54 protein-coding genes (1 of these 54 running past the window's edge) are annotated in these 56,720 nt (G+C 58.7%); 28 read left to right on the forward strand and 26 right to left on the reverse strand.

Going from position 1 to position 56,720, the window contains the following annotated elements; all coding sequences use genetic code 11:
• Window positions 1-200: 200 nt before the first annotated feature.
• Window positions 201-788, forward strand: a complete 588-nt coding sequence (locus tag ASB65_RS21075; RefSeq protein WP_003505397.1) for an ActR/PrrA/RegA family redox response regulator transcription factor — start codon at window positions 201-203, stop codon at window positions 786-788.
• A 6-nt stretch (window positions 789-794) separates the two neighbouring features.
• Here the strand turns inward: ASB65_RS21075 and ASB65_RS21080 are convergent, their stop codons facing one another.
• Entirely contained in the window at window positions 795-1,280 is a 486-nt protein-coding gene (locus ASB65_RS21080; protein ID WP_004444350.1) for an MmcB family DNA repair protein, read from the reverse strand.
• Between the two features lie 183 nt (window positions 1,281-1,463).
• On the opposite strand from ASB65_RS21080, the gene ASB65_RS21085 reads away from it, so the two are divergent.
• Entirely contained in the window at window positions 1,464-2,177 is a 714-nt protein-coding gene (locus ASB65_RS21085; RefSeq protein WP_003505393.1) for a L,D-transpeptidase, read from the forward strand.
• A 78-nt stretch (window positions 2,178-2,255) separates the two neighbouring features.
• On the opposite strand, the gene ASB65_RS21090 is transcribed toward ASB65_RS21085, so the two are convergent.
• From ASB65_RS21090 to hslV, 4 genes are all read right to left on the reverse strand, one after another.
• Window positions 2,256-4,424 carry a malate synthase G gene (locus ASB65_RS21090; RefSeq protein ID WP_060725275.1) on the reverse strand — a complete coding sequence of 723 codons (2,169 nt, stop codon included), beginning with the start codon at window positions 4,422-4,424 and terminating at the stop codon, window positions 2,256-2,258.
• A gap of 119 nt (window positions 4,425-4,543) precedes the next feature.
• A complete protein-coding gene (locus ASB65_RS21095; protein ID WP_003505391.1) occupies window positions 4,544-5,509 on the reverse strand; it encodes a DUF1402 family protein in 966 nt (321 codons plus the stop codon).
• 199 nt (window positions 5,510-5,708) lie between these two features.
• Window positions 5,709-7,016, reverse strand: coding sequence for an ATP-dependent protease ATPase subunit HslU (gene hslU, locus ASB65_RS21100; RefSeq protein WP_003505390.1), 1,308 nt, complete (start codon window positions 7,014-7,016; stop codon window positions 5,709-5,711).
• A 75-nt stretch (window positions 7,017-7,091) separates the two neighbouring features.
• Window positions 7,092-7,616 carry an ATP-dependent protease subunit HslV gene (gene hslV / locus ASB65_RS21105; protein ID WP_003505389.1) on the reverse strand — a complete coding sequence of 175 codons (525 nt, stop codon included), beginning with the start codon at window positions 7,614-7,616 and terminating at the stop codon, window positions 7,092-7,094.
• Window positions 7,617-7,816: 200 nt separating this feature from the next.
• On the opposite strand from hslV, the gene hisB reads away from it, so the two are divergent.
• Genes hisB through coaA form a run of 7 tightly spaced genes read left to right on the forward strand, consistent with a single transcriptional unit; the run spans window position 7,817 to window position 12,435 of the window.
• A complete protein-coding gene (gene hisB, locus ASB65_RS21110) occupies window positions 7,817-8,413 on the forward strand; it encodes an imidazoleglycerol-phosphate dehydratase HisB (RefSeq protein ID WP_003505388.1) in 597 nt (198 codons plus the stop codon).
• A gap of 22 nt (window positions 8,414-8,435) precedes the next feature.
• The gene (locus ASB65_RS21115) at window positions 8,436-8,930 is read left to right on the forward strand and encodes a DUF2628 domain-containing protein (protein ID WP_060725276.1); all 495 of its coding nucleotides are present in this window, start codon (window positions 8,436-8,438) and stop codon (window positions 8,928-8,930) included.
• Between the two features lies 1 nt (window position 8,931).
• Entirely contained in the window at window positions 8,932-9,633 is a 702-nt protein-coding gene (gene hisH, locus ASB65_RS21120) for an imidazole glycerol phosphate synthase subunit HisH (protein ID WP_060725277.1), read from the forward strand.
• Between the two features lie 11 nt (window positions 9,634-9,644).
• Window positions 9,645-10,325, forward strand: coding sequence for a 1-(5-phosphoribosyl)-5-[(5-phosphoribosylamino)methylideneamino] imidazole-4-carboxamide isomerase (locus tag ASB65_RS21125; protein WP_416346321.1), 681 nt, complete (start codon window positions 9,645-9,647; stop codon window positions 10,323-10,325).
• Window positions 10,322-11,098 carry an imidazole glycerol phosphate synthase subunit HisF gene (gene hisF, locus ASB65_RS21130; RefSeq protein ID WP_003505384.1) on the forward strand — a complete coding sequence of 259 codons (777 nt, stop codon included), beginning with the start codon at window positions 10,322-10,324 and terminating at the stop codon, window positions 11,096-11,098. Before ASB65_RS21125 ends, hisF begins: the two co-directional genes overlap by 4 nt.
• Window positions 11,099-11,113: 15 nt before the next feature.
• Entirely contained in the window at window positions 11,114-11,437 is a 324-nt protein-coding gene (locus ASB65_RS21135) for a phosphoribosyl-ATP diphosphatase (RefSeq protein WP_060725279.1), read from the forward strand.
• Window positions 11,434-12,435, forward strand: a complete 1,002-nt coding sequence (gene coaA / locus ASB65_RS21140; protein WP_202908396.1) for a type I pantothenate kinase — start codon at window positions 11,434-11,436, stop codon at window positions 12,433-12,435. The genes ASB65_RS21135 and coaA overlap by 4 nt, the downstream gene beginning before the upstream one ends.
• Window positions 12,436-12,484: 49 nt before the next feature.
• On the opposite strand, the gene lysM is transcribed toward coaA, so the two are convergent.
• The 3 genes from lysM to ASB65_RS21155 all read right to left on the reverse strand — a co-directional run bounded on the left by lysM (window position 12,485) and on the right by ASB65_RS21155 (window position 15,167).
• Complete coding sequence (lysM, locus tag ASB65_RS21145; protein ID WP_020010677.1) at window positions 12,485-12,934, reverse strand: peptidoglycan-binding protein LysM; 450 nt, start codon at window positions 12,932-12,934, stop codon at window positions 12,485-12,487.
• A gap of 75 nt (window positions 12,935-13,009) precedes the next feature.
• Window positions 13,010-13,444: an alternative ribosome rescue aminoacyl-tRNA hydrolase ArfB gene (gene arfB / locus ASB65_RS21150; protein WP_003505379.1), complete on the reverse strand. Its 435-nt coding sequence runs from the start codon at window positions 13,442-13,444 to the stop codon at window positions 13,010-13,012.
• A 112-nt stretch (window positions 13,445-13,556) separates the two neighbouring features.
• A complete protein-coding gene (locus ASB65_RS21155; protein WP_060725459.1) occupies window positions 13,557-15,167 on the reverse strand; it encodes a phosphoenolpyruvate carboxykinase in 1,611 nt (536 codons plus the stop codon).
• A gap of 339 nt (window positions 15,168-15,506) precedes the next feature.
• Here ASB65_RS21155 and chvI point away from each other — a divergent pair, with 339 nt between their 5' ends.
• The 12 genes from chvI to trxA all read left to right on the forward strand — a co-directional run bounded on the left by chvI (window position 15,507) and on the right by trxA (window position 33,053).
• Window positions 15,507-16,232, forward strand: a complete 726-nt coding sequence (gene chvI, locus ASB65_RS21160) for a two-component system response regulator ChvI (protein ID WP_003505377.1) — start codon at window positions 15,507-15,509, stop codon at window positions 16,230-16,232.
• Between the two features lie 56 nt (window positions 16,233-16,288).
• Window positions 16,289-18,079, forward strand: coding sequence for a two-component system sensor histidine kinase ChvG (gene chvG / locus ASB65_RS21165; protein ID WP_060725280.1), 1,791 nt, complete (start codon window positions 16,289-16,291; stop codon window positions 18,077-18,079).
• On the forward strand, window positions 18,069-18,533 hold the full coding sequence (locus ASB65_RS21170; protein WP_060725281.1) for an HPr kinase/phosphorylase: 465 nt from the start codon (window positions 18,069-18,071) through the stop codon (window positions 18,531-18,533). The genes chvG and ASB65_RS21170 overlap by 11 nt, the downstream gene beginning before the upstream one ends.
• Before the next feature lie 125 nt (window positions 18,534-18,658).
• The gene (locus tag ASB65_RS21175; RefSeq protein ID WP_003505374.1) at window positions 18,659-19,060 is read left to right on the forward strand and encodes a PTS sugar transporter subunit IIA; all 402 of its coding nucleotides are present in this window, start codon (window positions 18,659-18,661) and stop codon (window positions 19,058-19,060) included.
• 11 nt (window positions 19,061-19,071) lie between these two features.
• Entirely contained in the window at window positions 19,072-19,347 is a 276-nt protein-coding gene (locus ASB65_RS21180; protein WP_003505372.1) for an HPr family phosphocarrier protein, read from the forward strand.
• 128 nt (window positions 19,348-19,475) lie between these two features.
• Window positions 19,476-20,876 (forward strand): adenosylhomocysteinase, encoded by a 1,401-nt coding sequence (ahcY, locus tag ASB65_RS21185; RefSeq protein ID WP_020010684.1) that lies wholly within the window; start codon window positions 19,476-19,478, stop codon window positions 20,874-20,876.
• 208 nt (window positions 20,877-21,084) lie between these two features.
• Complete coding sequence (locus tag ASB65_RS21190; protein WP_060725282.1) at window positions 21,085-23,667, forward strand: sensor histidine kinase; 2,583 nt, start codon at window positions 21,085-21,087, stop codon at window positions 23,665-23,667.
• A complete protein-coding gene (tsaE, locus tag ASB65_RS21195) occupies window positions 23,664-25,172 on the forward strand; it encodes a tRNA (adenosine(37)-N6)-threonylcarbamoyltransferase complex ATPase subunit type 1 TsaE (RefSeq protein ID WP_060725283.1) in 1,509 nt (502 codons plus the stop codon). Before ASB65_RS21190 ends, tsaE begins: the two co-directional genes overlap by 4 nt.
• 16 nt (window positions 25,173-25,188) lie before the next feature.
• Window positions 25,189-25,926 (forward strand): nucleotidyltransferase family protein, encoded by a 738-nt coding sequence (locus tag ASB65_RS21200; RefSeq protein WP_060725460.1) that lies wholly within the window; start codon window positions 25,189-25,191, stop codon window positions 25,924-25,926.
• On the forward strand, window positions 25,923-29,108 hold the full coding sequence (gene addB / locus ASB65_RS21205) for a double-strand break repair protein AddB (RefSeq protein WP_060725284.1): 3,186 nt from the start codon (window positions 25,923-25,925) through the stop codon (window positions 29,106-29,108). The genes ASB65_RS21200 and addB overlap by 4 nt, the downstream gene beginning before the upstream one ends.
• A complete protein-coding gene (addA, locus tag ASB65_RS21210) occupies window positions 29,098-32,655 on the forward strand; it encodes a double-strand break repair helicase AddA (protein ID WP_060725285.1) in 3,558 nt (1,185 codons plus the stop codon). Before addB ends, addA begins: the two co-directional genes overlap by 11 nt.
• Before the next feature lie 77 nt (window positions 32,656-32,732).
• Window positions 32,733-33,053: a thioredoxin gene (gene trxA, locus ASB65_RS21215; RefSeq protein WP_003505361.1), complete on the forward strand. Its 321-nt coding sequence runs from the start codon at window positions 32,733-32,735 to the stop codon at window positions 33,051-33,053.
• Window positions 33,054-33,100: 47 nt separating this feature from the next.
• Here trxA and ASB65_RS21220 read toward each other — a convergent pair whose 3' ends face one another.
• From ASB65_RS21220 to ASB65_RS21255, 8 genes are all read right to left on the reverse strand, one after another.
• On the reverse strand, window positions 33,101-34,480 hold the full coding sequence (locus tag ASB65_RS21220) for a bifunctional folylpolyglutamate synthase/dihydrofolate synthase (protein ID WP_376903975.1): 1,380 nt from the start codon (window positions 34,478-34,480) through the stop codon (window positions 33,101-33,103).
• 86 nt (window positions 34,481-34,566) lie between these two features.
• The gene (accD, locus tag ASB65_RS21225) at window positions 34,567-35,463 is read right to left on the reverse strand and encodes an acetyl-CoA carboxylase, carboxyltransferase subunit beta (RefSeq protein WP_026363719.1); all 897 of its coding nucleotides are present in this window, start codon (window positions 35,461-35,463) and stop codon (window positions 34,567-34,569) included.
• Between the two features lie 27 nt (window positions 35,464-35,490).
• Window positions 35,491-36,330: a tryptophan synthase subunit alpha gene (trpA, locus tag ASB65_RS21230; RefSeq protein ID WP_003505355.1), complete on the reverse strand. Its 840-nt coding sequence runs from the start codon at window positions 36,328-36,330 to the stop codon at window positions 35,491-35,493.
• A 4-nt stretch (window positions 36,331-36,334) separates the two neighbouring features.
• Window positions 36,335-37,555: a tryptophan synthase subunit beta gene (gene trpB, locus ASB65_RS21235; protein ID WP_060725286.1), complete on the reverse strand. Its 1,221-nt coding sequence runs from the start codon at window positions 37,553-37,555 to the stop codon at window positions 36,335-36,337.
• 1 nt (window position 37,556) lies between these two features.
• Entirely contained in the window at window positions 37,557-38,219 is a 663-nt protein-coding gene (locus ASB65_RS21240) for a phosphoribosylanthranilate isomerase (protein ID WP_060725287.1), read from the reverse strand.
• A 102-nt stretch (window positions 38,220-38,321) separates the two neighbouring features.
• Window positions 38,322-39,089, reverse strand: a complete 768-nt coding sequence (locus ASB65_RS21245; RefSeq protein WP_060725288.1) for a M48 family metallopeptidase — start codon at window positions 39,087-39,089, stop codon at window positions 38,322-38,324.
• Window positions 39,090-39,157: 68 nt separating this feature from the next.
• Window positions 39,158-40,390 (reverse strand): polyhydroxyalkanoate depolymerase, encoded by a 1,233-nt coding sequence (locus tag ASB65_RS21250; RefSeq protein WP_233282980.1) that lies wholly within the window; start codon window positions 40,388-40,390, stop codon window positions 39,158-39,160.
• 124 nt (window positions 40,391-40,514) lie between these two features.
• Window positions 40,515-41,357 (reverse strand): fumarylacetoacetate hydrolase family protein, encoded by an 843-nt coding sequence (locus ASB65_RS21255; RefSeq protein WP_060725290.1) that lies wholly within the window; start codon window positions 41,355-41,357, stop codon window positions 40,515-40,517.
• 128 nt (window positions 41,358-41,485) lie between these two features.
• Here ASB65_RS21255 and ASB65_RS21260 point away from each other — a divergent pair, with 128 nt between their 5' ends.
• Window positions 41,486-42,088: a nitroreductase family protein gene (locus ASB65_RS21260; RefSeq protein WP_060725291.1), complete on the forward strand. Its 603-nt coding sequence runs from the start codon at window positions 41,486-41,488 to the stop codon at window positions 42,086-42,088.
• Between the two features lie 105 nt (window positions 42,089-42,193).
• Here the strand turns inward: ASB65_RS21260 and gyrB are convergent, their stop codons facing one another.
• The 5 genes from gyrB to ASB65_RS21285 all read right to left on the reverse strand — a co-directional run bounded on the left by gyrB (window position 42,194) and on the right by ASB65_RS21285 (window position 47,521).
• Window positions 42,194-44,629: a DNA topoisomerase (ATP-hydrolyzing) subunit B gene (gene gyrB / locus ASB65_RS21265; RefSeq protein ID WP_003505346.1), complete on the reverse strand. Its 2,436-nt coding sequence runs from the start codon at window positions 44,627-44,629 to the stop codon at window positions 42,194-42,196.
• 156 nt (window positions 44,630-44,785) lie between these two features.
• Entirely contained in the window at window positions 44,786-45,151 is a 366-nt protein-coding gene (locus ASB65_RS21270) for a helix-turn-helix domain-containing protein (protein ID WP_060725292.1), read from the reverse strand.
• On the reverse strand, window positions 45,148-45,717 hold the full coding sequence (locus ASB65_RS21275; protein WP_003505344.1) for a Smr/MutS family protein: 570 nt from the start codon (window positions 45,715-45,717) through the stop codon (window positions 45,148-45,150). Before ASB65_RS21275 ends, ASB65_RS21270 begins: the two co-directional genes overlap by 4 nt.
• Window positions 45,717-46,826, reverse strand: coding sequence for a murein transglycosylase A (locus ASB65_RS21280; protein WP_060725293.1), 1,110 nt, complete (start codon window positions 46,824-46,826; stop codon window positions 45,717-45,719). Before ASB65_RS21280 ends, ASB65_RS21275 begins: the two co-directional genes overlap by 1 nt.
• Window positions 46,823-47,521 (reverse strand): Tim44/TimA family putative adaptor protein, encoded by a 699-nt coding sequence (locus ASB65_RS21285; protein ID WP_003505341.1) that lies wholly within the window; start codon window positions 47,519-47,521, stop codon window positions 46,823-46,825. Before ASB65_RS21285 ends, ASB65_RS21280 begins: the two co-directional genes overlap by 4 nt.
• A 140-nt stretch (window positions 47,522-47,661) precedes the next feature.
• Here ASB65_RS21285 and ASB65_RS21290 point away from each other — a divergent pair, with 140 nt between their 5' ends.
• Window positions 47,662-48,210, forward strand: a complete 549-nt coding sequence (locus ASB65_RS21290; protein ID WP_003505340.1) for an FxsA family protein — start codon at window positions 47,662-47,664, stop codon at window positions 48,208-48,210.
• Window positions 48,211-48,312: 102 nt separating this feature from the next.
• A complete protein-coding gene (secB, locus tag ASB65_RS21295; protein ID WP_003505339.1) occupies window positions 48,313-48,795 on the forward strand; it encodes a protein-export chaperone SecB in 483 nt (160 codons plus the stop codon).
• Window positions 48,796-48,893: 98 nt separating this feature from the next.
• On the opposite strand, the gene dnaQ is transcribed toward secB, so the two are convergent.
• The 5 genes from dnaQ to ASB65_RS21320 are packed head-to-tail and all read right to left on the reverse strand — an operon-like array spanning window position 48,894 to window position 52,498.
• A complete protein-coding gene (gene dnaQ, locus ASB65_RS21300; protein WP_060725294.1) occupies window positions 48,894-49,592 on the reverse strand; it encodes a DNA polymerase III subunit epsilon in 699 nt (232 codons plus the stop codon).
• The gene (coaE, locus tag ASB65_RS21305) at window positions 49,585-50,193 is read right to left on the reverse strand and encodes a dephospho-CoA kinase (protein ID WP_060725295.1); all 609 of its coding nucleotides are present in this window, start codon (window positions 50,191-50,193) and stop codon (window positions 49,585-49,587) included. Before coaE ends, dnaQ begins: the two co-directional genes overlap by 8 nt.
• Window positions 50,193-51,053, reverse strand: coding sequence for a shikimate dehydrogenase (locus ASB65_RS21310; protein WP_060725296.1), 861 nt, complete (start codon window positions 51,051-51,053; stop codon window positions 50,193-50,195). Before ASB65_RS21310 ends, coaE begins: the two co-directional genes overlap by 1 nt.
• The gene (locus ASB65_RS21315) at window positions 51,046-51,645 is read right to left on the reverse strand and encodes a Maf-like protein (protein ID WP_060725297.1); all 600 of its coding nucleotides are present in this window, start codon (window positions 51,643-51,645) and stop codon (window positions 51,046-51,048) included. The genes ASB65_RS21310 and ASB65_RS21315 overlap by 8 nt, the downstream gene beginning before the upstream one ends.
• 31 nt (window positions 51,646-51,676) lie before the next feature.
• Window positions 51,677-52,498 (reverse strand): pyruvate, water dikinase regulatory protein, encoded by an 822-nt coding sequence (locus tag ASB65_RS21320; protein ID WP_003505331.1) that lies wholly within the window; start codon window positions 52,496-52,498, stop codon window positions 51,677-51,679.
• A 409-nt stretch (window positions 52,499-52,907) separates the two neighbouring features.
• Between ASB65_RS21320 and hemE the strand changes: the two genes are divergently transcribed.
• From hemE to mnmE, 4 genes are all read left to right on the forward strand, one after another.
• Window positions 52,908-53,942 carry a uroporphyrinogen decarboxylase gene (gene hemE, locus ASB65_RS21325; protein ID WP_031233715.1) on the forward strand — a complete coding sequence of 345 codons (1,035 nt, stop codon included), beginning with the start codon at window positions 52,908-52,910 and terminating at the stop codon, window positions 53,940-53,942.
• Window positions 53,939-54,484: a protoporphyrinogen oxidase HemJ gene (hemJ, locus tag ASB65_RS21330; protein ID WP_020809711.1), complete on the forward strand. Its 546-nt coding sequence runs from the start codon at window positions 53,939-53,941 to the stop codon at window positions 54,482-54,484. Before hemE ends, hemJ begins: the two co-directional genes overlap by 4 nt.
• Window positions 54,485-54,669: 185 nt before the next feature.
• Window positions 54,670-55,935, forward strand: coding sequence for a transcription termination factor Rho (gene rho, locus ASB65_RS21335; protein ID WP_004444236.1), 1,266 nt, complete (start codon window positions 54,670-54,672; stop codon window positions 55,933-55,935).
• 87 nt (window positions 55,936-56,022) lie between these two features.
• Window positions 56,023-56,720, forward strand: the 5' portion of a protein-coding gene (gene mnmE, locus ASB65_RS21340) for a tRNA uridine-5-carboxymethylaminomethyl(34) synthesis GTPase MnmE (RefSeq protein WP_060725298.1). It continues 634 nt past the right edge of the window; only the first 698 of its 1,332 coding nucleotides appear in the window; the start codon lies at window positions 56,023-56,025; the stop codon falls past the right edge of the window.

Raw genomic sequence — 56,720 nt, forward strand, 5'->3', positions numbered from 1 at the left:
CGCCAAGACTCTGCTGGAGCGCTCCGGCGCCAGTGTCACCTTTGAAAATCGCGGCACTAGCGAAAAGGGAGCAAGGGTCACAATCGTCTGGCCTCGAGCGCTTATGGACGATAAAAGAAACCGTTGACTTTACCATCCACGTTGAAGCGGCGATAAGAAGAAGAAAACAAAGCCGACGAAGTTGCCGGAAGGCCGCAAACATGAAGACAGAAGACCAGAACAACTCCACCGGCGCGCCAACGGACGACGGCGATCCGATCGGGCCCGACAGATCGCTGCTGATCGTCGATGATGACGGCCCGTTTTTGCGCCGGCTTGCCCGGGCAATGGAAACACGCGGCTTTGCCGTCGATACGGCCGAGACGGTGAGTGACGGTATAGCCCGTTCCAGGGCTGCGCCGCCGAAGTATGCGGTGGTCGATCTGAGGCTTGCGGATGGCAATGGTCTGGAAGTCATCGAGGCGATCAGGCAGAACCGGGACGATACGCAGATCGTCGTTCTGACCGGCTATGGCAATATTGCAACCGCTGTTACCGCCGTAAAACTGGGAGCGCTGGACTATCTGGCCAAACCCGCCGATGCGGACGATGTCTTCAATGCGCTGACGCAGCGCAAGGGTGAAAAGACCGAAGTTCCCGAAAACCCCATGTCGGCAGACCGGGTTCGGTGGGAGCATATTCAGCGTGTCTATGAAATGTGCGAGCGCAACGTTTCGGAAACGGCACGCCGGCTCAATATGCATCGGCGCACCTTGCAGCGCATTCTCGCGAAACGCGCCCCAAAGTAACGATACTTATTCGCCAAAGCTGCGCCCGGTTGTCCATTCTGCCAGCATCAACCGGGTCGCGGCGGTTCTCGAGAAATCCAGCATCACCGATTTGCGGGTCGCCGGCGGCAATTTATGTTCCGGCGCATCGCGCAGCATATGGGCACCATATCCATCCGAGAGGATCAGCCCGCATTCCTCCGGGAATATGTCGGTCGGAACCTCCGGGTGGGTGGCGAAGAACAGCCGATCGCAATGCAGGCGATATTCCGGCCATTTGCGATCGACACGGAAATCCTCGATGGAGGATTTGATTTCGATGATCCAGATTTCACCCTTGACCGACAGACTGATGAGATCGGCCCGTCGCCCGCTTGCAAGCGGCAACTCCGGCAACACCGAATGGCGCATTTCGTGCAGAAGCACCTGAACGCCGCGGCGCACCAGCATCGCCTTGTCCGACTGGCGTCCGTCGATTAACGGATTATTGTTGGTAACGGAAAGAATAGTCATGGATAAAGGCTGCTGAAGCGTTTGGCCTATTGTTGCAAAAAGGCAATCAACCGGCAATTTTAAAGGCGCAACCGCCTCGCGGCGGCGCAACGGCTTGCCAAGAGCGGCTTAATGGAAAATAACCGATTTATCCAATTAAGCCTACTCCTTCGCACAATTTGGCGAATTTTCCGCGAGAACGACATGCGCATCCGCACTCCATTGACCTTACTCGGTCTGACGGCAGCACTGGCTCTGGCCGGCTGCGCCGAAACTACCTCCCAATCCTCCGCTCCGACCTCCGGCAAGATCGCAGCGTCTGTTCCGGTTGCTGACCCCGTTCCGGCGAAGGTCGAAACGGTCCAGATCTTCAACGATGTTTACGGTGCCGTGACCGATGCGGGCTATGCGCTGCCGGCCATTCCGATCAACCGTGTCAACGAGAAGTATCGCCGTCAGATTGTCGAATTCCAGACATCCGAACGCGCCGGCACCATCATCGTCAACACGCGCGAGCGTTACCTCTATTACATCCTCTCCGGCAACCGTGCGGTTCGTTACGGCATCGGCGTCGGCAAGGCGGGTTTCGCCTGGGCCGGTGAAGCCTATGTCGCCTGGAAGCAGGAATGGCCGATGTGGCATCCGCCGAAGGAAATGGCGGACCGTAAGCCGGAAGTGGCCAAATATGTCGAGGCCGGCATGGGACCGGGCCTTTCCAACCCGCTCGGCGCGCGCGCCATGTATCTCTTCAACGAAAAGGGACAGGACACGCTGTTCCGCATCCATGGTTCGCCCGAATGGGCCTCGATCGGCACCGCCGCCTCTTCCGGCTGCATCCGCATGATCAACCAGGACGTCATCGACCTTTACAGCCGCGTCCGCCCCGGCCGCAGCACGAAAGTCGTCGTGATCCAGTAAAGATCAGATACCGGACAAGAAAAAGCCGCCGTGGATTTCCCCCGGCGGCTTTTTTGTTTCTCAGGACTGCTGACGGTGTCAGGCCGCCTGTTTGGCCTTCAGTTCCAGACGACGACGGTGCAGAACCGGTTCGGTGTAACCATTCGGCTGTTCGCGGCCCTTCAGCACCAGTTCGACAGCCGCCTGAAATGCCACCGATCCGTCGAAATCGGATGCCATCGGCAGATAGGCCGGATCGTCGGCATTCTGCGTATCGACCACGGCGGCCATGCGCTTCATGGTCTCGACGATCTGTTCCTCTGTCACCACGCCATGGCGCAGCCAGTTCGCCATATGCTGCGCGGAGATGCGAAGCGTGGCGCGGTCCTCCATCAGCCCGATATTGTTGATATCAGGCACCTTGGAGCAGCCGACGCCCTGATCGACCCAGCGCACGACATAGCCGAGAATACCCTGCGCATTGTTGTCGAGTTCACGCTGGATTTCTTCCGGCGTCCAGTTGGGACGCGGCGCGACCGGCACGGACAGGATATCGGAAAGCTTCGCGCGGCCGCGGCTTTTAAGTCCTTCCTGCACCGAAGCGACATCGACCTTGTGATAATGCGTGGCATGTAGCGTCGCTGCGGTCGGCGACGGTACCCAGGCCGTGTTGGCGCCGGCCTTCGGATGCGCGATCTTCTGCTCCAGCATCGCCGCCATCAGATCCGGCATGGCCCACATGCCCTTGCCGATCTGCGCATGGCCGGAAAGGCCGCATTCCAGCCCGATATCAACGTTCCAGTTCTCGTAAGCGGCGATCCACGCCGCCTGCTTCATGTCGCCCTTGCGGATCATCGGACCCGCTTCCATCGAGGTGTGGATTTCGTCGCCGGTGCGGTCGAGGAAGCCCGTATTGATGAAAACGACGCGATCCTTCGCGGCGCGAATGCTTTCCTTGAGGTTGATCGTGGTACGACGCTCTTCATCCATGATGCCCATTTTCATGGTGTTCGGCGCCATGCCGACAAGCTTTTCGACCCGGCTGAAGATTTCGTTGGCGAAGGCCACTTCCTCCGGCCCGTGCATCTTCGGCTTGACCACATACATCGAGCCGGCGCGGGAATTCTGACGACGCCCGGACGGACCGACATCATAAAGAGCGATCAGCGCCGTGACGACGGCATCCATGATGCCCTCCGGCACCTCGCGGCCGTCCCTGTCGAGGATCGCCGGATTGGTCATGAGATGACCGACATTGCGCACCAGCATCAGGGAACGGCCCGGCAGCGTCAGCGCCGCACCATTGGGAGCCGTGTAGTAGCGATCCGGATTGAGGCTGCGGGTGAAGCTCTTGCCGCCCTTGGAAACCTCTTCCGTCAAGTCGCCACGCATCAGGCCAAGCCAGTTGCCATAAACCAGCACCTTGTCCTCGGCATCGACGGCGGCAACCGAATCCTCGCAATCCATAATGGTCGTCAGCGCCGATTCAAGAATGACATCGGAGATGCCCGCCTTGTCGCTCTTGCCAATTTCGGTCGTGGGATCGATGACAATCTCGGTGTGCAGACCATTCTTGCCAAGAAGGATCGTTGCAGGCCTTGCCGTTTCGCCGCTGAAACCCTTGAACTGGGCTGCATCCTTGAGGCCAGTCTTGGCGTCGCCGATGGCAATCTGCAACAGGCCATCCTCGATCTTGAAACCGGTCACATCGGACCAGCTTCCCGTCTCCAGCGGTGCGGATTCATCGAGGAAGTTTCGAGCCCAGGCGATGACCTTCTCGCCGCGCCCGGGGTTATAGCCCCTGCCCTTTTCCGCACCGTCAGCATCGGAAATGGCATCCGTGCCGTAAAGTGCGTCGTAAAGCGAACCCCAGCGGGCATTCGCGGCATTCAGTGCATAACGTGCATTCATAACAGGGACGACGAGCTGCGGGCCGGCAACGGCAGCAATTTCAGGGTCGACGTTGCTGGTTTCCACCTTGAAGCCAGGACCTTCCGGCAGCAGATAGCCGATTTCCTTCAGAAATCCCTCATAGGCAGCAAAATCTACCGGAGCGCCATTCTGCCGATACCAGCCATCCAGTTTTTCCTGCAGGGCGTCGCGCTTTGCCAGCAATTCACGGTTCTTCGGAGAAAGCTCGTGAACAATGGTCGAAAAACCTTCGAAGAACGCCTCACTGTCCAGACCTGTGCCCGGCAGGACGTCGTCAGTCAGAAAGGCATAAAGCCTGTCATCGATGGAAAGACCGAATTTATTCGTGCGGCTCACATGCGCCTCCTCTATTCTGGAGATACAGATTGGACGCGGAGACGGGCGCTCGTCAATTGCGGCAGGCAGCCAAATATTATTTCCGTTTTGGAAACAATGGAGCCGATAGTCGTCTTTTTCTACAAAAGCGCCTGCAGATCCTTGAGGCGGTCGTTCACCAGCCAGCCGTAGTAGTTTTCTTCCGGTAACAGCGGCTGTTCCCCGCCCGAGGCGCGTTGGCGGTTCTTCTGGGCAAGGGCGGCAGCACGCTGCTGCGACCCGCCGACATTATAAAGCGTGGAGGTCACACCCGGATTTTTCGAAATATCCATGTCGGCAATCGACCGGTAATCATCGATAGACTTGCGGATGGAGGCGGCCATGAAGGCGAGTGACCGGTCCGGGTCCATGATCGCCGTATAGACCGCTGTGGCATCGTTTTCATCCAGCCTCTCGTAACCGGAGGTTCTCGACACCATGTCGGACAACATCAGCGCCGTCAGCGGGTTGATCTGGCCGAGGCCAAACGTCTGGCCGGCATAAAAGGGCTGGAAGAATACGGCGCTGAAACGGTTGTTCGGATAGGCCACGCCATCGACGGTCTTACCACGGAAACTGTCGTCCCAGACATCTTCACGGCAATTCCAGAGGCTGTAGGAATCCTTTTTCGACTGGCATTTGGCAAATTGCGAATGCGTCAGAAACTGCGCGATGGTTTCGTCCTTGTAGCCGAAACGGAAGCTGCCGCCGGCATAGGAGGCGGCCTTGACGTAATAGGACTGCAGCCGGTCATAAGCGTCGACATTATAGGTATGTTCGCCGACGATCGCGCCGATCATATGGATCGGATCGATGCCGTAGCGCCCGGCCGTCGACTTGATCTTGGCGATCAGGGCCTTGTCGGAGGACAAAAGCTCGATGACCTTCTGGTATTTGCGCTCGAAAGACGTGTTGGACGCCTTGGTTCTTTTTGCGGAAGCGCCGGGAACACCCGGCTGTTCGGCATTGCGATTGCCCGGCGGAACGACCGTCGCGGCTTCGACGTAAGAAGACGCGGTGACGGTGACCGCCAAAGCAGCGGCAAATGCCAGAAGAGTTTTGCGCACGAGCGAATGCCTTTTCTCAAGCCTGCGGTTTCCGCCAGCGAAATACGCTGGGAAAACCGGATCATTCCACTAAAGCGGTTCCAACCGGAATGCAGCCCTTCCCATAAACAAAATGCGGGCTGAATGCGAGACAAGGCGGATAAAATAAAAGAGTGCGGCAAATATGGCCGCACTCTTCTTTCTCGGATCCCCGAAGTCTTCAGAGAATATAGCGCGACAAATCCGTGTCGGCGGCGAGATCGCCCACATGTTTTTTGACATATTCCTGGTCGATCTTGATGGCGGAGCCTCCGCGATCCGGCGCGTTGAAGGAAATCTCGTCCAGAACGCGCTCCATCACCGTCTGCAGGCGACGCGCACCGATGTTCTCGACCGACGAATTGAGATGAACGGCCACATCGGCCAGAGCATCGATTGCGTCATCGGTGAAATCGAGATCCAGTTCTTCCGTCGCCATCAGCGCCTTGTACTGGCGGATAAGGCTTGCTTCCGTTTCCGTAAGGATACGGCGGAAATCCTCCTTCGTCAGCGGCTTCAGCTCGACGCGGATCGGCAGGCGACCCTGAAGTTCCGGCAGAAGATCCGAAGGCTTCGCCACATGGAACGCGCCCGATGCGATGAACAGCACGTGGTCGGTTTTGACAGGGCCATATTTCGTCGAGACTGTGGTGCCTTCGACCAGCGGCAGCAGGTCGCGCTGCACGCCTTCACGCGAGACGCCCGCGCCCATGCCGCCATCGCGGGCGGCGATCTTGTCGATCTCGTCGAGGAAAACGATGCCGTCATTTTCGACCGATTTCACCGCTTCGCGCTGGATCATTTCATTGTCGAGCAGCTTGTCGGATTCGTCGCGGATGAGATCGGCATAGGATTTTGATACCGTCGTGCGCACCTTCTTGGTGCGTCCGCCCATGGCCTTGCCGAACATTTCCGACAGGTTGAGAACGCCGATATTGGCGCCCGGCATGCCAGGAATTTCGAAACCGGGCATGCCCGAGCCGCTATCCGCCACCTCGATGTCGATTTCCTTGTCGTCCAGCTCGCCGTCACGCAGCTTCTTGCGGAAGCTTTCACGCGTGCCAGGCGATGCGGTTGCACCAACCAGCGCGTCAAGCACCCGTTCTTCGGCGCTCTGATGCGCCTTGGCCTGCACTTCGGCGCGCTTCTTTTCACGCACGAGGCCAATGCCGATTTCAACCAGATCGCGGATGATCTGTTCGACATCGCGTCCGACATAGCCGACTTCGGTGAACTTCGTGGCTTCGACCTTGATGAAGGGGGCACCAGCAAGCTTGGCGAGGCGGCGCGAAATCTCGGTCTTGCCGACACCGGTCGGTCCGATCATCAGAATATTCTTGGGCATGACTTCATCGCGCAGGCTCTCATCGAGCTGCTGGCGGCGCCAGCGATTGCGCAGCGCGATTGCGACCGCACGCTTGGCTTCATGCTGGCCGATGATGAAGCGGTCGAGTTCCGAGACGATTTCCCGGGGAGAAAAAGTTGTCATTCTATCCTCTCGGCTTTCCTGCTCCGGCCGGCCATCCAGGCCCGGCCCACAGGACCCATTGGTGAGAAATTGAGCTTACTCAGCGTCGAGGGTTTCGACGACGAGGTTGTGGTTGGTATAAACGCAGATATCGGCTGCAATATCGAGCGACTGGCGCGCCACCTCTTCGGCGGACTTGTCTGTGTCCATCATGGCGCGGGCCGCCGCAAAGGCGTAATTGCCGCCGGAACCGATGGCGATCGCGCCGTGTTCCGGTTCCAGCACATCGCCATTACCGGTGATGGCAAGCGTGGTGGTTTTATCGGCCACCAGCATCATTGCTTCGAGGTTGCGCAGATATTTATCCGTCCGCCAGTCCTTCGCAAGCTCGACGGCTGCGCGCATGAGCTGCCCCGGATATTGCTCGAGTTTCTTCTCAAGACGGTCGAGTAGTGTGAAGGCATCCGCCGTCGCGCCGGCAAAACCGGCAATCACTTCACCTTTGCCGATGCGGCGAACCTTGCGGGCATTGCCCTTCATAACCGTCTGGCCAAGGCTCACCTGGCCATCGCCAGCCATGACGACCTTGCCGCCCTTTCTGACTGTAATAATTGTTGTCATCAAACACCTGTCTGCCCTGCCGGGCCTGGGGTTAACGGGCCGGATACGGCCCTTCTCGGGTTCTATGTAAGTTTGCTTTTCGCGATTGCAATCTTCGCGGCGACGCACCGTTTTCCGCATGTCATGCAAGACGATGGAACAACTGGATATTTGTGTCCCGTGCTGATAAGGAACGGCAACATTTTCACGGAGCGGCCAAAATGGCAGAACGTAAAGGCGAGATTATCCGCAACACCAACGAAACCGCGGTTTCGGTGCGCGTGGATATCGACGGCACCGGCAAGTCGACAATTTCCACCGGCGTGGGATTTTTCGACCATATGCTGGACCAGCTCAGCCGCCATTCGCTGATCGACATGGAGATCGAGGTCAAGGGCGACCTGCACATCGATGACCACCACACCGTGGAAGATACCGGTATTGCCATCGGCCAGGCGATTGCCAAGGCGCTGGGCGACCGGCGCGGCATTACCCGTTATGCCTCGCTCGATCTTGCCATGGACGAGACGATGACCAAAGCCGCCGTCGATATTTCCGGCCGGCCCTTCCTCGTCTGGAACGTCAATTTTTCCGCACCGAAGATCGGCACCTTCGATACCGAGCTGGTGCGTGAGTTCTTTCAGGCGCTCGCCCAGAATGCCGGCATCACGCTGCATATCCTGAACCATTACGGCGCCAACAACCATCATATCGCCGAAACATGCTTTAAGGCCGTTGCCCGCGTTCTTCGCACGGCAACCGAGATCGACCCCCGGCAGGCAGGCCGCGTTCCCTCGACAAAGGGCATGCTGGCCTGACGCCAAAGCTGTCAGGAAGCCCATGACAAGCTATCTCGTTCTGGAAGCCCCCAACGGGCCGGACAGGGACCACAAGACGACCCGCTTCATTGCCGACCGTTTCGTCTGGCTGGCCCTGATTGCGCCCTGGCTTTGGCTCGCCATCAATCGCCTGTGGCTGGCAACGGCGGTGGTTATCATCGCGCTCCTTCTGGCCGGACGGGTATCGATATTAGCCGGATTCGAACCGGTTGGACTTCTCTGCGGTTTCGCCATCGGGCTCATCACGGCGCTGGAGGGACGCGATTTTCTCGTCCGGCACCTGATCCGCAAAGGCTGGAAGCTGACGTCAGTCGTTTCCGCCCCTGATCTTTCGAGCGCCGAAGACATATATTTCTCCGGTCTCTCCGAAACCGCCGAAACGGCCGAACAGCTGTCCCAGCCGGTCTGGTCTCCTTCGCCGCAAAATAGAGGCGACAAAAACTTCGTCAACGATCCCGCAGGATCGTTTCTTTTCGACTTGAATGGAAGGCGCTGACATGCGTGTCGCGATCATCGACTACGGTTCGGGCAATCTGCGTTCGGCCACCAAAGCTTTCGAGCGTGCCGCCCGCGAAGCCGGCATCAATGCAACCATCGACCTGACCGACAAGCCGGATCACGTCGCCTCGGCAGACCGCATCGTCCTGCCGGGCGTCGGTGCCTATGCGGATTGCCGCGCGGGTCTCGAAGCCGTTCCCGGCATGCATGAGGCGCTCATCGAAGCCGTCGAGAAAAAAGCGCACCCCTTCCTCGGCATCTGCGTCGGCATGCAGCTGATGTCCTCGCGCGGGCTCGAAAAGACTGTCAGTACCGGGCTCGGCTGGATTGAGGGTGACGTCGTGGAAATGACGCCGTCCGACCCCAGCCTCAAAATCCCGCAGATCGGCTGGAACACGCTGGAAATCCGCCACGCTCACCCGCTTTTCGACGGCATCAAGACCGGAGCGGATGGGTTGCACGCCTATTTCGTGCATTCCTATCATCTGTCGGCAAAGCACTCGACGGATGTCATCGCCACCACCAACTACGGTGGCGCGATGACGGCTTTCGTCGGTCGCGACAATATGGCGGGCGCGCCGATCCATCCGGAAAAAAGCCAGACGCCCGGCCCTGCCCCGATTTCCAATTTCCTGCGCTGGAAGCCCGACATGATTCTTTTTCCCGCATCGATCTCAAAGACGGCCAGTGCGGTCGCCTGAAACTCGGCGATATGGACCAGGCCACCGTCTACAACGAGGACCCCGGCGCACAGGCGAAGGCCTTCGAGGACCAAGGCTTCGAATGGCTGCATGTGGTTGATCTCAACGGTGCCTTTGCCGGCCAGACCGTCAATGGCGAGGCGGTCGACGCCATTCTGAAAGCGACGAAAAACCCGGTGCAGCTCGGCGGTGGTATCCGCACGCTCGATCATATCGAAGCGTGGCTGAGCCGTGGGCTTGCGCGCGTCATTCTCGGCACCGTGGCGGTGCGCGATCCGGTTCTCGTTCTGAAAGCCTGCAAACGTTTTCCCGGTCAGGTCGCCGTCGGCATCGACGCCAAGGGCGGTAAAGTTGCCGTGGAAGGCTGGGCGGAAGCCTCCGAACTCGGCGTCATCGAATTGGCCAAACGTTTCGAAGGTGCCGGCGTCGCGGCCATCATCTACACCGATATCGATCGTGACGGCATTCTGGCCGGCATCAACTGGGCCTCGACGCTGGAACTGGCGGACGCCGTCTCCATCCCGGTCATCGCCTCCGGCGGCCTTGCCTCCATCGAAGACATCAAACGCATGTTGCAGCCGGATGCCGCAAAGCTCGAGGGTGCGATTTCGGGCCGCGCGCTTTATGATGGGCGCATCGATCCTGCCGAGGCGCTTGCCCTCATCAAGGCCGCTAAGGAGGTAAACGCATGACCCTCAAAGCCCGTGTTATTCCCTGCCTTGATGTCAAAGACGGCCGCGTCGTCAAGGGCGTGAACTTCGTCGACCTGATCGATGCCGGTGACCCCGTCGAAGCGGCGAAAGCCTATGACGCGGCGGGAGCGGATGAGCTCTGCTTTCTCGACATCACCGCCTCCTCGGACAATCGCGATACGATCTTCGATGTCGTCTCGCGCACCGCCGATCATTGCTTCATGCCGCTGACCGTCGGCGGCGGGGTCCGCGCCGTTGCTGACATCCGCAAGCTGCTCCTTTGCGGCGCCGACAAGGTTTCCATCAATTCTGCGGCGGTGAAGGATCCTGACTTCGTGGCGCAGGCGGCCGACAAGTTCGGCAACCAGTGCATCGTCGTTTCCATCGACGCCAAGCGCGTTTCGAAGGATGGGGAAGCCGGCCGCTGGGAAATCTTCACCCATGGCGGACGCCAGCCGACCGGGATCGACGCCGTGGAATTCGCCATCAAAATGGTCGAACGCGGCGCGGGTGAATTGCTCGTCACCTCGATGGACCGCGACGGCACCAAAAGCGGATATGATATCGGCCTGACGCGCAGCATTGCCGATCAGGTTCGCGTGCCCGTCATCGCCTCGGGCGGCGTCGGAACGCTTGATGATCTGGTGGCTGGCGTTCGCGATGGCCATGCAACTGCGGTACTTGCCGCCTCCATCTTCCATTTCGGCACCTATTCGATCGGTGAAGCCAAGAGCTACATGGCCGAGCATGGCATCGCCATGCGTCTCGACTGATTGCAGGAACTTCTCATGAGCGCATTTTCCCTTTCCGATCTGGAACGCATCGTCGCGACCCGTGCCGCTGCCTCTCCTGACGAATCCTGGACGGCCAAGCTGGTTGCTGCCGGCCAGGAACGCGCGGCGAAAAAACTCGGCGAAGAGGCGGCGGGAGCCGGCCTCGCAGCCATTGCGAAAGAGCGCGACGGGCTGAAGAAAGAAGCCGCCGATCTGCTTTACCATCTGCTGGTGGTGCTGAAGATCGCCGACATTCCGTTGGACGAGGTTTTTGCCGAGCTGGAGCGCCGGACCGGTCAAACCGGCCTTGCGGAAAAGGCGGCGAGGCCGACATCATGAATGTCGAGGCAGGCAGCGGGGAGAGAGGCATGCCGAGCACACTCGATCATTTCCGGCCGGATGAGTATTCGCCCTCCCACTTCTACAGTTCGGAAGAATGGGCGAAGTTTCGCGCTGACACGCCACTGACGCTTTCCGCCGATGAGGTCAAACGCTTGCGCTCGCTGGACGACCCGATTGATCTGGACGAAGTGCGGCGCATTTACCTGTCGCTGTCGCGCCTTTTATCCTCGCATGTCGAGGCGTCACAGCTGCTTTTCGAGCAGCGCAACCGCTTTCTCAATATGGCTGACGTCAACAAGACGCCCTTTGTCATCGGCATTGCCGGCTCTGTGGCGGTTGGCAAATCGACGACGGCGCGTATCCTGAAGGAGCTTCTGGCGCGCTGGCCCTCCAGCCCGAAGGTCGATCTCATCACGACAGACGGATTTCTTTATCCGAATGAGGTTCTGCGGCGCGAAAACCTGATGGAGCGCAAGGGGTTTCCCGAAAGCTACGATATCGGCGCGCTCCTGCGTTTCCTGTCGGCGATCAAGGCGGGCCAGCCCAATGTGAAAGCACCGCGCTATTCGCACCTGACCTATGACGTTCTGCCGAATGAGTTCACTGTCATCGACCAGCCGGATATTCTGATCTTCGAAGGCATCAATGTGCTGCAATCGCGCGACCTGCCGGCGGGCGGGCGGATTGTGCCGATCGTTTCCGATTTTTTCGATTTCTCGATCTATATCGACGCGGACGAGGATCTCATTCACAACTGGTATGTGAACCGGTTCATGAATCTGCGAAAAACCGCCTTCCGCGATCCCAATTCGTTCTTCAACCGTTATGCTTCCATCAGTGAAGAAGCGGCGCTGAGCATTGCCGAAGGCCTCTGGCAGAACATCAACCTGAAGAACCTGCGCCAGAACATCGTGCCGACCCGCCCGCGCGCCGACCTTATCCTACGCAAGGGCAAGAACCACCTGATCGACACGGTGGCGCTTCGCAAATTGTGAAAGATGCCGCACAAGACGGCATCTCCATTGCAGCAGTTAAGAGCCGCTATTACGCAAGGTCAGGAATTCGTAGGACCTGGCCGGGATAAATCTTGTCGGGATGGGTCAGCATCGGCTTGTTCGCTTCGAAGATGATGTTGTTCTTCGCGCCATTGGCCTTGCCATATTGCGCTTCAGCGATCTTCCAGAGATTGTCGCCCTTCTTAACCGTATAGAACACCGGCTCCTTCGCGGGCGCTTCGGCCACTTTCAACTCACCCGCCTCGACCTTGGAAATGCCGAGCGTATTGCCGACCGCGATAACCGCCTTTTCGAAGACCGACTGATCGGCCACTTCGCCCTTCAGAACGACCTTGTCGTCTACCACCTCGACCTGAACCTTGTCCGTGCCGAGATCGTGGGAAGCGAGTTCCTTCTTGACCGCTTCGACATCGGGCGCATCATCGCCGCCGATACCGAGCTTCTTTCCCGCTTCCTTGATGAAATTGAACAGACCCATAGCACCCTCCTTGGTTGTAGGGAGGCTTACCAGACGATATTTGAAGCTCTATGACAAGCGCGAAACATTTGGCCCCTATTCGCCCGAGGGCTTGCCGCGCATTTTCTTGATATCGGAGCGGCCGGACTTCGCCTTCAGGCGGCGCTCGACCGAGCCCTTGGTCGGCTTGGTGGCCTTACGCACCGGCGGCGGCGGGGCGGCGGCTTCGAGGATCAGCTCCTTCAGCCGTTCGCGCGCATCTTCGCGATTGCGCTCCTGGCTGCGAAACCGGCTCGCCTCGATCATCAGCACGCCTTCTTTCGACACACGCCTGCCACCGAGGCGCAGGGCATTGGTCTTCACCCGGTCCGAAAGAGACGGTGAATTGGCAATGTCGAAAAACAGCTGAACCGCCGTCGAGACCTTGTTGACGTTCTGGCCGCCCGGCCCGCCGGCCAGCACGAATTGCTCCGTCAGCTCCCAGCCGGCGATGGTGATACGGTTGCTGATGTAAAGCGGGTCGCTGGCCATGATCTTTCTCCGCGCCGGTGATGCCACAGATCGCAAAAAATGAAAACAGCGGAGAAAACGAAAGAACCCGGCACAAGGCCGGGTCCCCTCCTCCTCACGAATGAGGCTCTATTTATTCAGCCGCAAGCAGCAGGCCCGGTGCAGCATCGCGAACCTTGCTATCGACGTGATCTTCGAACTTGGTGAAGTTCGTGACGAACATCGACACCAGTTTCTTCGCCTGCGCGTCATAGGCTGCGCCATCGGCCCAGGTCGAACGCGGATCGAGGATCGCACTGTCGACGCCATCAAGCGACAGCGGCACCGCGAAACCGAAATTCGCGTCGGTGCGGAATTCCGCATTCTTCAGGTCGCCGGTCAGCGCTGCCGTCAGAAGCGCGCGGGTCGCCTTGATGGGCATGCGCTTGCCGATGCCGTAGGCACCGCCGGTCCAGCCGGTATTGACCAGCCAGCAATCCACGCCATGCTTGCCGATCAACTCGCGCAGCAGGTTGCCATATTCCGCCGGGTGGCGTGGCATGAAGGGTGCGCCGAAGCAGGTTGAGAACGTCGCTTCCGGCTCCGTCACGCCCTTTTCCGTGCCTGCAACCTTTGCGGTGTAACCAGAGAGGAAGTGGTACATGGCCTGTTCCGGCGTCAGACGGGCGATCGGCGGCAACACGCCGAAGGCATCCGCCGTCAGCATGATGATCGTCTTCGGATGGCCGGCAATGCCCGTTTCCGATGCATTCGGAATGAAGTGCAGCGGATAGGCGCTGCGGGTGTTTTCCGTCAGCGAGTTGTCGTTGAAGTCGGGAACGCGGTTTTGGTCCAGCACCACGTTTTCGAGAACCGTGCCGAAACGGCGGGTCGCGGCGTAGATTTCCGGTTCGGCTTCGGCCGAAAGCTTGATCGCCTTGGCGTAGCAGCCGCCTTCGAAGTTGAAGATGCCGTGCTCGCCCCAGCCATGCTCGTCATCGCCGATCAGCGTGCGCGACGGATCGGCCGACAGCGTGGTCTTGCCGGTGCCGGACAGGCCGAAGAACACGGCGGAATCACCTTCTGGACCAACATTGGCCGAGCAATGCATCGGCATGACGCCCTTGGCCGGCAGGAGATAATTGAGGACCGTGAAGACCGACTTCTTGTTTTCACCGGCATAGGAGGTGCCGCCGATGAGGACAAGACCATTGGTGAGATCGCAGGCGATGACGGTTTCCGAACGAACGCCGTGACGGTCCGGATCGGCCTTGAAGCTCGGCAGGTTGATGATGGTGAGCTTCTGTTTGAAACCCGCCAGTTTTTCCTGCTTCGGTCGGATAAGAAGGTTGCGAATGAACAGCGAATGCCAGGCAAGCTCGGTGACGACGCGTGTCGGCAGTGCATTTTCTTCATCGGCGCCGCCGATCAGATCCTGCACGTAAAGCGTCTTTCCGGCGGCATGGGCCAGCATGTCCTGACGCAGCAACTCGAAATTTTCCGGCGACAGCGGCTTGTTGTTGTCCCACCAGATGGTGTTCTCGGTGGAGGCATCGCGGACGACGAATTTGTCCTTCGGCGAACGACCCGTATGCTGGCCGGTGACGGCGCGAAGCGCACCATCGATGGTCAGTTCGGCCTCGCCGTTGCGGATCGCTTCTTCGTATAATTCGCTCTCATTGAGGTTATAAAAGACGCGGGAGGCGTCACCCAGTCCGAGTTCCGCAACTCCATTGGCAGGATTATGAACCCCAAGCTCGTTCATGACGCGTTCCTTGTTAATGACGATAAGGCCGTTGAAATTTCCACGGAAAATACGTGGCGGCTTTTGGAAACGCAAGAGCCAGACTTTAAAAAACTTAGTGATTTCAATATATTAATCGATTTAAAAGATTTTATTTCTTTTTAAATCGGTTGAAGACGCATTAAAATCCAACTGCGGCCTTTCCACAAAATCCCCTCGCTCCAGCCCGGCGATTTGGCTGCGAGTTTTCCTTTGCCACAATTTGTTCCACCTTTATACTCAAGAGAGTGGCTCGCGGCGCGCAACCTTGGCTGGGTGAATGTCGGGAGTTACGAGAAAATGACGATGGAGACCAACTACATGCAGACGATCGCGCTTGTCGACGACGACCGGAATATTCTGACTTCGGTATCGATCGCGCTCGAAGCCGAAGGCTACCGGGTCGAAACGTATACGGACGGCGCTTCCGCGCTTGACGGGTTGATCGCCCGTCCGCCGCAGCTCGCCATTTTCGATATAAAGATGCCACGCATGGACGGCATGGAGCTTTTGCGGCGTCTTCGCCAGAAGTCGGATCTGCCGGTTATCTTCCTCACCTCCAAGGATGAAGAGATCGACGAATTGTTCGGCCTGAAGATGGGCGCCGACGACTTCATCACCAAGCCCTTCTCGCAACGCCTTCTGGTGGAACGCGTGAAAGCCATCCTGCGCCGCGCCAGCAGCCGCGAGGCTTCCGCCGCAACCGGCAGCGTGCTGAAGCCGACCGCCGATCAGCAGGCGCGCACGCTCGAGCGCGGGCAGCTCGCCATGGACCAGGAACGCCACACCTGCACCTGGAAGGGTGAGCCGGTGACGCTGACGGTCACCGAATTCCTCATCCTGCATTCGCTGGCGCAGCGGCCCGGCGTGGTGAAAAGCCGCGACGCGCTGATGGATGCGGCCTATGACGAACAGGTCTATGTGGATGACCGCACCATCGACAGCCACATCAAGCGTCTTCGCAAGAAGTTCAAACTCGTCGATGGCGACTTCGATATGATTGAAACGCTTTATGGCGTAGGATATCGCTTCCGCGAAGCGGCCTGAACCGGCGCGCAAATCGGAAGAGACCACCCGAAGAGTGGTGGTGAGGACTTGAATACGTGTTGAAGAAAACGCCGGAAACCGTCTCGGACAGCGACGATGCCGAAGAACGCGGCAGCGAACGCCGCCATCGTATCCATCCACTGACGATCATCCGGCGCATTTTCGGCAATGCGGTGTTTTCCAGCCTCACGCGCCGCATTCTTTTCTTCAACGTCGCGGCGACGGTGGTTCTGGTCGGCGGCATTCTCTATCTCAACCAGTTCCGCGAAGGGCTGATCGACGCACGGGTGGAAAGCCTGTTGACGCAGGGCGAAATCATTGCCGGTGCGGTCTCGGCTTCCGCCTCCGTCGATACCAATTCGATCACCATCAATCCGGAAAAGCTGCTCGAATTGCAGGCGGGGCAGAGCATTACCCCCGCCCCCAATGACGAGGATTTGAGTTTCCCGATCAATCCGGAGCGGGTGGCGCCGGTGCTGCGGCGGCTGATCTCGCCGACGCGTACCCGCGCACGGCTGTTCGATGCCGACGCCAACCTGCTGCTCGATTCCCGCCATCTTTATTCGCGCGGTCAGGTTCTGCGTTTCGATCTGCCGCCGGTGACGCCGGAGACGCAGACCTGGGGCGACTGGTTCACCAGCATGTTCAACCGCATGCTGCAGCCCAGCAGCCTGCCGCAATATAAGGAAGCGCCGGGTGGCGACGGCTCGATCTATCCGGAAGTGATGAATGCGCTGACGGGTGTTCGCGGCGCTGTCGTGCGCGTCACCGAAAAGGGCGAACTGATCGTTTCTGTGGCTGTGCCGGTACAGCGCTTCCGGGCCGTGCTCGGCGTTCTGCTTCTGTCGACGCAGGCGGGCGATATCGACAAGATCGTGCATGCGGAGCGCCTTGCGATCATGCGCGTCTTCGGCATCGCCACGCTGGTCAATATCGTGCTGTCACTGCTCCTGTCCTCCACCATCGCCACGCCGCTGCGGCGCCTTTCCGCCGCCGCGATCCGAGTGCGCCGCGGGGCAAGGACGCGTGAGGAAATACCGGATTTCTCGGCGCGCCAGGATGAGATCGGCAACCTTTCGATTGCGCTGCGTGAAATGACGACGGCGCTCTACGACCGTATCGATGCCATCGAAAGTTTCGCCGCCGATGTCAGCCATGAACTCAAAAACCCGCTGACCTCGCTGCGCAGCGCCGTGGAAACTCTGCCGCGCGCCAAGACCGAAGAGTCCAAGCAGCGCCTGACCGAGATCATCTTCCACGATGTCCGCCGTCTAGACCGCCTGATCAGCGACATTTCGGATGCGTCGCGGCTCGATGCCGAGTTGGCGCGCGCCGACGCCTCGCCGCTCGATCTCGATGTTCTGATGAAAGGGCTGGTGGACATATCCCGTCAGATAAGCACCAAAAAGAAAAGCGTGACGATCGACTATTCTGTCGACCGGAAAGCGGGCGCAAAGACCTCGTTCGTGGTGAACGGCCACGATCTCCGCATTGGCCAGATCGTCACCAACCTCATCGAGAATGCACGCTCTTTCGTTGCCGAGGACAGTGGCCGCATCACCGTGCGCCTTTCCCGTCACAAGGATCGCTGCATCGTGCAAGTGGAGGACAACGGCCCCGGCATTCAGGCGGAAGATATCGACCGGATCTTCGAGCGCTTTTACACCGACCGGCCGGCGAGCGAAGGGTTCGGCCAGAATTCGGGCCTTGGCCTTTCCATCAGCCGGCAGATCGCCGAAGCCCATGGCGGCAGTCTCCGGGCGGAAAATGTCGTTGACAAATATGGCGTGATTTCCGGCGCGCGCTTCACCCTGTCGCTGCCGGCGGCCGAAACCCATGAACGCTGAACGCTTCAACCTTCACGCCACTGCCATCGTCGTTCAAAACACCGGCATCCTCTTTGCCGGACCATCGGGCAGCGGCAAAAGCGAGCTTGCCTTCAGCTTCCTAACGGAGGCTGAACGCTGCGGATTGCCGGCCGCACTGATCGCAGACGATCAGATTTTCGTGTATCGCGACGGCGAAACCATCATCGCCGAGCGGCCGGAAACAATCGCCGGCCTGCTGGAATTGCGCGGCAGCGGCATTGTTTCGTTGAAAACCATTGCGCGCGCGCCACTACTTTTCGCCGTCACGACAGTTCTTTCACCTGAAAATCCAAGACTTCCAGAAGATGACGAGGTGTTGTTGCTACCCTGCGGCGGGCATCTTCCGCTCTTACGCATTCCGCTTTCCAGTCTTACGCCCTATGGAAAATTTGCTGCACTTGCTCAGAATCTTTTTAAAACGAATGTGAAGTGACCGTGATTCAGGCGATTTTAGGCTTGCGATTCGCATTTTCCTCATCAAGATGAAATCCCACCGATGGACAGGATTGCCGCGTTGCGATAGTCGGCAATGAGAGTGCGTGTGCAAGGGAGCATTTCATGATCGGACTAGTGCTTGTCACCCATGGCAAGCTGGCTGAGGAGTTTCGCCATGCGTTGGAGCATGTCGTCGGTCCCCAGAAATTGATCGAGACGGTCTGTATCGGTCCCGAAGACGACATGGATCAGCGCCGGCAGGACATCATCGACGCCGTTGCGCGTGCCAATGATGGCAATGGCGTCATCATCCTGACGGACATGTTCGGCGGCACGCCCTCCAATCTCGCGATTTCCGTCATGAACAACGGCAATGTCGAAGTCATCGCCGGGGTTAATCTTCCCATGCTGATCAAGCTTGCCGGCGTTCGCAGCGAAGATAACATGGACAAGGCCCTTCAGGATGCATCCGATGCCGGCCGCAAATATATCAACGTCGCCAGCCGCGTTTTGAGCGGTAAATAAGAAGTCAGCCCATGTCGCCATTTACCCGGGAACTACCGATCATCAATAAACGCGGTCTTCACGCCCGGGCATCCGCCAAATTCGTGCAGATGGTCGAAGGTTTCGACGCGACGATCACGGTTTCCAAAGACGGCATGACCGTTGGCGGCACCTCGATCATGGGTCTTATGATGCTGGCGGCAAGCCCCGGATGCAGCGTCTATGTCGAGGCAAGCGGCAATCAGGCGAAAGAAGCGATCGAAGCGCTCGAGGCGCTGGTCGCCGACCGCTTCGGCGAAGAAGCCTGAGCCGGCACCATATAAAGACATAAAGACTTCTTTATATCATCATTGCCAGATCGTTCGTGGCCTGCTAAACCGCTGCTACGTTTAAAAGCCGGGCCGCAAGGCGCGGCGTTTCTGATCTGGAGAACTTCATGAGCCTTGAGAAGGACTACATCGTCGCCGATATCAACCTTGCCGCGTTCGGCCGCAAGGAGCTGGACATTGCCGAAACCGAAATGCCGGGCCTGATGTCCTGCCGCAAGGAATTCGGCGAAAGCAAGCCCCTGAAGGGCGCACGTATCACCGGTTCTCTTCACATGACGATCCAGACCGGCGTTCTCATCGAGACGCTGAAGGAACTGGGCGCGGATGTTCGCTGGGCCTCCTGCAACATTTTCTCGACGCAGGATCATGCGGCGGCGGCAATTGCGGCGGCCGGCATTCCGGTCTTCGCGGTCAAGGGTGAAAGCCTGACGGAATATTGGGAATATACCGACAGGATCTTCCAGTGGGCCGATGGCGGCCTCTCCAACATGATCCTTGACGATGGCGGCGACGCCACCATGTATATCCTGCTCGGCGCACGCGCTGAAGCCGGCGAGGACGTTCTGTCCAATCCCGGTTCGGAAGAAGAGGAAATCCTCTTCGCGCAGATCAACAAGCGCCTCAAGGCTTCCCCCGGCTGGTTCACCAAACAGCGCGACGCGCTGAAGGGCGTGACGGAAGAAACGACGACCGGCGTTCACCGTCTTTACGATCTCAGCAAGAAGGGCCTGCTGCCCTTCCCGGCCATCAACGTCAACGACAGCGTCACCAAGTCGAAGTTCGACAACAAGTATGGCTGCAAGGAATCGCTCGTCGACGGCATTCGCCGCGCAACCGACGTGATGATGGCCGGCAAGGTTGCCGTGGTCTGCGGTTACGGCGATGTGGGCAAGGGTTCTGCCGCTTCGCTGCAGGGCGCCGGCGCCCGCGTGAAGGTCACCGAAATCGACCCGATCTGCGCGCTTCAGGCTGCCATGGACGGTTTCGAAGTCGTTCGCCTGGAAGACGTCATCTCGTCTGCAGATATCTTCATCACCACGACAGGCAACAAGGACGTGATCCGCATCGAGCATATGCGCGAGATGAAGGACATGGCCATCGTCGGCAATATCGGCCATTTCGATAATGAAATTCAGGTCGCATCGCTGCGTAACCTCAAGTGGACGAACATCAAGCCGCAGGTCGACATGATCGAGTTCCCGAAGGGTAACCGCATCATCCTGCTCTCGGAAGGCCGCCTGCTGAACCTCGGCAACGCCACCGGTCACCCGTCCTTCGTGATGTCGGCGTCCTTCACCAACCAGGTGCTGGGCCAGATCGAGCTCTTCACCAAGCAGGGCGAATACAAGAACGAGGTTTACGTGCTGCCGAAGCACCTCGACGAGAAGGTCGCACGCCTTCATCTCGAGAAGCTTGGCGTGCGCCTAACCGAACTTTCCGACCTTCAGGCTGATTATATCGGCATCTCGAAGGAAGGTCCGTTCAAGGCTGAACACTACAGATATTAATATCATAGTTAATATCCACTGAAATTACACAACATCTAGATGCCGCGCACTTGACAAAGTGCGCGGCATCTTTTTTGCGCGCTCCCTTTCCGCAGATTTATGAAGGCGGTATTGTCATCAGACTTGATTCGGACACGCCAAAGGGCGGCGGGGACGAAATGGGATGTCTTGTCGAAGATGCGGCACATAGGACGGAGACAGACCGGGGATGACGGTTCACAATTCGGATCTGCGCGAGCAGACAGTTCAACGCGTTGAAAACACGCATGCTGGCGTGGCATTGAGCGCGGCTCTTGCGCGTTGCCGGCTGGTATTCAGTGCGGTTCGGACAGGCTTTGCGAGGCTTCCCGTTCTGATGTCGGGCACGGTTCTGGCCGGCTCGGCAAGCATGGCGCTGGCGCAGGACGGGCTTGTGGCAAAGACCGGCGCGCGGCTATTTTCATCCGGAGAAACAATCACCTATTCGCTTTTCGTCGGCATGCTTTCGGCCACGCTGTTTTCCGTTGTCTGGCTGGTGCGGCAGCGGGGCAATATCGAGGCGGAGAGCAGCGAATACCGTCAGGCGCTTGCCCAGTCCCACCACAAGATCGCGAAATACGAGGCGCTGATTTCCGACAAGAGCCGCCGCATCGTCATCTGGGACGGCGCAGACAAGCGGCCGGAATTTCTCGGACAATTGCCGGCTGAAACGGGTGTGCCGCAGGCGGATCACGATTTTCTGGCCTTTGGCCGTTGGCTGAAACCGGCATCCGCAAGCCAGCTTGAAAAATCCATCGAAAAACTCCGCAGCCATGCGCAGAGTTTCGATCTGACCATCGAAACGCAGCGCGGCGAAGTCATTGAAGTTCAAGGCCGGGTTTCCGGCGGCAATGCCTTTGCCCGTTTCATCGCGCTCAACAATCTGCGCGCGGAACTGGCTGAATTGCAGGTGGAGCGCGAGCGCCTGATCGCTTCGGTCTCCACATTTCAGGAGCTTCTGGATTCCATCGAACAACCCGTCTGGCGGCGCAATGGCGAAGGCGAACTCACCTGGGTCAACCACGCTTATGCGCATGCTGTGGATGCACGCGACGCCGACCAGGCCGTTCATGAGAAACGCGAGCTGCTGAACACGGTTACCCGGCAGAAGATACGCGCGGCCGCGACACCGGAATCACCCTATCACGACCGTATTTCGACGGTTGTTTCCGGAAACCGCACCTTCTTTGACGTCGTGGATATCAAGACAGCCGGCGGTTCGGCTGGCATCGCTATCGACGCAACGGAAGCCGAAACCATCAGCGAGGAACTCAAGCGGGTTCTGAAAAGTCACGCTGAAACGCTCGATCATCTGGCAACGCCCGTCGCCATTTTCGACGGCCGGCAGCGGCTGCAATTCTACAATCAGGCTTTCGCGGCTCTCTGGGGTTTCGACCTCGTTTTCCTCGAATCCAGCCCTGATAATTCCGAGCTTCTGGACAGGCTGCGCACCGCCGGCAAATTGCCGGAGCAGCTGAATTGGAAGAACTGGAAAGAGGCGGCGCTTTCCGTCTACCGTTCGCTGGATACCAAGACCGATCTCTGGCACCTGCCGAACGGCCAGACCCTGCGGGTTATTGCAACCGCCCATCCGCAGGGCGGCGCGACCTGGGTTTTCGAGAACCTGACCGAGCAGGTCGACCTGCAGATGCGCTACAACACGCTGGTGAAGGTGCAGGGCGAAACCATCGACCATCTGGCCGAAGGTGTCGCCGTGTTCGGTGCGGATGGGCGCATTCGCCTCTCCAACCCGGCATTCCGGGCGCTCTGGGGCGTGACCGCGGAACAGGCTGAGACTGGCACCCATATCCGCGCCCTCGAAACCGCCTGCACACAATCTTATGACAGGCCGGACGGCTGGCGCGCCTTCAGCCAGTTCATTACCAGCTTCGATGATGAGCGGCCCTCGCGACAGGGAACGCTGGAACTGCTTTCCGGCCTTGTGCTCGACTATGCCATCATTCCGCTGCCCGATTCACAGACCATGCTGACCTTCGTCAACATGACCGACAGCGTGCGGGCCGAGCGGGCGCTCAAGGAAAAGAACGACGCGCTTTTGAAGGCCGACGAGCTGAAGAACGATTTCGTGCAGCATGTTTCCTACGAGCTGCGCTCGCCGCTGACGAATATCATCGGTTTCACCGACCTCCTGAAGACACCCGGCATCGGCCAGTTGACGGACCGGCAGGCGGAATATCTCGACCATATTTCCACCTCCTCCTCGGTTCTCCTGACCATCGTCAACGATATTCTCGATCTCGCGACCGTGGATGCCGGCATCATGCAGCTCAATTATTCGGATAATGATCTGAATGAGTTGCTTGAAGACGTTTCGGTGCAGATCGCCGACCGGCTGCAGGAAAGCGGCATTTCGCTCGAGATCGTTGCACCGGCCCATCTCGGGAGTCTCGTGGCCGATCACCAGCGGCTGAAGCAGATTCTCATCAAGCTGCTGACCAACGCGATCAATTTCGCCCCGGAAGGGTCTTCAGTTCAGCTCTCCTGCCAGCGCAGCGAAGGTGACTTCGTGTTCTCGGTGGCGGACAAGGGTCCGGGTATTCCTGAAGACATGCTGAAGAGCGTGTTCGACCGCTTCGCGACGCGCGGCAATGGCGGGCGGCGAACCGGTGCAGGGCTTGGCCTTTCCATCGTGGAAAGCTTCGTCAGCCTGCACCATGGCACTGTCAGCATCGACAGCCGACCCGGCAACGGCACCATCGTCACGTGCCGCATTCCTTCCGGCACACGGCCGCATTCCATCGCCGCAGAATGAGCGAAGACATCTTGCCGATCACCATTCCCCTTGAGGGAGAAAAGGACACCATCAGGCTCGGTGAAGACCTCGCACTGGCCTTGAAACCCGGCGATTGTCTCGCACTCATCGGCGATCTCGGCACCGGCAAATCCACGCTCGCCCGAGCCTTCATCCGCGCAGTGGCGGATGAGCCTGATCTCGAAGTGCCGAGCCCCACCTTCACGATCATCCAGACTTATGACGCCCGCATTCCCGTCGCCCATCTTGATCTTTACCGGCTTTCGGATGTTTCCGAGCTGGACGAGCTCGGCATTGATGAGATGCTGGAGGACGGCATCTGCCTGATCGAGTGGCCGGATATCGCCACTGATATTCTGCCGCCGGAACAGACCGTAACCCTTACGTTGACACATTCCGGCGAAGGGCGGCTCGCCTCCATCGAGGCTCCGGCAAAACTGAAAGCACGGCTTGAGCGGGTTTTCGCCATCCGCGCATTTCTCGCGAAAAATGGCAGGGGCGATGCGGCCCGGCGCTTTCTAAGCGGCGATGCTTCCACACGCGCCTATGAGACCGTTTCAACTGGTGGGCCGGATCTTATCCTGATGGACTGGCGCCGCCCCATGCGAGGGGCGATCGTCGCTGAAGGCAAGACCTATGCGGAAATCGCCCATCTTGCCCAGGATGCGCGTTCCTTCGTGGCTATTGGCAATTATCTGAGAAATAGCGGCTTTTGCGCGCCGGAGATTCTGGCGGCGGATACCGATCAGGGCATTCTCCTGCTGGAAAACCTCGGGCGGGAGGGCGTGCTGGCGCCTGACGGGACGCCGATAGAGGACCGCTATCTGCAAAGCGTCGCCTGTCTCGCGGCCCTTCACGAGGCCTCGCGGCCCGACCTGCTGCCAGTGGGTGACGGCAGCGCCTATGAGGTTCCCCCCTTCGACCGGCAGGCGATGAAGATCGAGGTTTCGCTGCTGGCGGAATGGTATCTGCCGCATAAACGCGGCAAGCCCCTCACCGATAGCGAAAAGAGCGACTATTACGCTCTATGGGACAGGCTGATCGACCAGCTCGCCGACTGTGAGACGGGACTTGTGCTGCGCGATTTCCATTCACCCAACCTTATATGGCAGCCGCAAAACAGCGGCATACGGCAAGTCGGCCTGATCGATTTTCAGGATGCGATGATCGGCCCGACCGCCTATGATGTCGCTTCCATCGTGCAGGATGCCCGCGTTACCATCTCCCCCGAACTGCAAGCGCGCCTGCTTTCGCACTATCTCGAGAACAGAAGAAGCACGCCTTTCGATGAGGCCGCTTTCCTCAAGGCTTTCGCCATCATGTCGGCGCAACGCAACTGCAAGCTCGCCGGTATCTGGGTGAGGCTGTTGGAACGGGATCGAAAACCCGGTTATATGAAACATATGCCGAGGACGTTCCGCTATCTCAGTGCAGCGCTTTCGCATCCGGAACTCGCACCGCTCAGAGACTGGTGCCTGCGCATAGGCATCGAATTTAACGACTGAAAGACGGTTGACCACGATGACGATCAAAAACGCGATGGTGCTGGCCGCCGGGCTTGGCACGCGGATGCGCCCGATCACGGATACGATCCCGAAGCCGCTCGTGAAAATCGCCGGCAAGCCGATGATCGACTACGCGCTCGATTCCCTTGTCGAAGCCGGTGCCGAGACAATCGTCGTCAATGTGCATCACCACGCCGAACAGATGATTGCTCATCTCGAAAACCGCACCGACGCCGAAATCCTGATTTCCGACGAGCAGTCGCAGCTGATGAATTCCGGTGGCGGACTTGCCAAGGGCCTGAAGCTTCTGGAACCCGGCCCGGTCTTCGTCATGAATGCCGATCTTTTCTGGATCGGCGAACAGTTGAATGCGGTCAGCAACCTGCGCAAGCTTGCGCAATTCTTCGATCCCGCCCGCATGGATATGGCGCTGCTCTGCGTCGACATGGATCGCACCACCGGACACAACGGGAAGAGGGATTTCAACCTGGCGGATGACGGAAAACTGGCGCGGTATCGCGATGGCGACCCAACCCCGGTAGTTTATGCGGGCGCCATCGCCATGGATTCGCGACTGCTGGACGATGCGCCGGTGGATGCCTTCAACCTCAATATCTATTTCGATCGCGCCATCGGAAAAGACCGGCTTTTCGGGCTTTCTCTGGATGGCCACTGGATTACGGTCGGCACGCCCGACGCAATAGAAGACGCCGAAAGCATTATCCGGCAATTCAGGGAAAAACGCTCTGCATGACCCTTACTCACCACGCAAAGCGCGTCCTGACGATCGCCGCGGGAACACCGTTCCTCAGGACGCTCGCGGAAACGCTGTGTGATGGGACGCTGACATCAGGCTATAAATACGACCCGGCCGATCCGCTATCGCTTGCCAAGGTGACGATCTATGTGCCGACGCGGCGCTCCGCCCGCGTGCTGCGCTCCGAATTCGTCGATCTTCTAGGCGGCCGATCCGCCATTCTGCCGCTGATCCGGCCTCTGGGTGAGACAGATGACGATAGCGGCTTCTTCGAGATCGAAAACCCTGAGATCATGGATCTGGCGCCACCGATTTCCGGCACCGGCCGGCTCATCGAACTGGCGCGTCTCATTCTCGCCTGGCGCAACAGCCTGCCGGACGCCATCCGGGCCATCCATTCCGATTCGCCGCTTGTCCCCCCCGCCAGCCCCGCCGATGCTATATGGCTGGCGCGTGCGCTTGGCGAGGTGATCGATGCGATGGATACCGAAGAAAAGGACTGGGAAGCGCTTCAGCATCTCGATACTGGCGATCACGCTCAATGGTGGCAGCTGACTGCGGACTTCCTGCGGATCGCCAGCGTCTTCTGGCCGGCGCGGCTTGCCGAACTCAACCGTTCCTCCGCCGGCCGGCATCGCAACGCCATCCTGCGGGCGGAAGCTAACCGGCTTGCCAATTTGCCGGATACGGGACCCATCATCGTCGCAGGGTCGACGGGCTCCATTCCTGCGGCAGCCGATCTCATCGCTGCCGTTGCCGCCCTGCCGCAAGGCACCGTTGTGCTTCCTGGCCTCGATCTCGCCATGCCGGAGGAACAATGGCAGGCGATTGCCGAGGACCCCACCGATCCTTCGAGCCGCACCCATTCGCAATACGGGCTTTATATGCTGTTGCAGAAGCTCGGCATCCTGCGCGATGACGTGGATCAGATTGGCGCCATTGACGGCGATCTGGAAAAGCGCGCAGCGGTGTTTTCGGCCGCACTCGCACCGGCCAAATCCACCAGCGACTGGAATCGCTGGCGCGAAGACAGGCAACCCGGCTTTTTCGACGATGCTTTCGCAACCGCCACGCTTATTGAAGCCGCCAATGAGCGCGAGGAGGCAACGGCCATCGCAGTGGCTTTGCGGCTGGCCCTTGAAGCACCGGGTGCTGGCCGTCCATCGCAGGCAGCATTGATTACACCGGACCGCGGACTGGCGCGACGCGTGGCGACGGAATTACAGCGCTTCGGCATCGACGCCGACGACTCGGCCGGTACGCCGCTTTCCGCCACCCCGCAAGCCGGGCTGACGCAACTGGCGCTGGAGGCCATCCTCAGGCCCGGAGACCCCGTGCCAATTATTTCCCTCCTGAAACATCCGCTCAGCCGTTTCGGGCTTTCCGATGAAGCTTTCGCGAAAGCCTCGAAAGCGCTGGAGCTGATGGCGCGGCGCGGCGGCCGTGTGGAAACCGAAATCGGCAATCTGAAAGCGGTTCTGGATGCGCAGCTTGCGGCGCAGCGCGATGACCGGCCCCCGCCCGCCTGGCGGCTGGCCCTGCCGCAGGCAAGCGCGGAGGCCGGGCGCGATCTGGCGCGGCGGATCGCCGTTGCGACCGAGCCGCTCGGCTCCGCCTTTATCCGCAGAGATCGATCCGGCCGCGCCTTCACCGATAAATTGCCACTGTCCGTCTGGGCGGAGCGGACGGGCCGCGTGATTGAAGCCATCTGTGCGGATGAAAACAACGATCTTGCCGCACTCTGGTCCGGTGAAGCGGGAGACAAGCTTTCCGAGCTGTTCGGCGAATTGATGGAAAACGGCGAAATCCTCGACGCGGACGGACCGCAATGGATCGATATTTTTGCGGCACTGGTGGCCGGTGAATCGATCAAGCCACGATCGATGCGCCACCCGCGCATTTTCATCTTCGGCGCCCTTGAGGCACGGCTGCAAAGTGTCGACACCGTCGTGATCGGCGGCCTCAATGAAGGGCTCTGGCCCGGCCAGACAGCGAATAATCCGTTTCTGTCCCGCACCATGAAGACCGCGATTGGGCTGGAGCCGCCGGAACGGCGTATCGGCCAGCTGGCGCATGATTTCGAGATGGCAAATGGCACCCGGCAGATTTTTTACACCCGCGCGCTGAGGCAGGGCTCGACACCCGCCGTCGCCTCACGCTGGCTGCAGCGTCTTCTGGCGCTGGGCGGCGAGAAATTTGCCGAAAGCCTGAAGAAGCGCGGCGAGACCTATCGCCATTGGGCAGGATTGATGGATGAAAGTATCGATCAGGAAGCGGCAAAGCGCCCTGCCCCGAAGCCGCCGGCCGAGTTGCAGCCAACGCGCTATTCCTTCAGCGAAGTGAGCCGCCTGCGCCGCGACCCCTATTCGATCTATGCGCGGCGCATCCTGAAGCTGGACCCGCTTGACCCCTTCAACCGCGATCCGAACGCCGCCGATCGCGGCACGCTCTATCACGCGATCATCGAGCGTTATTCCCGCGAGGCGCATATTCCCGGTACACCGGCCTCGCTCGCGGCCATGCAACGCATTCTCGATGAGTGTTTCGACGCGGAAAACCTGCCTCCCCATGTGGATGTCATCTGGCGGCCGCGTTTTGCGGCGGTGGCCCGCGCCTTCATCGACTGGGAGAAGGAAAGGCATCCGTCCATCCGCCACAGCTTTTTCGAGGCACGCGCCGGGCAGGAAATCGCCGAGGCGGGCATAAGGCTGACCGGGATCGCCGACCGCATCGACATCAAGACGAACGGCCAGGCGGATATTATCGATTACAAGACGGGGCTTGCGCCTTCCGTCAATCAGGCGCGCGCGCTGCTTGATCCACAGCTTGCGCTGGAAGCCGCAGCGCTGATGCGCGGCGCCTTCCGCGAAGCCGGTTCGCCCACGCCTGACAATCTCATCTATGTTCGCCTGCGGCCGGGCGAGCGCTTCTTTGCCGATCAGGTCAATAACGAACATTCCAGCCGAAGCAGCAAAAGACCGCCGAAATCGGCGATTGAGCTCGCCACGGAATCGATCGAACAGCTCACCAAATTCGTTCATTCTCTGCGCGAAGGCGAGAATGGTTTTGCCTCACGGCTGGTGCCTGAGGAGCAGCAATCCTATGGCGGGGAATATGACCACCTCGCCCGCGTTTCGGAATGGTCGACGGCAGAACCGGGAGACGGCGATGACGATTGATCCCTTCGACGCCGGCCCCGCCGCCGACACGCCTGAAAGCTGGATCGACTGGACCAGCGCCCGGCAGCGGCTTGCCTCCGATCCCGCCAGTTCCGCATGGGTGTCGGCCAATGCCGGCTCAGGCAAGACCCATGTCCTGACCCAGCGCGTCATTCGCCTGCTTCTGGCCGGCTGCCGGCCCTCGGCGATTTTGTGCCTCACTTATACCAAGGCCGCGGCGTCGGAAATGTCGAGCCGTGTTTTCGACCGTCTGGCGGAATGGGCTACTTTGCCGGATTCCGATCTTAAGGACCGTATCGCCACCATCGAAGGCAAGGCGCCGGATCGCATCAAGCTTGCCGAAGCGCGCAGGCTGTTTGCCAAGGCGCTGGAAACACCGGGCGGGCTGAAAATCCAGACCATCCACGCCTTCTGCGAGGCGTTGCTGCACCAGTTTCCGCTGGAAGCCAATGTCGCCGGCCATTTCTCCGTTCTCGATGACCGCGCCGCGACCACGCTGCTGGCCGAGGCGCGTCGTACGCTTCTGACGGCGGTTTCGACAGAAAGCGATGCGGAACTGGCGCAGTCACTTGCCTATGTGCTTGATCTCGCCGACGAAAGCGGGCTGGAATCACTGCTCTCCGCCATCATCGCCAACCGCAGCGCCCTTCGCGCCTTTCTTCTGGACGCCAAACAGTCAGGCGGCATCGATGCCCGGTTGCGGCAGGCGATGCAGATCGGCCATGGGGAAACCGAAGAAACCGCGGCAGCCGCCTTCTGGCCTCTGCCCGGCCTCTCCGGCCTCGCGCTCGATACCTATCTGGCCCTTGCCGACGAGGTGGGCGGAACACGCGTCATCGATGTCGCTTATGCGCTCAGGGAAGTAAAACGCCAACCGGACCCCGTCCAGCGGATGGAATTCATCGAAGCGGCGCTGCTGACAGCCAAGGGGGAAAAGAAATCGGATGCCTATGTCATCAACAAGGGCATGCAGAAATCCGCCCCCGAGCTTCTCGATGCGCTGACGCTGGCGCGTGACCATGTTGTTTCCTGCCGCAATCGTTATCGTCTGGTGCGGATGCTGGCGGCGACAAAATGCGCCCTTGTTCTGGCCGAAAGGCTGATCGGCGATTTCGAAGACCTGAAGAAACAGCGAAGCCAGCTCGATTTCGAAGATCTGATCGAGCGCGCCGCCAACCTCCTCAACCGCGATACGGCGGGGGCCTGGGTGCATTACAAACTGGATCAGGGCATCGACCATATTCTGGTCGACGAGGCGCAAGATACGAGCCCGGTGCAATGGTCGATCATCCAGTCGCTGGCGGCGGATTTCTTCACGGGCGAGAGCGCCCGCTTGGGACGGCGCACGCTGTTTGCCGTGGGCGATGAAAAACAGTCGATCTATTCATTCCAGGGTGCGCGGCCGGAACGGTTTTCGCAGGAGCGCGAAGAGACCAAAAGGCGCGTCGATTCTGTGGAGCAGGCCTTTCACCGCATCCGCCTGCCGCTATCCTTCCGGTCCACGCAGGATGTGCTGGCCGCTGTCGACCAGGTGTTTTCAGACCCGAATAACGCCAGCGGTCTCAGCGCCGATAACGAACCGGTGGAACACCGATCCAACCGGGCCGGTCATCCGGGCACTGTGGAAGTGTGGGACATGGTGGCGCCGGAAACCACTGAAGACGAAGAGGATTGGACTGCCCCCTTCGATGCGCTGCGGGAAAGTGCGCCGGCCACCATCGTTGCCCGCCGTATCGCCGCGCGCATCGCCGATATGATCGGAAACGAAACCATTATCGAGAAAGGTGTCGAGCGTACCGTCGAGCCCGGCGATATTCTGGTGCTCGTCAGAAAACGCCATGCCTTCGTTAATGCGCTGACCCGGGAGTTGAAAGGGCGCAAGAACATTCCCGTTGCTGGTGCCGACCGTCTTCGCCTGACCGACCACATTGCCGTGCAGGACCTTCTGGCGCTCGGCCATTTCGTTGTCCTGCCCGAAGATGACCTTTCACTCGCCGCACTTTTGAAAAGCCCGCTCTTCAACCTGACAGAAGATGACGTTTTCGACATTGCCGCCACGCGATCGGAAACGGAAAGCGTCTGGAAACGGCTGCAAATCCTTTCGCAGGAAGAGAATAGTCACCTTTCCACCGTTGCCGCCAAGCTGGAAGGCTTCATCGCGCTTTCGAAAACGGCCACGGTGCATGATTTCTTTGCAGCGGTCCTGACCCTGCATGACGGGCGCAAAAAATTTCTCGGCCGGCTTGGCAACGAGGCGAGCGACGTTCTGGATGAGTTCCTGTCCTTTGCGCTGGATCACGAAAGAACCGGCCTGCCCGGCCTGCAGGCCTTTTTGTCCGTTCTGGAAACCGATTCTCCTGAAGTGAAGCGCGAGCAGGACAAGGATCGCGGCGAAGTGCGCATCATGACCGTGCACGCCTCCAAGGGCCTGGAAGCGCCGGTTGTTTTTGTCGTTGATGGCGGTTCGAAAGCCTTCAACCACAGCCATGTGCCGAAACTGCGCTTCGTCGAAGCGGGTGAGGACGCTTTCCCGGTGTGGCTACCCGGCAGCGGTTTTTCCAACCATCTCATCCGCTCGGATGAAGAACGACTGAAGACGGCCGCCGAAGACGAATATCGACGGCTGCTTTATGTGGCGATGACGCGCGCTGCTGATCATCTCGTCGTCTGCGGTTATCGCGGCCAGAAGGAAAATCCCGAATGCTGGCATGCCATCGTCAAGGCGGCGCTTGCCAACAATGAAGACCATTGCAAGCCGCAGCTTTTCATGGCGGATGGCGAGGAATGGCAGGGGCTTGTCTGGCGTAAATCCGAGGCTCGCACGACATCTGTCCCGCAAAAGCTACCAGAAACGCAGCAGCAGGAAGAATACGCCCTTCCGGCGGGACTTCTCGCTCCCTTGCCGGCACTGCCCTCCCTGCCGAGACCGCTCAGCCCGTCCGGTGCCGGCACCATCATTGATGACGGCGCGGACGATCTCGCCGTGCGTTCGCCGCTTTTCGGCGAGAAAACCGATGTCTCGTCGCTGGCGCTGCAGCGCGGTAGGCTAGTGCATCGCATGCTGCAAGCCCTGCCGGATTTTACCGAGGAGGAGCGGGAAGCGGCTGCGCGCCGTTATGCGGAGCGTGCGGCTCGTTTTTGGCCTGCTGCCGAGCGCGAACATTTGATACGAGCGGTTCTGCGCGTCATGTCCGAACCGGCGGTACAACCGGCCTTCTCCGCCAACAGCCGCGCGGAAGTGTCGATCATGGGCACGATGACGATCGGCAGGCAGCAATATGCCGTCTCCGGCCGCGTCGACCGGCTGGCCGTGGATGGTGATCGCGTCATTCTGGTCGATTACAAGACCAACCGCGTGCCGCCGCGCGAAGCGCGTGAAATACCTTTCTCCCACACGGCGCAGCTTGCCATCTATCGCGAAATTCTAGCATCGCTCTATCCCGGCAAGAAATTTGTCTGTGCGCTGATCTATACGGAAAATGCCACTTTTGTGGCAGTCGAAGACGATGCGATGAGAGAGGCCCTTGCCGCAATAAAGACAAAGTGAGATACCGGGGCATTGAAATTCCGACGCGCCCGCATCACATCGATAGCGGAAAAGATTAGCTGAAAGGAGAGCCAGATATGGCTACCGTAAAAGTCGATGCCGCCAACTTCCAGTCCGAAGTCCTCGAATCCGCCGAACCCGTCGTGGTGGATTTCTGGGCCGAATGGTGCGGCCCGTGCAAGATGATCGCGCCAAGCCTTGAGGAAATTTCGTCCGAGCTGGCCGGCAAGGTCAAGGTCGCAAAGCTCAACATCGACGAAAACCCGGAACTGGCGGCCCAGTTCGGCGTGCGCTCGATCCCGACCCTTGCCATGTTCAAGGGCGGCGAAGTGGCTGATATCAAGGTTGGCGCTGCTCCCAAGACAGCGCTTTCCGCCTGGATTTCCGGCGCCGCATAAGCAATATCGATGGAATGAAAAAAGCCCGGCAGTGATGCCGGGCTTTTTTATTGGGGAACCGTGCCGTTCAGGGCAAGCGCATTGCCCGCAAGGTAAAGCGAGCCGCCGATCAGGATGCGCGGCGCTGGTCCTTCGGGATCAAAGCGGCGCGTCAGCTCTTCCAAGGCATGCGTGAGAGACGAGGTGGGTGCCGCAACAAGACCGGCATCGAAGGCGGCATGGGCAAGTACCACGGGGTCGATCGCCGCATCCGTGCCGCCGATCGGCACCGTGAAGACATATTCGGCGATATCGGCGAAGGCCTTGAAATAACCCACCGGATCCTTGGTGTTGATCATGCCCGCAATGATGAAGAGCGGGCGTGCTATCTTTTCCTCAAAGCCAGCCATCGCCTCGGCGATAACCTCGCCCGCGCCGGGGTTATGACCGCCATCGACCCAGATTTCCGCATCCTTAGGGGCCATTTCAGCGATTTTGCCGGACAGGATACGCTGCAGACGGCCGGGCCATTCCACCGTGGTCATGGCCTTTTCGATCATCCGTTCCGTCACCTCGAAACCGGCGGCCTTGACGGCGCGGATCGCGGCAGCGGCATTGGCAAGCTGGTGACGGCCGGGAAGTCGTGGCAACGGCGCATCGGCCAGGCCGAACTCGTCCTGATAAACCATGCGGCCGAATTCTTCATGGGCGGAAAAATCCTGCCCGTAGACGGATACCGGGCAACCGAGCCGCTCCGCCGTGGCAATCAGCGTTTCGAGCGCCGCATCATATTCCTGATGACCGATGACGACGGGCGAACCCTTTTTCATGATGCCGGCCTTTTCGGCGGCTATCAGCTCCACGCGGTCACCGAGATAGGCCTGATGATCGAGCGAGATCGGCATGATGACGGAGACGGCTGGGTGGTTGATTACATTGGTTGCATCGAATCGACCGCCTAGGCCAACCTCTACGACGGCGGCATCGGCGGGTTGTTCCGCAAAAAGCACGAACATCGCCGCAGTCAGAATTTCGAAAACCGTTATCATCTGACCGGCATTGGCAGTTTCAATGCGGCGCAGCGCGTCCGCAAAGATCTCGTCTTCAACATAACGACCTTTATCGCCGGCCACGCCGATACGGTACCGCTCATGCCAGTTCACAAGATGCGGCGATGTATGCACGTGGACGGAAAGCCCTGCCGCCTCCAGCAGGGCACGGCAGAAGGCCGTGACCGAACCCTTGCCATTTGTGCCGGCCACATGGATCACCGGCGGCATTCTGTTCTGGGGACTGCCGAGTTTTTCGAGAAGACGGGAAATTCTGTCGAGTGAAAGATCGAACCCCTTGGGGTGGAGCTGCATCAGCTCCTCAATGATCTTTTCGGCCTCACCGATCGCGGGCTTCGTCATGTCTTCCGTTCGCCTTTCAGGCGTTTTGCTTGCCATTTGTCCGCCGCACCAAAAATGAAATCATGCAACGTATAGCATCATCCCGAAGGCAGTTTATGCCTCCGGGCGACATATTTTTTTCCTCAGGCCGAAGCCGCCAGCGGTACGACGGCGTTTGCGTTGTCAGCAGGCGCTTTGGTCATGATCTTGAGCAGATTGGCCAGCGTGTCCGGGATTTCGCGGCGGTCGACGACCATATCTACCATGCCGTGTTCCAGCAGGTATTCCGAGGTCTGGAAGCCTTCCGGCAGCTTTTCACGAATGGTCTGCTCGATCACACGCTTGCCCGCAAAGCAGATTTCAGCGCCCGGCTCGGCGATATGCACGTCACCCAGCATGGCATAGGAGGCCGTAACACCACCCGTCGTTGGGTTCGTCAGAACCACGATATAGGGCATGCCTGCCTCTTTCAGCATGTTTACCGCAACCGTGGTGCGCGGCAGCTGCATCAGCGAAAGAATGCCTTCCTGCATGCGCGCCCCGCCGGAGGCCGGGAACATGACGAGCGGGCAACGCTCGGAAATCGCACGCTCAAAGGCCTTGACGATGGCTTCGCCGGCGGCGATGCCGAGCGAACCGCCCATGAACTGGAATTCATGCACGACGGCAACGATCTTCAGGCCTTTCAAGTGGCCGACACCGGCAAGGATCGTGTCTTCCTGCTCGGTTTTCGTGCGGCTGTCACGCAGACGGTCGGTGTATTTCTTGGAATCGCGGAACTTCAGAGGGTCCTGCGCTACCTTCGGCTGCGGAAGCGCCTCGTAGACGCCACCATCAAAAAGATCGGCAAGGCGCGCCTTGGCCGGCATCTTCATATGGTAACCAGAAGCCGGGATGACCCACTTGTTGTCTTCCAGGTCCTTGTGGAAGACCATTTCGCCCGTTTCCGGGCACTTGATCCACAGGTTCTCCGGAACCTCCGGGCGGCGGCCAAGCATGGAATTGATCCGCGGCCGAACGTAATTAGTGATCCAGTTCAACTGTCTACTCCTGACTGGGCCGCGCGCTTATTCCGCAGCGGCAAGGCGCGACGCACGCACGCCCGTTGAAAGTCCTTTTACCAGCGTCGTAACGGCCGGCACGGTATCGGCGGTCGCCTGCCCGTCCTTGGTCAGGCTGCCAGCAATCTGGTTGACGATGGCCGAACCGACCACAACGCCATCTGCCACCGCGCCGATCGCTTTTGCATGATCGGCCGTCTTGACACCAAAACCGACACAGACCGGCAGTTCCGTATGCGCCTTGATACGACCGACAGCGCCCGAGATCAACGAGGGATCGGGAAGCGCCGAACCGGTGATACCGTTCATCGAAACGTAATAAACGAAACCTGAGGTATTTTTAAGGACGGTCGGCAGGCGCTTGCCATCCGTAGTCGGGGTCGCGAGACGGATGAAGTTGATGCCGCGCGCGAGCGCCGGTATGCAGAGTTCATCGTCCATTTCCGGCGGAAGATCGACTACGATCAGGCCATCGATGCCAGCCGCCAGCGCGTCGTCCAAAAACTTTTCGACGCCATAGATATAGATCGGATTATAATAGCCCATCAGCACGATGGGTGTTGCATCGTCTTGCCTGCGGAACTCGCGGGCGAGATCGAGCGTGGTCTTCAGCGTCTGTCCGCCCTTCAGCGCGCGCTGGCCGGCCAGCTGAATGGCCGGACCATCCGCCATCGGGTCGGAAAAGGGCATGCCGAGTTCGATGACGTCAGCACCGGCTTCCGGCAGCGCTTTCATGATGCCGAGCGAGGTCTGGAAATCCGGGTCGCCGCCCATGAAATAGGTAATCAGGGCCGGGCGATTTTCAGCGCGCAGATCGGCAAAGCGCTTGTCCATACGTGCAGTCATGATCTTATACATCCATTCCAAGGAACTTGCTGACGGTGTGGACATCCTTGTCACCACGGCCGGAAAGGTTCATCAGGATGATTTCATCCTTACCCATCTTCGGCGCGCGCTTGATGACCTCGGCCAAGGCGTGGCTCGGCTCGAGAGCCGGAATGATGCCTTCGAGGCGGGTGAGCATCTGGAAGGCATCCAGCGCCTCATGGTCCATGATCGGCACATATTCCACGCGGCCGATGTCGTTCAGCCAGGAATGTTCAGGGCCGATGCCAGGATAATCGAGACCTGCGGAAATCGAATGGCCTTCCTTGATCTGGCCGTCGTCATCCTGAAGCAGATAGGTACGGTTGCCGTGCAGCACGCCCGGCGAACCGGCGGTGATGGAAGCGCAATGCTCGTCACCCGAAAGACCCTTGCCGCCGGCTTCGACACCGACGATACGGACATTCTTGTCATCGAGGAAAGGATGGAAGATGCCGATGGCGTTCGAACCGCCGCCGACAGCCGCAATGACCAGATCCGGCAGGCGGCCTTCCGCCTCCAGCATCTGCGCCTTGGCTTCCTCGCCGATGACCGCCTGGAAATCGCGAACCATTTCCGGATAGGGATGCGGGCCGGCCGCGGTGCCGATCAGATAATAGGTATCCTCGACATTGGTAACCCAGTCACGCAGGGCCTCGTTCATGGCGTCCTTGAGCGTGCCATGACCTGCTGTCACCGGTTTCACCTCGGCGCCCAGAAGCTTCATGCGGAAGACGTTCGGGGCCTGACGGGCTACGTCGGTCGCGCCCATATAAACGACACAGGGAAGACCGAAACGTGCTGCCACCGTTGCGGAGGCAACGCCGTGCTGGCCCGCGCCGGTTTCCGCGATGATGCGGGTCTTGCCCATGCGCTTGGCAAGCAGGATCTGGCCGAGGCAATTGTTGATCTTGTGCGAGCCGGTGTGGTTCAGCTCCTCGCGCTTGAAATAGATCTTCGCGCCACCAAGTTCCGCCGTCAGGCGTTCCGCGAAATAAAGCGGGCTCGGGCGACCGGTATAGTGCGCGCCGAGATGCTTGAGTTCCGCCTGAAACGCGGGATCGGTCTTGGCCTTGTCCCATTCCGCCTGCAAATCCAGAATGAGCGGCATCAGCGTTTCGGCAACGAAGCGACCTCCGTAAATACCGAAACGGCCGTCCTCATCGGGACCAGCACGAAAAGAATTGGGTGTTGGCGCGTCGTTCACTTCAAGCTCCCTTTGGGCCTTTCGACCAATCATTCACCACATCAAAAAATGCATCGATCATGGACAGATCCTTGATGCCCGGCGCGCTTTCGACACCGGACGACAAATCTAGTCCGCTTGCCTTGGTTTCCGCCAGAGCCTCGGTGACATTGTCCTTGTTCAACCCTCCGGAAAGCATGTAATCGATACTTCCGTCAAGTGAGCGCAGAATAGTCCAGTCGAACGAGACGCCATTGCCGCCCGGCAGGTCGGAGCCCGCCGGCGCCTTGGCATCCAGCAGAAAACGATCGGCTATTCCAATATAAGGGTCGATTTTGGCAAGATCAGCGGCATCGCGAATGGAAATCGCTTTCATGACAGGCAGGCCATAAAGCGCCTTGATGTTCAGCAGCCGTTCCGGGCTTTCACTGCCGTGCATCTGCAGGATATCCGGTCTTACGAGATCAACGATTTCATCGAGATAATCATTATTGGCATCAACGGTGACCGCGACCACCTTGGCGGCGCCACGGGCGGCTTCCGCCAGCCTGCCGGCAATATCGGGCTCGATGTTGCGCGGGCTTTTTTCAAAGAAAATAAAACCGACATGGGACGCACCGCGCCTGACGGCACGCTCCAGCGCTTCCGGTGTCTTCAATCCGCAAATCTTGATATCCGGTTTCATACCCGCGACCTGACATGAAATGCGACAAGAGTCGAGCCAAATCGCACCCATTCCCGATGGAATGTTTCACGTGAATCCAGATGGCGATCCGTGCCGCAGGTTTCAATCGAAATCGATGGCGTGAAGTTTGGAACCGTGGCGTTTCAGCCAGTCCTTGGCCTCATTGGTGTGCGGACACAGTTTTTCACACAAGGCCCAGAATTTCGGACCGTGGTTCATTTCGCTTAGATGCGCGACCTCATGGGCGGCAAGATAATCGATGACCTTTTCCGGGGCCATGACGATACGCCAGGAAAAGCTCAAGTTTCCATCATGGGAACAGGAGCCCCAGCGGCTGCGTGTATCCTTCATGCTGATGGACCGCACCGGCCGGCCGGCAGCGCTGGCATGAACGGCGACGAGCCGTTCCAGATCGGCCTTCGCTTCCTTTTTCAGGAATGTCGCGATCCGTCGTCTCAGATGTTCCGGCGCGCCGCTGACTTTCAGAACGTCGACGCCATCGGCGTCTTTCGCGATATGTGTCAGCCCTCGCAGGCTGCCGGTATGGTCAATGCGGTGGGATATGCCTCTGATATCGATGGTAGCGCCCGGACGCAAACCGTCATCGAGGCTGAATTTCAGAAGCTTGCCTTCCAGCCAGCCCTGATGCCTCTCGAGAAAATCATCCACCTGGCGGTGATGCAGGCCCATCGGGATCGTCAGCTTCAACGCCCGGCCGCCCGGTTCGATGCGCAAGGTGATACGCGTGGCCCGCGGATTTTCCCTGACCGTGATCGGCACCTGCCGGCCCGCCACCGCGACGGTGCGCTGGCTCGGCGCAACCTTCTTTGGCGCCGGTGACTTCTGGGATTTTCTGAGGAGCGAAAACATGAACCCTTCATAGCCGATTCGTCCGTCCCTTGGCCACGCAAATGCGCGGCACCACCCGCCATCTTACCCTAGGCAGTCTGATGCTTGCGGATGAAATCCAGCATGCGCGGCACGATTTCCTTGCGGAAACGCGAACCGTTGAAGACGCCATAGTGGCCGACATCCGGCTGCATGTAGTGGGCGCGTTTGTTTTCGGGGAGGTTACTGCAGAGATCATGGGCGGCCTTTGTCTGGCCGACGCCCGAAATATCGTCATTCTCCCCTTCCACAGTGAACAATGCAACATTGCGAATGGCGGCGGGATCGACCGCCCTGCCCCGATGCTGCATCTTTCCTTTCGGGAGCGCATGGTCGATGAAGACCGTTTCCACCGTCTGCAGATAGAACTCCGCCGTCAGATCCATGACAGCAAGATATTCATCGTAAAATTCGCGGTGCTTTTCGGCAGAATCGCCGTCATTCTTGACGAGGTTGAGGTAAAAATCCTTATGCGCTGTCATGTGCTTGTCGAGGTTCATCGACATGAAACCGGAGAGTTGCAGAAAGCCGGGATAGACATTGCGGCCGAAGGCGGGCTGCGGCCACGGCACCTGCATGACGACATTATCGCGGAACCATTCGATTGGCTTCGCCGTGGCGAGACCATTGACGGCTGTGGGATTGATGCGCGTATCGATCGGACCGCCCATCAGCGTCATGGATGCCGGTGCAAATTTATCGCCATCGGCCTCCATAAGCGAAACGGCGGCCAGAACAGGCACGGACGGTTGACAGACGGCGACCACATGCGCCCCCGGACCTATCTCGCGCAGCATCTCGATGACATAACTGATGTAATCGTCGAGATCGAAGGTCCCATCACTCACCGGCACCATGCGGGCATCGACCCAATCGGTAATGTAAATATCTGCCGAAGGCAGCAAGGCCTCCACGGTGCCGCGCAGCAATGTGGCATAATGGCCGGACATCGGCGCAACCAGCAGCACCTTCGGCTCGGGCCGGCGGGCAGGATCGATTTCTTTTTTGAAATGAACGAGATTGCAGAACGGACGCGACCAGACGGTCTCCTCGGCAACGTCGACGGTCTCGCCATCGACAATAGTCGTGGCAAGGCCGAATTCCGGTTTGACATAACGGCGCGTCAGGCGTTCGAAAACCTCGAAGCCGGCATCGAGGCTTCTTCCGAAAGCCGTGCTGGAAAGCGGGTTCATAGGATTGTTGCAGGCCTGGCGCATCATATCGGCACCGGCGCGCAGCGGCGCCATGGCCGCATGGTTCATTTCATAGAGGTGGTAGAACACTGATGACGCCTCCCTCGCGATCACGCTCTTTTTTTCAACCATAGCAGCTTTTCGCAGGTGCACAAAATCGAAGGCGCCGGCGGTTTCCCGCCAGCGCCTCACTTTCCGTTGAACGCTGTGGCGATCAGATGTCGGCGACGAAGGTCTGCTTCTGGGAACCGAGACCCTCGATACCGAGTTCCACGACATCACCAGCCTTCAGGTAACGCGGCGGCTTCAGGCCCATGCCGACGCCGGGAGGGGTGCCGGTGGAAATGACATCGCCGGGATGCAGCGACATGAACTGGCTGAGATAGGAGACAACGTGGGCAACGCCGTACACCATGGTCTTGCTGGAGCCGTTCTGCATGGTCTGGCCGTTCACCTTCAGCCACATGCCGAGGTTCTGCGGGTCAGTAATTTCCTCTTTCGTCACCAGCCAGGGGCCGATGGGGCCAAAGGTGTCGCAGGACTTGCCCTTGGTCCACTGGCCGGCACGCTCCGTCTGGAAGGCGCGTTCGGAAACATCGTGCGAAACGCAATAGCCGGCAACGTAGTCGAGAGCATCGGCTTCCGAGACATATTTGGCGGTCTTGCCGATAACAACGCCGAGCTCGACTTCCCAGTCGGTCTTTTCAGAACCGCGCGGAATAGTGACGTTGTCATTCGGACCGACGATGGCCGAGGTCGCCTTCATGAAAATGACCGGTTCCGGCGGTACGGTGGCACCTGTTTCGGCGGCATGGTCGGAGAAATTGAGGCCGATGCAGATGAATTTTCCGGTTCCCGCGACGCAGGCGCCGATGCGATCTTCATTCAGGACCGGAAGCGTGCTCAGATCGATCGCGGCGATCTTTTTGAGGCCCTCGGGAGAAATGGCGTCGCCGCCGATATCTTTCACATGGGCGGACAGGTCGCGGATTTTTCCTTCCGCATCGAGGATTGCAGGTTTTTCCTGGCCGGGCTGGCCAACACGCATCAATTTCATGGAACTCTCTCCCGGTTGTCAGACAAGGTGATGCATATATGAACGATGCATTCATACTTGTCACCCCTTGACTGCGCCAAGTTTCGAAAAATACCTTTTCCTTCCCGTCAATCAAAAGGACATGGCCCGTGACGAACAGCAATAACAGGCAATCCGAATATCCCGTTGATCCCCTCTTCCTTGATCGCTGGTCTCCGCGCGCCTTCGACGGCAACGCCATGCCGCCACAACATCTGATGACCATTCTGGATGCGGCGCACTGGGCGCCTTCCGCCTCCAACTATCAGCCATGGCGCTTTGTCTATGCGCACAAGGACAGCGAAGACTGGCCGCTTTTCGTGGAACTGCTTGTGGAGGGAAACCAGCGCTGGGCTAAAAACGCCTCTGTGCTGCTCTTCGTCATTTCCCGCGACCATAACATCTCGCGCGACGGTGAGAAAAAACCATCCGCGACCCATTCCTTCGATGCCGGTGCGGCCTGGTTTTCGCTTGCCATGCAGGCGCATCTGCTCGGTTACCACGCCCACGGCATGGCTGGCATCTTGAAAGACCAGATCGTTGAGAGGCTGAATATTCCAGAAGGCTACAATGTGGAGGCCGGGGTTGCCATCGGCACGTTGACCGACAAGTCCGTTCTTCCTGACGATCTGGCGGAACGGGAAGTACCGAGCAAGCGTCTGCCGCTTTCAGACGTGGCTTTTGAAGGACGCTTCACGGGCAAGACCGACTGATTTCAGCTTGTCCGCACAGAACAAAAGGCCCGGCGGTCAATTTCCGCCGGGCCCTTTGTTAAAGTTTCGTTTCACGTGAATCGTTACGCGAAACGCTCCACAAGATTAAATGTCGAGGTTTGCAACGCTCAGCGCATTTTCCTGGATAAAGTCGCGGCGCGGCTCCACTTCGTCACCCATCAGGCGGGCAAACAGGCCGTCGGCATCGGTCGCATCGTTGACCTTGACCTGCAGAAGCGAGCGAACATTGGCGTCAAGCGTCGTTTCCCACAGCTGCTCGGCATTCATTTCGCCAAGACCCTTGTAGCGCTGCATGGAAAGACCCTTGCGCCCGGCCGCGAAAATCGCGTCCAGCAGCGCGCGCGGACCGGCCAGTTCCATCGTGCCATCCTTGCGTTGCAGGACCGGCGGCGTGACGTAGATATCGCGTGTGCGGGCCGCGAGCTGATCGATATGGCGGGCATCGGCCGAACCGAGCAGGCCCATATCCAGCGTCGAGACTTCCTTGACGCCGCGCACCATGCGCTCGAAGCGCAAACCGCCATCCTGCAGCACGGTGCCGGACCAGCCGCGTTCGGTTTCTTCCGCAATCATGTCGAGACGCCGCGCCACTTCGGCAACGGTTTCTTCGGCGCGGGCGGCATCGGCCGAAAGCTCGGGGTTCAGCGCGCCGGCAATGGCAGCCTGTTCCACGATCGAGCGGCTGTAACGGGAATGCAGCCCGTCGATCAGCGAGCGCATGCGCAACGCATCCAGAATGACTTCACGAAGATCGGCGCCGACGCGCACTTCGCCAGAGCCGAGCGTCAGCGATGCTTCCTCGATACCCATGGAGATCAGGTACTCTTCCAGCGCCTTTTCATCCTTGAGGTACTGCACGGATTTGCCACGCGTGACCTTATAAAGCGGCGGCTGGGCGATATAGAGATGGCCGCGCTCGATCAGTTCCGGCATCTGGCGGAAGAAGAAGGTCAACAGCAGGGTACGGATGTGAGCGCCGTCGACGTCAGCATCCGTCATGATGATGATCTTGTGGTAACGCAGCTTGTCGGCGTTGAACTCGTCCTTGCCGATGGACGTGCCAAGTGCCGTGATCAGCGTACCGATTTCCTGGCTGGACAGCATCTTGTCGAAACGGGCGCGTTCGACATTGAGGATCTTGCCGCGCAGCGGCAGGATCGCCTGCGTTTCGCGCGAGCGGCCCTGCTTGGCCGAACCGCCAGCGGAGTCACCCTCAACGAGGAAAAGTTCGGATTTCGCCGGATCGCGCTCGGAGCAGTCGGCAAGCTTGCCGGGCAGAGAGGCGATATCGAGCGCACCCTTGCGGCGCGTCAGTTCGCGCGCCTTGCGGGCAGCTTCGCGGGCAACCGCCGCTTCCACCACCTTGCCGACGAGGATTCTCGCGTCGGACGGATGTTCTTCCAGCCAGGTGGAGAGCGCTTCGTTGACGAGGCTTTCCACGACCGGACGCACTTCGGACGAAACGAGCTTGTCCTTCGTCTGCGAGGAAAACTTGGGGTCGGGAACCTTGACGGAAAGAATGGCCGTCAGACCTTCGCGGCAGTCCTCACCCTGCAGGCTTACCTTTTCCTTTTTCAGGATGCCGGAAGTTTCGGCATAGGAGGTTACCTGACGGGTCAGCGCCGCGCGGAAACCGGCCATATGGGTGCCGCCGTCGCGTTGGGGAATGTTGTTGGTAAAGCAGAGCACGTTCTCGTGGTAGCTGTCGTTCCACCAGAGCGCGACCTCAACCGTAATGCCGTCCTTTTCGCCCTTGATGGCGACAGGCTTGTCCACCAGCGGCTTCTTGGCACGGTCGAGATAACGGACGAAGGCTTCGAGGCCGCCATCATACAGCAGCTCTTCCTGCTTGATATCAGAATGGCGCTTGTCGGTGAGCAGGATGCGCACGCCGGAATTCAGGAATGCGAGCTCGCGCAGGCGATGCTCCAGCGTTCCATAATCATAGTCCGTCATGGTGAAGGTTTGCGGGCTTGCGAGGAAGGTGACTTCCGTGCCCGAACGGCCTTCATATTCGCCAATGACGGAAAGCGGCGCATCGGCAACGCCATGGGTGAAGCCGATTTCATGCAGCTTGCCATTGCGGCGGATTCTGAGCTTCAGCCAGACCGAGAGCGCATTGACCACCGACACGCCCACGCCATGCAGGCCGCCGGACACCTTGTAGGAATTCTGGTCGAATTTACCGCCAGCATGCAGCTGGGTCATGATGACTTCGGCGGCGGAAACGCCTTCGGAAGAATGGATGTCGGTCGGAATGCCGCGTCCGTTATCCGTCACCGTTACGGAGCCATCGGCGTTCAGCGTCACCGTCACCAGATCGGCATGACCGGCGAGAGCCTCGTCGATGGCGTTGTCGACGACTTCATAGACCATGTGATGCAGGCCGGAACCGTCATCGGTGTCACCGATATACATGCCGGGCCGTTTGCGCACGGCATCAAGGCCCTTGAGAACCTTGATCGAATCGGCTCCATATTCCGCATTCGCGCCGACTTCGCTTGACGATGTTTCGGTCATAAGTACTCTTTCCAAAGTTTTCCTGGCCAGGTTTCCAGTGAGAAGGCCTGAAGCCAGCGAATCACTCAAATCCGACATGCGACTATAGAAATTCTACACCCAATCCCAAAGGCCGCATGCTTCAGGATGCCGAATAAAGCAGGGGATAGAGGGGTTTCAATCGCAAGAACGGCTTTTTTGCAGCAAGGCTGACAGTTCCTCTACCACACTCGGCGGCAGCTTGCGAATATCCCGTGCGAGACGGTTGGCGAAAGCCGTATATTGCGGCGGCAGGCCGATGGTGTCGATCACCACTTTCGGGTCGGACGAGCCGGCCAGAAAGAACAATTCCTCCGCCTCGTCCCAGATGATGTTGAAATATCCGGCGATGCGCTGCAGCAGATCAAAGCTCGGCTTACCACGCTTGCCATGCTCGAGCGCCGAAAGATAAGCCGGCGACACGCCGATGGCGGCGGCCATCTGTTTCTGCGTCACGCCCTTGCGTTCACGAAGCTGCCGCACGGCCTCCGCAAAGGGCGTCATGACTTTTCACCCCGCCGACGCGCCAGCCGCACATAAAGCGCGCCGTCGCCGCCGTGATTGGCGGATGCATCCTCATAGGATGAAATCAGGTGGCGATATTCCGGTTTGGAAAACCACATGGGCACCGCCCTTTTCAACGCGCCATCGCTGCCAATGGAACGCCCCTTGCCCGTTATGACGAGCACATGCCTGAGACCCCGTTCATGCGCGCGCAACAGAAAATCAAGCAGCACCGCATGGGCTTCGCTCTGGAACATGCCGTGCAGATCGATCCGCCCTTCCAGCGGCAGTCGGCCACGCGTGAGCTTGCGCTTGACCGGTTTTTCCATCGGCTGATGAATTTTCGGCTTTTTGTCCGGAGCCGCTGACGGCGGCTCGGCCGGCTCGGCAAGCATGCGGGGGAAGCTGCTCTTGCCGGTCTGGGAAACCTCGGGTTCAACCAAAGGCTCCTCCATGTCCTCGAAAGCCAGCAAGTCTTCCAGTCTGCCGGAGATCGGCCGCGTGGTTTTTGCGACCTTTCCCCACAGAATGCGCTCTTCCTTGCCGAGCTTGCGACTGCTCTTCATCACCGATACCTCTCCGCAGCAACCCGCGGTATCAGTATATAAAACTCGGCCTCATTGCGCACCGTACCGGCAAGCTCTCCTGCTTCGAAACCGGAGCCCGTGAAGATATCGCCACGGGCCGGGCCGACAATGGCTGAACCCGTATCGAGCGCCAGCATCAGCCGCGCGAAAGGTTTTCCACCATCGAGATGAGTAAGCGACGGTGAATGGATGAAGAAGGGAAGCCCGAACGTGTGGATGAGCCTGTCGACCGCAAGCGCCCGCCCCGCGACGAGCGGCACTTTTGCGGCGGCAATCGGCCCCATATCCAGATCTGCGACATCCGCCTCCCGGAAAAAAATGTAGGAGCGGTTATGCCATAACACCCCATCCACCTCGTCGGGATGGTCAGCGAGCCATTTGCGGATCGTCTGCATCGATACGGTTTTCGGATCAAGTTCCCCGCGATCAAGAAGCAGGCGGCCAATCGGCGAAAAAGGATGCCCGGCCTTGGCCGCATAGGTGATGCGCTTTACCGCGCCATCAGGAAAAACCAGACGCGCCGCACCCTGCACATGGACAAAAAACAGGTCCACCTTCGATCTCGCCCAGGCGATCTCAAGGCCCCTGCCCTTCAGATGCCCTTCATCGATCGCCTGGCGGTCGGGAAAATAGGAAATACCGTCCACGTCCGCCCCGCCGAAAGCATAGGAGGGATCGAAGCCGGGGGGCCGATTGGTATCGTCGATATCCACCAGTTCGGGCGGCCGGCGGTAAATCGGATAACGCCAGATGTCGTCGGGTTCAGATGACACTTCCAGTTCGGGTTCGTAAAAAGCGGTTACGAAACCGCTTTTTACCGGAGCCGAAGAAATCCTGAAAGGCACGCAATTGGTTTCGAAAAACCGGCGCGCCTGTTCCGGACTGTTTGCTAGGTTTTTCTCAGCACTTTCCAGAAGCGAAACAAGTTCCGCCGCCGTGACCCCGAGCGCGCCGGTCCTGTAGGGTTTTGCGTTCCGAAGATGCGACAGGATTGTCGCCATCGCGGGAAAAAGCTTGCCCGGATCGTCTTGCCGCCATCCGGGCAGGTCGCTGAAAGAAACTTCCTCGATCGAAAAGGGCGCGGTCATTGCTCGGATTCGGTAGCGATCAGCTTCCAGTTCGGATCACGCGAGCGGATATCGCGCGAGAAGGTCCAGATATCATCCACCTCCGCAACTGTATCCGGATCGCCATCCACCAGCTTGCCGTCCTTGTCATAGGTCGCCGAAATCAGCTGGCTGATGATCCTCAAGGTGATCTGCACTTCGGAATCGCGCACACCGGCCTGGGTAATATCTGCTTTCTCGATGCCCACGAAGGTGGACTTCACCACCTCCCCACGACCTTCCCGCTCTGAAATCGCCGCTTCGAAACCATCGAAAACCTCCTTCGACAGAAGGTTCTTGAGTGTCTTTCGATCGCCATCGGCAAAACCCATGACGATCATTTCATAAGCCATGCGAGCGCCGTTCAGGAATTCCTTGGGACCGAAGGACGGGTCCCTGGTCATCACCTCACGCAGCGATGCATTGAGTGGGCTATCGACGGGCGCTAGCGCATCCGCCTCGGCAAAGCGGTTCTCATCCTCTGCCTCGCTGCGTTTCGGCAAGGTCACGACCTTGTTATCATCTGCAACGGGGCCCTTTGCCACATCTCGCGGGCTATAGGGGTCGAATGGCGGCTTCTCATTGCCCGTGCGGCGGCCAAGGACACTGCGCAGCTGAAAGAAGATCAGCACCGCTGCAACGAGAAAAAACAATGTGATAAAGTCGCTAAAGCCCATGTTTTACCAAAACCGCCATTTAAATTCGAAAACCTCACCATCATATAGTCTGCATCTTATCATCATTCAAATGTGCAGATTCAATCATCGGTGTCCCGGGAACCGGCAATCTGCCAGAGATGCACACGCAAGGCTAGAAGATGCGTTTTTCCTTTCTCCCCATCGTCATCCTGATGATGCCCATTCTCGAAATTGCCGGCTTCATTATCGTCGGCAAAGCGATCGGCTTGTGGCTGACATTGGCGCTTGTCCTGTTCACGTCGTTTCTGGGGCTCCTGATCCTACGTCTCGGCGGCATCGGCATGGTGAGAAACCTTCAGGATGCGGGCCGCACCGGCGCGCAGCCGGCGGATGAACTGGTGAATGGCGCCATGCGCGTCGTTGCCGGGATCCTGCTTATCATTCCCGGCTTCATTACCGACATTCTCGGCCTTCTGCTTCTGTCTCCGATCGTACGGCGGTTTTTCTGGAAAGCCTTCGGACCGCGGGTCGTCGTTGCGGGTTCGTTTCGGCAATCCGGCCAGCAATCCGGTCCTCAGCCCGGTGATTTTTCCGGCTTTCGCAACGGTCCGGGACATGCCGGCAATTCGAAGGTGGTGGATCTCGACGAGGAGGAGTTTCACCGCGAGGAGCCAAAGGGTTCCCCATGGTCGCGCAAACCTGATGATCGCGACCTACCCAAACCCTGATCTCGGGCGGAATGGATCGCGATGACCCGATCACGAAGGGTTGTAAGCCCCGGGTCGAAATGATAGACCGCCTTCCACGAATTCACGCCGTGAGGAAACGTAATGACCGCTGAAAATGGTGCACAGGGCGCAGTAAGTCCTTCCCTCAACATTCTTGCCCAGTACATCAAGGATCTTTCCTTCGAAAATCCGGGTGCTCCCCGTTCGCTTCAGGCCCGTGAGAATGCGCCTTCGATCAACATCAATGTCAACGTCAACGCAAACCCGATCTCCGGCTCGGATTTCGACGTTGTCCTGACGCTGAATGCGGAAGCCAAGGATGGCGACAAGGTCCTGTTTGCGGCCGAGCTGGTTTATGGCGGCGTGTTCCGCATTGCCGGTTTCCCGCAGGAGCATATGCTGCCGGTGCTGTTCATCGAGTGCCCGCGCCTGCTCTTCCCCTTCGCCCGCCAGATCATCGCCGACGTCACCCGCAATGGCGGCTTCCCGCCGCTGATGATCGACCCGATCGATTTCGCGCAGATGTTTGCGCAGCGCGTTGCCGAAGAACAGGCCAAGGCCCAGGTTCACGCCGTGCCGAACTAAGCGGCGCCCAAGGCCCTACATTGCAGATAAAACAAAACCCGGGTTCTTCGCCCGGGTTTTTCTTTGGCCAGAGTTCCATTTCAACGCCTCAGCAGGCGTCAATTCTGGTAGCGGTTCCAGATCGCCTTGTCGCCCATGCCGAGAACGAGCTTGCCATGGGCCGCCACCGTTTCCGCATCCAGTCTTGAGGGCAAGGGGCTCGGTCTTTGCAGCGGCGCAAGCGGCACATCATCCTCGATGACAATGGTTTCCTGCTTGGGGGCGGACCCGACGCCGAGCGCCGTCTGCCGCCCGCCGATCATTTCAATATAGACTTCGGCCAGCAGTTCGGAGTCGAGAAGTGCGCCGTGCTTGGTACGGTGGGAATTATCGATGCCGTAACGCCGGCAAAGCGCATCCAGCGAATTCGGCCCCATGGGGTGCTTGCGGCGGGCAAGCGAAAGCGTGTCCGTCACCAGATCGGCGGACACCGGTTCGATGCCGAGGCGAGCGAATTCGGTATTGATGAAGCCCATGTCGAATGTGGCATTATGCGCCACCCAGCGCGCACCATCGAAGAAGTCACGAATCTGGTCGACGACCTCGGCGAATTTCGGTTTGTCTTTCAGAAACTCGTCGGTAATGCCGTGAACGGCAAGCGCGTCGGGATGAACCTTGCGATCTTCAGGGCTGATATAGAGATGCAGCGTGCGGCCGGTGGGAAAGTGGTTGATCAGCTCGATACCGCCGATTTCAATCACGCGGTCCAGCTTCGATTCAAGGCCTGTGGTTTCCGTATCGAAAATGATCTCACGCATTCATCTCTCCGCGGCGCGACTCAGCGGCCAGTTTCTGCAATATCTCTCTTACCTGATCCCGTGCTGCTTCGACACCACTTCCGGAATCGACGATAAAATCGGCACGCCGGCGCTTTTCCGCATCGGGCGTCTGTCGGGCGAGGATCATTTCGAATTTCTCTTCCGTCATGCCGGGTCGGGACAAAACCCGCTCTCGCTGAATCTCCGGCGCACAACTTACCACCACGACTTTATCGACGCGACTTTCCGCCCCGGTTTCGAACAGCAGGGGGATATCGAGGAGGGCGAATTGCCGATCGTCTTTCCTTGCCGCCGCCAGAAAGGCTTCCTGCCTCTTGCGTACCAGCGGATGCACGATCTCCTCCAGTCTGCCAAAATTAGCCGGATTCTCCCGCAAGACATCGCCGAGTTTCTGCCTGTCCACCACACCGGAAACGGTGGTACCCGGAAATGCTGCCTCAATCAGCGGAACGGCTTCGCTCCGGTATAGCCCATGCACGACCTCATCCGAATCGAGAACCGGAACCCCTTCCCCCGCAAACAGCTTGGCGGTCGTCGTTTTTCCCATTCCAATCGAGCCGGTGAGACCGATGACGATCATCAATGTTTCTCCATGTCCTCGATGATGAGAGAACGCAAGGTTTCATCGACCTCAGGCATTTTGCCGAACCATCGCATGAAACCGGGTTTTGCCTGATGAAGCAGCATGCCCAATCCGTCGACCGTCGCAATGCCTTGCTCTTCCGCCATATTAAGGATCGGTGTCTTCAAAGGCACGTAGACGATATCGGTCACGACGGCCTGGGCGGCCAGCGGCGAAAAATCAAGATGCGGCGCTTCCGTTCCATCCATGCCGAGCGATGTCGTGTTCACGAAAAGCCCGGCGCCCTGCATGACCTCATGAAGCGCTGCCTGGGGGTGGGAAAAGACCCGCGGCCCAAAACGGTCAGCCAGTTCTCGCGCACGCTCGACGGTACGGTTCAGGACATGGATCTCGGCAATACCACGATCACGCAGGGACTGAATAACCGCCCGGCTTGCGCCGCCGGCACCCAAAATCACGGCCCGCTCGGCCTTGTCCCAGCCCGGATGACGTTCATCGAGATTGGCGACGAAACCGTAACCATCCGTATTGGTGGCGCGAAGACTGCCCTCCTCCATCCAGACAGTGTTGGCGGCGCCGAGTTCTTCCGCCAGAGCATCGGGTTTATCTGCCAGCCGATAGGCCGCTTCCTTATGGGGAATAGTGACATTGCCGCCGACGGGTGTGCCCGGCTTGCCTTCCTTCAGCACTGCAATGAAATTCGTGAAATCATCAGGAGAGACTTCAACGGCCTTATACGAACCGGCAATCCCGAATTTCTTCAACCAGTAAGAATGGATAATAGGCGACCGCGAATGCTTGATCGGGTAACCGACAACGAAGGCATTTATGGTTAATGTTTCACGTGAATCAGCCATCGATGACATCCATGTCGCGCAGTTTCGATAAAAGCGGCAGAAGCGGCAGACCTAGAATGGTGAAATAATCGCCCTTGATTGAGGTGAATAGCTGGATTCCCTCTCCCTCAAGCTGGTAAGCGCCGACACTGCTCAAGGCCTTTTCGCCCACCCGTTTCAGGTGACGGGAGACAAATTCTGCACTTAATGTTCGAACGCCTAGCTCGGCGCTGGAAACGGTCTGCCACACCACCTCTCCATGCCGGACGAGAACGGCAGCGCTGTTCAGACGATGGACCTTGCCGGACAATGAGAGCAGATGCGCTTCGGCCTCCACCATCGTTTTTGGCTTGTGATAGACACGGGCACCAAGCGCCATGGTCTGGTCGCAGCCGAGAACCAGTGCTTCCGGATGGAGCGCGCCGACCGCAAGAGCCTTGGCCCTGGCAAGTTCCAGTGCGACCTCTTCCGGGCTGGCGCCGTCTCGTTCCAGCTGTTCATCGAGCGCACGCTCATCAATATACGCCGGGATTGCCGAAAATGTCAGCCCCGCATTGCGCATCAGCATCTGGCGGGATGCGCTGGACGAGGCGAGGATCAACTCTTGTTTCATCGACTGTCTGCTCCGAATGGTGCGATCCGGATTATCGCGTCCTCGAGCGGAGGGCAAGGATGGCTGCGGCCGTTTCCTCGATGGAGCGGCGTGTGACATCAATCAGCGGCCAATTATTGCGGGCGCAGAGCGCGCGCGCATATTTCAGCTCTTCCATGATGGTGGCGCGATCCGTGTAACGCCCGCTGTCAAATCCGCCCGTCGCGCCCAACTCCCGGTTTTCACGCACCTGCGATATACGATCCGATGTCGCGACCAGACCCACAATCAGCGGCCGGGTGGCGGCATAGAGGCTTTCCGGCAAAGGCACATTGGGAACAACCGGAATATTGGCAGTCTTTATTCCCCTGTTGGCGAGATAGATGCTGGTTGGTGTTTTTGATGTGCGGCTGATGCCGATGATAACAATATCAGCCTCGTCATAGGTTTCCGGCATTTGCCCATCATCATGATCCATGGCGAAATTGAGCGCCTCGATCCGGGCAAAATAATCCGCATTCAACGCGTGCTGCGCGCCCACCCGCCGTCGGGACGGCGCACCGAGATAAGTCTGGAAAATACCAATGATCGGTTCGAGGACGTTGACGCAGGGCACCCCGATCGCATGGCACCGCAGATCCAGGAACTCGGCCAGCTGCTGATCGACGATGGTATAGAGGACGATACCCGGCTCCTTGTCGATGAGGTCGACCACCTGCGCGAGCTGTTTCTGGTTTCGGATCATCGGATAGACATGTTCCACCGGCATTGAGGCGTGAAACTGGGCCGAGACGGCACGACCGGCCGACATCAGAGTCTCGCCGGTTGAGTCCGAAATCAGGTGCAGATGGAAGAAGCTTTTTTTGTTCTCCACGCTGTTTTTCTCCCGCTGTTGATAAACCGGGACAAATCCCCGAATTGCCCTGCGGGTCGAACCGCGCCGTGAATAAAGTGGTGTTTTTCCACAATCCGCAAGTGGCTTCAATCATCGCCGGCGCGCCTGTGAATTATTTGAAGAATGTGGAGTTGTTCAAAAATTCTCCCCAGATTATCCACAGATATGCGGTTTTCTGGTTCGGCGGTAACTAAATGAAATAATTTAGTAAATTGTCGTTTTCCGAATTATCTACGAGCAAGCACATCGACAATATCCTCAGGTACCTGATGGGCCTTGCAACTGCGGCATTTCGACTGGAATGATTTTAATCCTTGCTACTCACAGACTCTAAGAAATAGAAAATCTTTTAAATCTCTTTGATTTTATTTTTTAGAAGCTAGGTGCCATGAGCGAACGCAAGGTTATGACGGTGTTGAACGGGCAGACGGTCGCGCCGCCGCCCATTTGGCTGATGCGACAGGCTGGGCGCTATCTTCCCGAGTATCGGGAAACGCGGAAGAGTGCCGGAAGTTTCCTCGATCTCTGTTATAACCCCGAGCTGGCAACGGAGGTCACTCTCCAGCCCATTCGCCGGTTCGGGCTGGATGCCGCAATTCTCTTTTCCGATATTCTGGTGATACCCGACGCGCTTCACCGCAACGTCTCCTTCAGCGAAGGCAAGGGTCCTGCCATGGACCCGATCGATGTCAGTGGTATCGAGAAGCTGGATGCCGCAAATGTCATGGCGCATCTTTCGCCCGTTTTCGAAACCGTTTCCCGTTTGCGTAAGACCTTGCCGGATGAAACGACGCTTCTTGGCTTTTGCGGCGCGCCTTGGACGGTTGCGACCTACATGATCGCGGGACACGGAACACCGGATCAGGCTCCGGCGCGGCTGTTCGGTTATCAGGAGCCGGCCGCCATGGAAAAGCTGCTGGCTTTTCTTGCCGATGTTTCCGCTGATTATCTGGTGGCGCAGATCGATGCCGGCGCCGATGCGGTGCAGATATTCGATTCCTGGGCCGGTGTGCTCGGTGAGAAGGAATTCGAGGATTATGCGATAAAGCCGGTTGCCCGCATTATCGCATCGGTGCGCGCCCGTCGGCCCTCGGCAAAGATCATCGCTTTCGCCAAAGGGGCCGGTTATCTTCTCAAAGATTATCGTCGCAAGACGGGCGCTGACGCCATCGGGCTCGACTGGTCGGTGCCGCTCGGTTTTGCCAGGGACTTGCAGAAGGAAGGCCCGGTGCAGGGCAATCTGGATCCCATGCTGATGGTAGCGGGCGGCAAGGCCTTGCAGGATGGCATCGACGCTGTTTTGCAGGCGCTGGGACAGGGTCCGCTGATCTTCAATCTAGGCCATGGCATTACCCCGCAGGCTGACCCGGAAAACGTCACCCGGCTGGTGCAGCGCGTGCGCGGCGGTGGAGCCGGGGCATGAGTGATGAAAAACAAACCTCCGCCCGTTCCGGCAATCGCGCGGCTCTGCGCGCCGGCATTGCACTTGGTGTCTTTGCCGCTTTCGTCGCCCTGTTATTTTATGCTGATCCGGCCGATCTCTATCTGTGGGTCAAGGCGCTGCATATCATCGCCGTGATTTCCTGGATGGCGGCGATTTTTTACCTGCCGCGGCTTTTCATCTACCACACCGATGCACCCGTCGGTTCGCAGCAATCCGAAACCTTCAAGGTCATGGAGCAGCGGCTGATCAAGGTCATCATGAACCCGGCGATGATGATTTCCTGGATATTGGGGCTTTATCTCGCATGGTCGGTTTATGGTTTTTCCGGCGGCTGGCTGCATGCAAAAATCGGGCTGGTGGTGCTTTTGACAGCGACACATGTTTATTTCACCCGCAGTGCGAAGCGTTTTGCGCGGGATGAAAATACAAGACCTGCCCGTCACTGGCGGTTGATGAATGAAGTTCCGACCCTGCTGATGATCCTGATTGTCATACTTGTGGTTGTGAAACCCTTCGGTTAAGACGGTGCGACGATAAATTTCGCGGAATTCGTGCTTTCCTCTTGCAGCGGCCGTGTTCAATCGCTATTTTCGGACCACTCATCTTCGTGGCATGTGAATTATTCAGTCATCTGCGGTGTCTCCCTCAGCATCTGATTCGCGAACACGCCCTCCCCCAAATTACATTATCAAACGGTCTTTCCTTCATGGCTGAAATGAAGCTTCAGGAACTTAAGAGCAAATCGCCTACCGACTTGCTGACTTTTGCTGAATCCCTGGAAGTTGAAAATGCGAGCACCATGCGCAAGCAGGAGCTTATGTTCGCAATCCTCAAGGTTCTCGCGAGCCAGGACATCGAAATAATCGGCGAAGGCGTCGTTGAAGTCCTGCAGGACGGGTTCGGATTCCTGCGGTCCGCAAACGCAAACTATCTGCCCGGTCCGGACGATATCTATATTTCGCCCTCGCAGATCCGCCGGTTCTCGCTGAAGACCGGTGATACCGTTGAAGGCCCGATCCGCGGCCCCAAGGAAGGCGAGCGTTATTTCGCACTTCTCAAGGTCAACACGATCAATTTCGACGATCCTGAAAAGATCCGCCACAAGGTTCACTTCGACAATCTGACGCCGCTCTACCCGAATGAGCGCTTCAAGATGGAACTGGATGTTCCGACCTCGAAGGACCTGTCGTCGCGTGTGATTGATCTTGTCGCGCCGCTCGGCAAGGGCCAGCGCGGTTTGATCGTGGCGCCGCCGCGCACCGGTAAGACGGTTCTGCTGCAGAACATCGCCCATTCCATCACGGCAAACCATCCGGAATGCTATCTGATCGTTCTCCTGATCGATGAGCGTCCGGAAGAAGTGACCGACATGCAGCGTTCGGTGAAGGGCGAGGTTGTTTCCTCTACCTTCGACGAGCCGGCAGTCCGTCACGTGCAGGTCGCTGAAATGGTCATCGAAAAGGCGAAGCGCCTGGTCGAACACGGCCGCGACGTTGTCATCCTGCTCGATTCCATCACCCGTCTTGGCCGCGCCTACAACACGGTTGTTCCCTCCTCCGGCAAGGTCCTGACTGGTGGTGTGGATGCCAATGCCCTGCAGCGCCCGAAGCGTTTCTTCGGCGCTGCTCGTAATATCGAGGAAGGCGGTTCGCTGACGATTATCGCCACGGCGCTGATCGATACCGGCAGCCGTATGGACGAAGTCATCTTCGAAGAGTTCAAGGGTACCGGCAACTCGGAAATCGTGCTTGACCGCAAGGTTGCCGACAAGCGTATCTTCCCGGCTCTGGATATTCTCAAATCCGGTACGCGTAAGGAAGACCTGCTCGTGCCGCGCCAGGATCTGCAGAAGATTTTCGTTCTTCGCCGCATTCTCGCGCCGATGGGAACGATGGACGCCATCGAATTCCTGATCGACAAGCTGAAGCAGACAAAGAACAATTCGGATTTCTTCGAATCGATGAATACCTGATCCGAACTTTTAGCCGGATTCATCATAATATCTGTAAAGCCGTATCCGTTCACTCGGATGCGGCTTGACTGTTTTAGACCGAGGTAAATGATGCCAGCTTCCGCCGATACGATCTATGCGCTTTCCAGCGGTGCCTTGCCTGCTGGCGTCGCTGTTTTCAGGATCAGCGGGTCGGGGGCTTTTGATGCCTTGAAGATGCTGACGGGTCGGGAACTTCCATCACCAAGAAAGACCACACTCTGCTCGATTCGGAATCGAAACAATGAGGTGATCGACCAGGCGCTGGTAATTGCTTTTCCAGCGCCAAATTCTTTCACCGGTGAGGATTGCGTCGAAATTCATAGCCACGGCAGTCGCGCGGTTATGGCTTCGATTTTTACCGAACTCGAAAACCTCAGTGGATTTCGACCCGCTGATGCCGGCGAATTTTCCCGTAGAGCCTTCGAGAACGGGAAGATGGACCTCCTTGAGGTCGAAGGTCTGGCAGATCTGTTGCAAGCCGAAACGGAAATGCAGCGGCGGCTGGCGGTGGAACAGAGCACCGGCAAATTATCGGCACTCTATGATGGCTGGGCCAGTCGCCTGACGCGTGCTCGTGCCCTCATCGAAGCGGAACTGGATTTTGCTGACGAAGAGGATGTTCCGGATTCGGTGGCTGCACAGGTCTGGGACGCAGTGGCGCAGTTGCGCGGGGAAATCCGTGATCATCTCCAGGGAGGCGGAAGTGGCGAAATCATTCGTGACGGGTTCAAGGTTGCGCTCGTTGGCGAACCGAACGCGGGCAA

Origin of the sequence: Agrobacterium tumefaciens str. B6 (assembly GCF_001541315.1) — a bacterium.
In the GTDB taxonomy this organism is placed as follows: Bacteria; Pseudomonadota; Alphaproteobacteria; order Rhizobiales; family Rhizobiaceae; genus Agrobacterium; species Agrobacterium radiobacter.

What these genes read in the sequence shown, in the direction of transcription:
- ASB65_RS21075 (WP_003505397.1), top strand. Translation starts at nt 201, where the DNA reads ATGAAGACAGAAGACCAGAACAACTCCACCGGCGCGCCAACGGACGAC.
- ASB65_RS21080 (WP_004444350.1), bottom strand. Translation starts at nt 1,280, where the DNA reads ATGACTATTCTTTCCGTTACCAACAATAATCCGTTAATCGACGGACGC.
- ASB65_RS21085 (WP_003505393.1), top strand. Translation starts at nt 1,464, where the DNA reads ATGCGCATCCGCACTCCATTGACCTTACTCGGTCTGACGGCAGCACTG.
- hslU (WP_003505390.1), bottom strand. Translation starts at nt 7,016, where the DNA reads ATGACAACTTTTTCTCCCCGGGAAATCGTCTCGGAACTCGACCGCTTC.
- hslV (WP_003505389.1), bottom strand. Translation starts at nt 7,616, where the DNA reads ATGACAACAATTATTACAGTCAGAAAGGGCGGCAAGGTCGTCATGGCT.
- hisB (WP_003505388.1), top strand. Translation starts at nt 7,817, where the DNA reads ATGGCAGAACGTAAAGGCGAGATTATCCGCAACACCAACGAAACCGCG.
- ASB65_RS21115 (WP_060725276.1), top strand. Translation starts at nt 8,436, where the DNA reads ATGACAAGCTATCTCGTTCTGGAAGCCCCCAACGGGCCGGACAGGGAC.
- hisH (WP_060725277.1), top strand. Translation starts at nt 8,932, where the DNA reads ATGCGTGTCGCGATCATCGACTACGGTTCGGGCAATCTGCGTTCGGCC.
- ASB65_RS21125 (WP_416346321.1), top strand. Translation starts at nt 9,645, where the DNA reads ATGGACCAGGCCACCGTCTACAACGAGGACCCCGGCGCACAGGCGAAG.
- hisF (WP_003505384.1), top strand. Translation starts at nt 10,322, where the DNA reads ATGACCCTCAAAGCCCGTGTTATTCCCTGCCTTGATGTCAAAGACGGC.
- ASB65_RS21135 (WP_060725279.1), top strand. Translation starts at nt 11,114, where the DNA reads ATGAGCGCATTTTCCCTTTCCGATCTGGAACGCATCGTCGCGACCCGT.
- coaA (WP_202908396.1), top strand. Translation starts at nt 11,434, where the DNA reads ATGAATGTCGAGGCAGGCAGCGGGGAGAGAGGCATGCCGAGCACACTC.
- lysM (WP_020010677.1), bottom strand. Translation starts at nt 12,934, where the DNA reads ATGGGTCTGTTCAATTTCATCAAGGAAGCGGGAAAGAAGCTCGGTATC.
- arfB (WP_003505379.1), bottom strand. Translation starts at nt 13,444, where the DNA reads ATGGCCAGCGACCCGCTTTACATCAGCAACCGTATCACCATCGCCGGC.
- ASB65_RS21155 (WP_060725459.1), bottom strand. Translation starts at nt 15,167, where the DNA reads ATGAACGAGCTTGGGGTTCATAATCCTGCCAATGGAGTTGCGGAACTC.
- chvI (WP_003505377.1), top strand. Translation starts at nt 15,507, where the DNA reads ATGCAGACGATCGCGCTTGTCGACGACGACCGGAATATTCTGACTTCG.
- ASB65_RS21170 (WP_060725281.1), top strand. Translation starts at nt 18,069, where the DNA reads ATGAACGCTGAACGCTTCAACCTTCACGCCACTGCCATCGTCGTTCAA.
- ASB65_RS21175 (WP_003505374.1), top strand. Translation starts at nt 18,659, where the DNA reads ATGATCGGACTAGTGCTTGTCACCCATGGCAAGCTGGCTGAGGAGTTT.
- ASB65_RS21180 (WP_003505372.1), top strand. Translation starts at nt 19,072, where the DNA reads ATGTCGCCATTTACCCGGGAACTACCGATCATCAATAAACGCGGTCTT.
- ahcY (WP_020010684.1), top strand. Translation starts at nt 19,476, where the DNA reads ATGAGCCTTGAGAAGGACTACATCGTCGCCGATATCAACCTTGCCGCG.
- ASB65_RS21190 (WP_060725282.1), top strand. Translation starts at nt 21,085, where the DNA reads ATGACGGTTCACAATTCGGATCTGCGCGAGCAGACAGTTCAACGCGTT.
- tsaE (WP_060725283.1), top strand. Translation starts at nt 23,664, where the DNA reads ATGAGCGAAGACATCTTGCCGATCACCATTCCCCTTGAGGGAGAAAAG.
- ASB65_RS21200 (WP_060725460.1), top strand. Translation starts at nt 25,189, where the DNA reads ATGACGATCAAAAACGCGATGGTGCTGGCCGCCGGGCTTGGCACGCGG.
- addB (WP_060725284.1), top strand. Translation starts at nt 25,923, where the DNA reads ATGACCCTTACTCACCACGCAAAGCGCGTCCTGACGATCGCCGCGGGA.
- addA (WP_060725285.1), top strand. Translation starts at nt 29,098, where the DNA reads ATGACGATTGATCCCTTCGACGCCGGCCCCGCCGCCGACACGCCTGAA.
- trxA (WP_003505361.1), top strand. Translation starts at nt 32,733, where the DNA reads ATGGCTACCGTAAAAGTCGATGCCGCCAACTTCCAGTCCGAAGTCCTC.
- ASB65_RS21220 (WP_376903975.1), bottom strand. Translation starts at nt 34,480, where the DNA reads ATGGCAAGCAAAACGCCTGAAAGGCGAACGGAAGACATGACGAAGCCC.
- trpA (WP_003505355.1), bottom strand. Translation starts at nt 36,330, where the DNA reads ATGACTGCACGTATGGACAAGCGCTTTGCCGATCTGCGCGCTGAAAAT.
- ASB65_RS21240 (WP_060725287.1), bottom strand. Translation starts at nt 38,219, where the DNA reads ATGAAACCGGATATCAAGATTTGCGGATTGAAGACACCGGAAGCGCTG.
- ASB65_RS21245 (WP_060725288.1), bottom strand. Translation starts at nt 39,089, where the DNA reads ATGTTTTCGCTCCTCAGAAAATCCCAGAAGTCACCGGCGCCAAAGAAG.
- ASB65_RS21255 (WP_060725290.1), bottom strand. Translation starts at nt 41,357, where the DNA reads ATGAAATTGATGCGTGTTGGCCAGCCCGGCCAGGAAAAACCTGCAATC.
- gyrB (WP_003505346.1), bottom strand. Translation starts at nt 44,629, where the DNA reads ATGACCGAAACATCGTCAAGCGAAGTCGGCGCGAATGCGGAATATGGA.
- ASB65_RS21270 (WP_060725292.1), bottom strand. Translation starts at nt 45,151, where the DNA reads ATGACGCCCTTTGCGGAGGCCGTGCGGCAGCTTCGTGAACGCAAGGGC.
- ASB65_RS21275 (WP_003505344.1), bottom strand. Translation starts at nt 45,717, where the DNA reads ATGAAGAGCAGTCGCAAGCTCGGCAAGGAAGAGCGCATTCTGTGGGGA.
- ASB65_RS21280 (WP_060725293.1), bottom strand. Translation starts at nt 46,826, where the DNA reads ATGACCGCGCCCTTTTCGATCGAGGAAGTTTCTTTCAGCGACCTGCCC.
- ASB65_RS21285 (WP_003505341.1), bottom strand. Translation starts at nt 47,521, where the DNA reads ATGGGCTTTAGCGACTTTATCACATTGTTTTTTCTCGTTGCAGCGGTG.
- ASB65_RS21290 (WP_003505340.1), top strand. Translation starts at nt 47,662, where the DNA reads ATGCGTTTTTCCTTTCTCCCCATCGTCATCCTGATGATGCCCATTCTC.
- secB (WP_003505339.1), top strand. Translation starts at nt 48,313, where the DNA reads ATGACCGCTGAAAATGGTGCACAGGGCGCAGTAAGTCCTTCCCTCAAC.
- dnaQ (WP_060725294.1), bottom strand. Translation starts at nt 49,592, where the DNA reads ATGCGTGAGATCATTTTCGATACGGAAACCACAGGCCTTGAATCGAAG.
- coaE (WP_060725295.1), bottom strand. Translation starts at nt 50,193, where the DNA reads ATGATCGTCATCGGTCTCACCGGCTCGATTGGAATGGGAAAAACGACG.
- ASB65_RS21310 (WP_060725296.1), bottom strand. Translation starts at nt 51,053, where the DNA reads ATGGCTGATTCACGTGAAACATTAACCATAAATGCCTTCGTTGTCGGT.
- ASB65_RS21315 (WP_060725297.1), bottom strand. Translation starts at nt 51,645, where the DNA reads ATGAAACAAGAGTTGATCCTCGCCTCGTCCAGCGCATCCCGCCAGATG.
- hemE (WP_031233715.1), top strand. Translation starts at nt 52,908, where the DNA reads ATGAGCGAACGCAAGGTTATGACGGTGTTGAACGGGCAGACGGTCGCG.
- hemJ (WP_020809711.1), top strand. Translation starts at nt 53,939, where the DNA reads ATGAGTGATGAAAAACAAACCTCCGCCCGTTCCGGCAATCGCGCGGCT.
- rho (WP_004444236.1), top strand. Translation starts at nt 54,670, where the DNA reads ATGGCTGAAATGAAGCTTCAGGAACTTAAGAGCAAATCGCCTACCGAC.